Origin of the sequence: Ensifer sp. NPDC090286 (genome assembly GCF_044769565.1) — a bacterium.
Taxonomy (GTDB): Bacteria; Pseudomonadota; Alphaproteobacteria; order Rhizobiales; family Rhizobiaceae; genus Ensifer.
Genome location: NZ_JBIVYF010000001.1, coordinates 947,006 through 1,003,365 on the forward strand (window position 1 = coordinate 947,006; position 56,360 = coordinate 1,003,365).

Here is a 56,360-nt window from a genome sequence, read left to right on the forward strand (position 1 = left end):
AAGCGCCTGGACGCACTCGACGCCAAGCTCACGGAGACGGTGGCGCCGATCAAGGACAAGCCCTTCGTCGTTTTCCACGACGCCTACCAGTATTTCGAGCACCGCTACAAGGTTCGCGTCGCCGGCTCGATCACCGTCAGCCCCGAGGTGCTGCCAGGTGCGGAGCGGGTGTCCCAGATCCACGCCAAGATCAAGGAACTGGGCGCGACCTGCGTCTTTGCCGAGCCGCAGTTCGAGCCGAAGCTGATCAATGTGGTGATCGAGGGCACGCCGGCGAAATCCGGAACGCTGGACCCGGAAGCCGGTACGCTGGAGGCCGGCCCGGATCTCTATTTCCAGATGATGGAAGGGATCGGCACCTCGCTGAAGACCTGCCTCACCTCGGCAAGCTGACCCGTCCTCCCAAGACGGTATCGGTGGGCGTCCGCGTGGCTCGATTATGGGGGCGCCCACCCTCTCCTTGCCTTCGGGCTTGATCCGTCATCCGCGGGCTCGACCCGAAGATGACGAGCCTGGTGGCCGACCGGGAATACAGAAACGTCAAGCGAAGACCTGCCTAGGCAACACCCGAGGCATGCCGCGGCTTGAAGCCAGTTTCACAGTCGGATCTGGCGAGCGATATCGCTCGCCTTTTTTACCGATAGCAATTGTAACGATATAACATACAGGAACCAATCGATGGAAAAGCTCCCCGTCACCGTTCTCTCCGGCTTCCTTGGCGCCGGCAAGACGACGCTGCTCAACCACGTGCTTTCCAACCGCGACGGCTTGCGCGTCGCCGTCATCGTCAACGACATGAGCGAGGTCAATATCGACGCAGCTCTGGTGCGTGACGGCGGCGCTGGTCTATCGCGCACGGAGGAGCAATTGGTGGAAATGACCAATGGCTGCATCTGTTGCACGCTGCGCGACGATCTCCTGAAGGAGGTGCGCAACCTCGCCGAACAGAACCGCTTCGACTATCTGCTGATCGAATCGAGCGGCATTTCCGAGCCCCTGCCCGTCGCCACCACCTTCGATTTTCGCGACGAGGACGGCGAAAGCCTGGCCGACGTCGCCCGCCTCGACACGATGGTGACCGTCGTCGACGCGGCAAATCTTCTCGCCGACTATTCCTCGCTCGATTTCCTCGCCGATCGCGGCGAAACGGCGGGCGAAGGCGATACACGCACCCTCGTCGATCTCCTGGTCGAGCAGATCGAGTTCGCCGATGTGGTCGTCTTGAACAAGGTCGGCACTGCCACACCCGAGCAGGTGGATGCCGCCCGCAAGATCATCGTCGGGCTCAACCCCGATGCGCGGCTGATTGAAACCGATTTCGGCAAGGTAAACCTGCGCGAGGTCCTTGGAACCGGTCGTTTCGACCTCGCCAAGGCCGAAGAACATCCGCTCTGGTATAAGGAACTGCACGGTTTCAAGGATCATATCCCGGAGACCGAGGAATACGGCATCCGCTCCTTCGTCTATCGCGCCCGCCGTCCGCTCGATCCCATGCGCTTCCAGGCCTTTCTCAACCGCTCCTGGCCGGGCGTGCTTCGCGCCAAGGGCTTCTTCTGGCTGGCGACCCGACCACATTATGTCGGCGAGATCAGCCAAGCCGGCCCGCTCGTTCGCACCGGCAAGATGGGGCTCTGGTGGTCGGCCGTGCCGCAGGAGCAATGGCCGCGCGAACCCGGCTTCCTGAAGGCGGTCGGCCGCTACCTGGACCCGGTCTGGGGTGATCGTCGCCAGGAGATCGTCTTCATTGGCGCCGACCCGATGGACGAGGCGGCGCTTCGCGCCGAACTCGATGCCTGCCTGATCGCCGACGAGCGCTTTCGTCCGGAGCGCTGGCGCGATCTTGCCGACCCCTTCGCCAGTTGGTCGCCACGGGCCGCCTGATGGCCGACGCCGCACGCGCACCGCGCCGACCGCGCTTCATCTGCATGGCGCTCAACGCCGCGGGGCGGCCGGTGCCGATGTTCGATCCGTTTCTGGGCGATGAGCCGGCGGACGAGGACGCGCCGGATGCGGCAGGCGCCATCGAACTGCTGCTGTTTGGCGACCGGCAAAACCCACGCGCCGGTCACCGAAAAGGCGAAGGGGCGGCGTGAAACGCCGCCCCTTCGCTGAACCCAGTGGGTGTTATCAGCGTGCTGCCGCCAGGCCGACAATGACGCCGGTCGCAAGGCTGATCAACAGGAAGTCGTTGCCGGAGCGTACCCACTGCTGGCCACGCGGCGGCTGGCGAAGCTTGTAGTAACGGTAGTCGCGCACCTGCGCCATGTGGCGACGCTCGGCCGGCGACAGGCGATGGCCGCGCGCCCAGCGCTCCTTCTTCTTGACGATGACCCGCTTTTCGATCGTGACGTGCTTGTCGACGTGACGATCCACGCGGCGGTCCATGTGACGATCGTAGTCGCGATCGACGGGTCGACGCGAACGATCATAGTTCTGCGCCACCTCGAAGGATCCTGCCGGCTGGGCAAGGGCTGCGACCGGCGTAATCAGAACGGAGCTGGCGACGAGCGCGATCAGGAGACGTTTCATTCGGGTGTCCTTTCGTTGTCTGCACCCGAAAATTAGGCCCCGCTTCCTGAACCGAATATGAAACTCTACATTACAAATACGTAATCATATCCATCACTTATTTCGCATTTCTAATGTTCACAGATCAACCGGCCGCAAGACTGACGTAGCGGAAGCGATCGAAATCGGCGGCCTTGCCAGCACCTGACGTGTCGAAGGCGAACAGGCCGGCGAAAGCGCCGGTGAAGGATCCGTGCTCGCCGCGGCCGCCCTCGTCCGAGACCACGCCCGCGTCGAGAACCGGGCCGATCGGCTGCCATTCCGCTGCGCCGCTCGCCCGCCAAGAGAACTGCAGGTCGTTGTCGCGGACCTCCATCGCAAGCTCGAGCGGACCATCGGGAACGGCGATGCCGCCGCCGACGGGAAACTCCAGCCGCGCATGCGGAAAATCGCCGGGGCACGAGAGGATCGTCAGCGTACGTCCCAGCGTCTCGTGCCAGGTGACGCCGAGCGCATGGAACTTGTGGCGGTTGTAGTAATGCGTCAGGCCCGCCACCTGCTGATAGGTCTCGGCGGTGAAATCGACCGTCGTTTCGGCGCGGAAGGAATGATGCTCCTGCCGCCGCGCCACCAACGCCTGCTCGAACCAGCTGCCGATGCTCTCGCGACCGATGAGACGCAGATGGCCCGGACGCAGGTCGAGCGAGAAGATCCGCCCCGGCTGCGGCGTGCGCAGCCACTGGAAGTCGATCGGCAGCACGCCGTCGTCGAACTCCGTCTCCACGACGACGGGCGCCGCCAGTTCCTCCGCCGGCCCCGGAGCCGGCACGAGTACCTCCGGCACCGGTCCGCCATTCTCCAGATAGAGCCAGCCATCCTCGCGCCAGACACATTTCTGCAGCGCCGTCTCGCGACCGAGCGGAGAGCGACGCTGCGGCGCAAGCGGCCGGCCGGTCAGATGGGTGTGATAGGCCTGCCCGTCGGGCGTCTCGACATATTGGCCATGGCCGGCGCGCTGCAACGGCGCTTCGGGGTGATCCTTCGACGTGATCAGGTAGATGTCCGGATGCATCTCATAGGGCCCGTCGATCGTGCGTGAGCGCGCCATGGTGACGGCATGGTCGTAGCCGGTGCCGCCTTCGGCCGTCGTCAGATAGTACCAGCCGTTCTTCTTGAAGAGATGCGGCCCCTCGACGAGGCCGAGCGGTGAGCCGGCAAAGATGTTCTTGACCGGGCCGACGAGCCGGCGTGTTCGCTCGTCCCACTCCTGCAGCAAGATGCCGTCGAAGGCCGGATGTTTCGGCGAGCCGCCAAAACTCATCGTGCGGTGGTTCCACTGCATGTTGAGAAACCACTTGCGGCCGTCGTCATCGTGAAACAGCGACGGGTCGAAACCGGAAGAATTGACGTAGACCGGATCCGACCAGGTCGCCTCGATCGTCTCCGCCGTGACGATGTAGTTGTGCGCGTCCTTGAAGTTGCCGTCGAAGCGCTTGACGTCGGTATAGACCAGCCAGAACAGGCCGTCGTCATAGGAAAGACACGGCGCCCACACCCCGCAGCTGTCGGGATTGCCGCGCATGTCGAGTTGGCTTGCGCGCTCCAGCGGCCGGCGGACGAGCGTCCAGTTCACGAGGTCGCGCGAATGGTGGATCTGCACGCCCGGATACCATTCGAATGTGGAGGTGGCGATGTAGTAATCGTCGCCGACGCGGCAGATCGAAGGGTCCGGGTTGAACCCTTTAAGGATCGGGTTTCGGATCATGGCGGTCATTTCCAGGCGTCCTCCGTTGGTGGCGCCATCCGACCCCAAAAATCATACAAATTCAAGCCTGCAACGTTACAGTAAAGCATTCTCCCCGCTGTTTGCGACCAGCTATCCACATCGATTCGGGACTGCGATCTGCCCCTAGAGATGGCTGACGATCGTCATGTTCCGGCATCGGCGGTCTGATTGCACAAACAATGAGCAGAGCGCCGGAACAGCCTATTCTACTTTAGTCGGAAGCGGCCCAACTACACGGGAAAATCGCGGCCCGGACTTGAACGCGCGCTTGAAATCGGCACTCTGGCTGTGCTTGGCACAAGAACCATAAGAGCCATCGCGGGGAGGAAATCGATGAGAGCTTTGCTCGGCTTTAGCCGACTTATAGACACGATCACGGAATTTATCGGAAAAAGCGTTTCATGGCTGATCCTGGCCGCTGTTCTCGTCAGCGCCGGCAATGCCATCATCCGCAAGATCTTCAACATGTCGTCGAATGCCTGGCTCGAGGCGCAATGGTATCTGTTCGGCGCCGCCTTCATGTTTGCCGCCGCCTATACGCTGAGCCAGAACGAGCACATCCGCATCGACGTGGTCTACGGCCAGTTCTCGCGCCGCGTCCAGCACTGGATCGACCTCTTGGGTCACCTGCTGTTCCTGATGCCCTTCGTGCTGCTCGTGCTCTATTACCTCTTCCCGTATGTGAAGATGTCCTATGTCTCGGGCGAAGTCTCCTCGTCGGCCGGCGGCCTGATCATCTGGCCAGCCAAGGCCATCCTGCTCTTCGGCTTCCTGCTTCTCGCCTTCCAGGGCGTGTCGGAGATCATCAAGAAAATCGCGATCATGACCGGAAACATGGAAGACCCGACACCCTATGTGCCGACCCATGCGCCGCTTGACGATGTCGTGTCTCCGGAGACCCGTCCATGATCGAATTCATTGCTGAAAACCTGGCGCCGATCATGTTCGTGTCGCTGATCGTGTTCCTGCTCTTGGGATACCCGGTCGCCTTCTCGCTCGCCGCCAACGGCTTGCTGTTCTTCATCATCGGCGTCGAACTCGCGCCGCTGTCGGACTCGATCAACCTCTCCTGGCCCTTGCTCAATGCATTGCCCGACCGGTTCTGGGGGGTGATGTCGAACGACACATTGCTTGCCATCCCCTTCTTTACCTTCATGGGGATCGTGCTCGAGAAATCGGGCATGGCCGAAGACCTGCTCGACACGATCGGCCAGCTCTTCGGTCCCATCCGCGGCGGTCTTGCCTATGCGGTCATCTTCGTCGGTGCGCTGCTTGCAGCCACCACCGGTGTCGTTGCCGCCTCGGTCATCGCCATGGGCCTGATCTCGCTGCCGATCATGCTGCGTTATGGCTATGACCGGAAGGTCGCCTCGGGCGTGATTGCCGCCTCCGGCACGCTCGCCCAGATCATCCCGCCGTCGCTGGTGCTCATCGTTCTTGCCGACCAGCTCGGCCGTTCGGTCGGCGACATGTATGCCGGCGCGCTGATCCCGGGCCTGGTGCTCACCGGTCTGTACATGATCTACATTCTGATCATGACGATCCTGAAGCGTGACTCGATGCCGGCCCTGCCGCCGGAAGCGCGCACGCTTGGCTCCGGCGTCACCTCGCTGATCATCGCCCTCATCGTCGCCGGCGCCTTTGCCTATGCGGCGCACGTCTACCTCTACCCGACCCACGGCGAAAATGCCGACATCCTCGGTGCGACGGTCGGCGTCGCCTTCATCTACGTGGTGGCGCTGGCCGACCGCGGTTTGAAGTTCAACATGATGTCGCGCCTTGCCCAACAGGTCATCATCGTGCTGATCCCGCCGCTGGCGCTGATCTTCCTGGTGCTCGGCACCATCTTCCTCGGCATCGCGACGCCGACCGAAGGCGGCGCCATGGGTGCTGTCGGTGCGCTGATCATGGCGGCGGCCAAGGGACGGCTCAACATGGACGTGGTGCGCGGCGCGCTGACGGCCACCACCCGTCTCTCCGCCTTCGTGCTGTTCATCCTCATCGGTGCGCGCGTCTTCTCGCTCACCTTCTATGGCGTCAACGGCCATATCTGGGTCGAACACCTGCTGACGGCGATGCCGGGCGGCGAAACCGGCTTCTTGATCGCCGTCAACCTGCTCGTCTTCTTCCTGGCGTTCTTCCTGGATTTCTTCGAGCTCGCCTTCATCATCGTGCCGCTGCTTGCACCGGCTGCCGACAAGCTCGGCATCGACCTCATCTGGTTCGGCGTGCTGCTCGGCATCAACATGCAGACGAGCTTCATGCACCCTCCCTTCGGCTTCGCGCTCTTCTATCTGCGCTCGGTCGCGGCCAAGGTGCCCTACCTCGACAAGATCACCGGCAAGAACATCCAGCCGGTCACGACCGGCCAGATCTACTGGGGTGCCGTGCCCTTCGTCGGGATCCAGATCCTGATGGTGGCGCTGACGATCATGTTCCCGCAGATGGTCATGCACTACAAGGGCACGGGAACGGTGGTCGATCCGAACACGATCAAGATCGAGGTGCCTGGCTTTGCGCCCGGCGGTGGCCTCACCTTGCCGGACAATGGCGGCGGCCTCGGCCTTCCCGGCGGCCTGCAGCTTCCAGGCGGCAGCCCGCTCGACCAGAAGCCGGCCGATCAGGGCGGCGCCCAGCCGCAGACCGCTCCGTCGAACGACCTCAGCCAGCCGCCTTCGTTTGGCAGTCCGGGTGCCCAGCCGCAACAGGCACCGTCAAACGATCTCAGCCAGCCGCCGTCGTTCAAGTAGACGGTTGGCACACAGACAGAAGGGCGGCCCCCGCAAGGGCCGCCCTTTTTTGTTTTCGCGTGAAAATCTATGCCATGGACGGAAGCTTACCGACTGGCGCTGATGCCACCAAAACCACCCTCATTCCTGTGCTCGTCACAGGAATGACGGAGTATCTGAAGTCGACGACTCCACAAGCTCGAGACGATCGACTCTCCTTAAAGGGCGACACCAGTTCAGGGCTGTCGCATTTGCCGCCACTCCCGCCCACCGAACCTCCCTCACTCGATCCGCTTGGCCGGATTGTCCCGATACCAGTCGACAATCATGGGCATCGCCTCCTCGAAAGGGCCGCCGACATAGACGTTGAGCAGCCCCATGCGGGCCCGGCTCTCGTTCTTGAAGTCATGCATCGTCCCGCGCGGGATGACGAACAGCGACCCCTTCGGCTTGCGGTGCCAGGTGTCGCCGACGAGCACGCTCGCGGTGCCTTCGATCACATAGAAGATCTCGTCATTGTCGTCATGGCTGTGGGCGCCCGGCCCTTCATGCCGCGCCTCCAGCCACCATTCCGAAATCGAGAAGCGCCCCGCGGTCTCGGCGCCATCGGCTTTGAACACCGCCTGGATCGCGCCCATGTCGTAGCGCCGCCCCTGGTCGGGACCGAGCACGACGGATTGGCCTTCGCTTGGCATGGCTCTTCCTCCGTCCTGTTGAGGCAGCAACCATACCACGAAATGCGGAAACGACGGCGCGCAACAGGCTGTGCGAGCCGCAACGAAAAGGCCGCCCGCGAGGATATCGCGAGCGGCCCGTTTCCATGAGCAAGGGAGAAAGCTTAGAGCTTGCCGCCGCGCTGCTGGATCATCATGAAGGTGTCGTAGTTGTATTCGGCGATCTGGGCGTTGAGGTAGTACTCGCCGCGGAAAGCCTTGATCGAGTCCCAGATCTTCTTGAAGGTCGGGTTCGAGGCTTCCATCTCCGCATAGACTTCGTTGGCCTTGTCGAAGCAGGCCGACAGGATTTCGGCGCTGAACGGGCTGAGCTTGGCACCGGAAGCAACCAGCCGCTTGATCGCCGCCGGGTTCAGGTAGTCGTACTTCTGCAGCATGTTCGCGTCGGTCGCCTGGCAGGCGGTGCGCAGCAGCGACTGGTAGTTCTTCGGCAGCGCTTCGAAGGCCGCCTTGTTGAACATGGCGTGGACCGTCGGACCACCTTCCCACCAGCCGGGATAGTAGTAGTAGGGCGCGACCTTGTAGAAGCCGAGCTTCTCGTCGTCGTAGGGGCCGACCCATTCGGCGGCGTCGATGGTGCCCTTTTCCAGCGCCGGGTAGATGTCGCCGCCGGCGATCTGCTGCGGCACGACGCCAAGCTTCTCGACGACCTTGCCGGCGAAACCGCCGATGCGCATCTTCAGGCCCTGCATGTCGGCGACCGTCTTGATTTCCTTACGGAACCAGCCGCCCATCTGCACGCCGGTATTGCCGCCGGGGAAGCCGACGAGCCCTTGCGTGCCGAGGAATTCGTTGAAGAGGTCGATGCCGCCGCCATGGTAGTGCCAGGCGTTCATGCCGCGCGCGTTGAGCGCGAAGGGAACGGCCGCACCGAGCGCCCAGGTCGGGTCCTTGCCCCAGTAATAATATGCGACCGTGTGGCAGGCTTCGACCGTACCGGCGGCAGCCGCGTCAGCAGCCTGCAAGCCCGGCACGATTTCGCCGGCGGCAAAGACCTGGATCTGGAACGCGCCGTCGGTCGCTTCGGAGACGTATTTGGACAGCACTTCGCCGCCGCCATAGATCGTGTCGAGCGACTTCGGGAACGACGATGCCAGGCGCCAGTTCACCTTCGGGTTTGCCTGCGCAAGCGCCGGCGTCGCCAGTGCTGCGGCACCGGCTGCGGCCAAGCCGCCAAGGCTTGCGTTTTTCATGAATGAACGGCGATCCATGGTTCCTCCCCTAGTTCTCGCCAAAAGGGCGGGCGCGTTCAGCACCACCGCCCGTCAATCCACCCTGCCCCTTCCCGGACGATGGGTGGCTCTCCTCCTCGTACCCGTCGAAGACGACGCAAACAGGCATCGCAACCGCCAGGCATTGTCGCACCTTACAGAAACACCTGACCATGTCCAGAAGCCGCTTTCCGGCGTCCATTCGACTTTTGTCTAATGCGCCGGAAAGCAATGAGATTTGCCCAAAATGCAGGCAAATCAATATTTTCGGTCAAAATCAGAGCTCGGCCGACTTGGCCCAGAGGTTGATGTCGGCCTCACGGGCATACAGATCGATCTCGGCCAGTTCGTCCGCCGTGAACGTGTCGTTTTCGAGCGCCTTGACGCAATCGACGATCTGCTCGGAGCGGCTGGCGCCGATCAGCGCCGAGGTGATGCGGCCATTGCGCAGCACCCAGGCAAGCGCCATCTGCGCCAGCGTCTGGCCGCGCTTTTCGGCAATGCCGTTCAGCTTGCGGATGTTGTCGATGATCTCAGGGCGGATGAAGTCCTTCTTGAGGAAGTGGTTCTGCGCCGCGCGGCTGTCGGAGGGGATGCCGCCGAGATACTTGGTCGTCAGCATGCCCTGGGCAAGCGGCGAAAACACGATCGAGCCGATGCCGAGGTCTTCGAGCGTGTGAATCAGACCGTCGTCCTCGATCCAGCGATTGAGCATGGAATAGCTCGGCTGGTGGATGAGGCAAGGCGTGCCCAGGTCCTTCAGGATCGCGGCCGCTTCGCGGGTGCGCTGCGAGTTGTAGGACGAAATGCCGACATAGAGCGCCCGGCCCGACCGGACGATATGGTCGAGCGTGCCGCAGGTCTCTTCGAGTGGCGTCTCCGGGTCGAAGCGGTGCGAATAGAAGATATCGACATAGTCGAGGCCCATGCGCTTCAGGCTCTGGTCGCAGGACGCGATCATGTATTTGCGGCTGCCCCATTCGCCATAGGGACCGGCCCACATGTCATAGCCGGCCTTGGACGAGATGATCAGCTCGTCGCGCAGGTGGGCAAAGTCCGTGCGCATGATCTCGCCGAAGGCGGTCTCGGCCGAGCCCGGAGGCGGGCCGTAATTGTTGGCGAGATCGAAATGGGTGATGCCGAGATCGAACGCGGTGCGGCACATGTCGACCTTGCGGTCATGCGGCGTGTCGCCGCCGAAATTGTGCCAGAGCCCCAGCGAGATCGCCGGCAGCTTCAGGCCGGAACGTCCGACGCGGTTATATTTCATGGTGTCGTAGCGGTTTTCCGCCGGTAGCCAGGTCATCGCAAATCCTCCGCGATCGGTATCCGGATGGCGGCAGATCCGCCACCCTCGAAAATGAAACGGTTTCCGCAGCGGTTGGCCGCTACGGAAACCTCAATTGACAAAGGTCTAAACCTGTCCGCTGTCGCTATGAAGCGGCAGCGACGCGATTTCCCGATATTTCTTCTTCCGTCTCGCGCAGCAACGCTCTGGCCTCCTCGATGCCGAGGGCCGCCGGCTGGGTGCAGGTGGTGGAAAGCTCGATGAACCGTCCCTCCTCGCCCGACTTCAGGATCGACACCATGACGTCAACGCCGTGCAGCGCGCGGTCGAGCGAGCAGCGGGCGTCGCGGCCTTCGAGGATCGCGAGCGCCATGTCGGCAAGGCCGGCGGTGCGGTAGTTCGCCATCGGGCCCTGCGGGTGCTCCTGGTTGGCGATGCCGAAGGGATGATCCCAGGGTTCCAGCGGCTGGATGTTCTTGTCCTTTCCGCTGATCTCCACGGTTCCGCCGAAGAAGTTCGGATCGGGCACATAGAGCGAGCCTTCGGTGCCGTAGAGTTCCATATTGGCGTGGCGATGCGACCAGACGTCCCAGCTCGCCGACAGCGTGATCGTCGCGCCGTTCTCAAATTCGAGCAGCGCATGAATGTTGGTCGGCGTCTTCACCGGGATCACCTCGCCCTTGCGCGGCTCGCTGGTGATCGTGCGGGTCGGGTTGGCCATGGTCGTCAGCGCCGCCACCCGTTTCACCGGCCCGATCAGGTTGATCAGGTTGGCGATGTAATAGGGGCCGAGATCGAGGATCGGGCCGCCGCCGGGCAGGAAGAAGAAGTCCGGGTTCGGATGCCACATTTCCATGCCCGGGCTCATGACGTGGCAGGTGCCCGAGGTCACCCGGCCGATCTTGCCGGCATCGACGGCGCTGCGGGCAAGCTGATGCGCCCCGCCGAGGAAGGTGTCGGGCGCGCAGCCGACCGAAAGACCCTTCGCCTTGGCGATCGCCCTGAGCTCTTCGCCCTGCTCGAGCGACAGCACCAGCGGCTTTTCCGAGTAGACGTGCTTGCCCGCTTCGAGGATCGCCTTCGACACCGGATAGTGCGCATCCGGGATCGTCAGGTTGACGACGATGTCGACGGCAGGATTGGTGAGCAGCGCCTCGATGCTCTGGGCCTCGACGCCGTATTCGGTCGCCCGCGCCTCGGCAGCCGCCGGGTTGAGGTCAGCGCAGGCGACGACCCTGATGCCCTTGAAGAGCGGCGCAAGCTTGAAGTAGGTGGTGGAGATATTGCCGCATCCGATGATGCCGACGCCAAGTTCCTTGGTCATGGATGAACCTGTTCTCAATAGGATTGGATGGAGGCGAGCGAGCGCTTGGCGAAGCGTTTGAAATCGCTCGGATTGTCGTGCTCGGCGATGAAGTAGCGCGCCTTGGTGCCGGAAAGTGCTGCAAATAGGCCCTTCCAGTCGACGGTGCCCTCGCCGACATCCGCCCAGCCGTCCTCGTCCTTCTTCTCGCCGGAAGGCGCGATGTCCTTCACGTGCACGGCGGTGATGCGGTTGCCGTACTTCTTGATCCAGGCGATCGGGTCGGCACCGCCGCGGATGATCCAGGCGATATCGGCTTCCCACGAGAGATCCGGTCCGCCCTCAAAGATCAGGTCCTGCGGGATGCTGCCGTCAGGAAGGGCAAAGAATTCGAAGTCGTGGTTGTGCCAGCCGAAGATCAGCCCGGCGTCGCGATAGGGCTTGCCGGCCTTCTGCAACCGCTCGCCAAAGGCACGCCAGCCGGCGGCATCGGTCGGGCGCTGGTCCGGCATCAGATAGGGGCAATAGATCGCCTTGATGCCGAGCGCCTTGGCGATTTCGAGCACGCGGGCCGGATCGCTTTCGAGCATGTCCAGACCGAAATGGGCGGTCGGCATGGCGAGACCGTTGTCGTCGAGGCCTTCCTTGAAGCTCGCGATCTCGGCGTCACTCAGCGCCGCGTAAAGCGCGCCATAGCCTTCGACCTGGCTGTAGCCGGCCTCGCCGACGGCTTTCAGCACATTGGCGAAGGGCGGGAAATTGCGGGCGCTATAAAGCTGGAAACTGACGTCCTTCATGAAATCCTCCTCGATTTCGTCTTGGGGTCTGGGAGATTTTGGGGCCTTGGGTTTGCAGGGGTCTTGGGATCACCTGAGCCAGGTGTCGTAGTCCGACACCAGGAGATGGGTGGGGTTTGCGTCCTCCTCGATCGCCGAGAAGCGACCGACAGGCTCGCGGAAGTAGTTGTCGGTGAGATCGTCGTTGACGGTCGAGACTTCGCCCATCAGCACGTCGGCGCCTTCCGCCCAGAAGGCGTGCCAGTTACCGGGCAAGAGCGTCACGCTTTCACCGGCCTTCAACTTCAGGAGGTCGCCGGCTTTGAACGTGCGCAGGCGCGCATCGGTGGCGACCACCACGTCGCTCTCTTCGTCGACCGAGCCGTCAGGCCTGGAGTTGTACATCTGCAGCACCAGCGCGCCGCCGCCACGGTTGATGATATCCTCGGTCTTGACCGCATGGCGATGCAGCGGATTGACCTGATCCTTGGCGGTGATCATCAGCTTTTCGGCATAGACCATGCCCTGCCCGGTGGTCAGGTTCGCGGCATTGCCGTTGCGCAGGGTGAAGAGCACGAGGCCCAACTGGTCGAAGCGGCCCTTGCCATAGTCGGTGATGTCCCAGCCGAGCCGGGCGTCGAAGATCGTCGGGCTGTCGGACCGGACACGCACCTTAAGCTGCTCTGGCGACCAATAGGCAAAGGGCGGCAGCGTGAAGCCGAAGCTCTTCATGAAGGCATCGCTTTCGGCGATGATGTCGTTGACGTGGCTGCGTTTCATGGCGGTCAGCCCTTTCCCTGGCAGGATTCGAGATCGAAGGCGGCAAAGCGCGGGCGCTCAGCTGCGCCAAGCGGCACCTTCGGGGTGAAGCGGATGACCTTGGTCTCGCCGGCCAAGAGGTCGAAGGCGTTGTCGGAATAGCGCCCGGCGACATCCGCCTCGATCATCACATGCAGCGCCAGGCCACTCGCCTTGACCGTGACATCAAAGGCGCCCTCGCCCGCAGGCGCCACGTCGAGCGTCAAGCCGGAGGGCTTGAGGTCCAGCGCCTTGTAGGTGCCGTTGACGTGGTGCCCCTCGCCGCGCATGCCGTTCGACGCCTCGAAGGACCAGAACAACAGGTCGCCTTCCGGAATGTCGAAAGCTGCGAGCGTCGCCAGCGTTGCCGCCCGGTCCGGGCTGCAGGTGCCGGCGACAGCCGCAAGCGGCGTGCGCTGGCCGTCGAGCGAAACGAGGAAGGTCTGCAGTTCGACCGTCACCGGCTCGGCGGTGTCGTTGACCATCGAGAAGGCGATCTCCTTGCCGTCGGCTGACGGGATGGCCGCGACCGAGACCGGCTGGAAGAAGCGCCTGACCATGTAGTGCATCGCCTTCCAGCTACCGCCATAGTCGAGGCTCGACCAGGATGCGACCGGCCAGGTGTCGTTGAGCTGCCAGTAGAGCGTGCCCATGCAATGAGGCTTCAGCGATCGCCAGTAGTCGACGGCGGTTTTGATCGCCAATCCCTGCTGCACCTGGCTCAGATAGACGAAGCTCGGAAAATCCTTGGGGAAGCGGAAGTAGCGGAACATCGTGCCGGCGATGCGCTCGTTGCCGCCGACGTTCTTCTGGTGGCTCTCGATGACCGGCGACGCGATGTTGAGATCCTTCTCGGCCGCGAACTGCCGAATGACCGGCATCGACGTATAGGACTGGAAGCCGAACTCCGAGCAGAAGCGCGGGCGCACGGTGCGGTAATTGTCGAAGGACTTGTTCTCGTGCCAGACCGACCAGTAGTGCATGTCGCCGGAGCCATCGGCGTGCCAGGCATCTCCGAAGTCGAGATAGCCGGACGCCGGGCTCGACGGCCACCAGATCGCCTCGGGCAATGCCGCCTTCAGCGCCACCTCGACGGTGCGGTTCAGCCGGTCGTAGGAGACGAGATAGCGGTCGCGATCCTTGCGTGGCTCGTCGAACCAGGTGAGCGCGCCGACAAGTTCGTTGTCGCCACACCACACCGCGATCGACGGATGGGTCGACAGGCGCTTGGCCTGATAGTCCACTTCGGCGGCGACATTGTCGAGGAAGTCCGGCGTCGAGGGATAGAGGTTGCAGGCAAACATGAAGTCTTGCCAGACCGTGAGCCCGAGACGGTCGCAGAGGTCGTAGAACCAGTCCGGCTCGTAGAAGCCGCCGCCCCAGACGCGGATCATGTTCATGTTGGCATCGACCGCCGAGGTCAGAAGGTCCTCGACGCCGTCGCGCGTCACCCGCGACGCCAGCGCATCGGCCGGGATCCAGTTGGCGCCCTTGCAGAAGATCTCGCGGCCGTTGACGCGGAAGGCAAAGCGGCTGCCGGCCTCGTCCTTGTCAGTCAGAAGCTCGATGGTGCGGAAACCGATCTGGCGGGTAACCTGCTCTTGTGGCACCTCGACAGTCAGCTTCGAGAGATGCTGCTCGCCGCTGCCGGCCGGCCACCAGCGCTTGGGTTCGCTCACAGTGAAGACATGGGTGATGCGGGTCTCGCCCTTGCCGACGGCGCAGTCCAGCCGCTCGCGGTCCTCGTCGAGCGAGAAATGCACCGGCACGATGCCCGGCCCATCCGCAAAGAGCGTCAGCGTCACCACCAGATCGACGCTGCCATCCTCCAGCCAGACCTGCTTCGTCGTCACATGCTCGATGCGGGCGATTTCCAGCCGGCAAAGCGCGATCTCGCCGTAGACGCCAAGCGGCGCGATCGCGAGGTTCCAGTCCCAGCCGAAATGGCACTGGGGCTTGCGCAGCATGTTGCCGTTGGCGATCGGCGAATTGCCGGGATGATAGGGCACGTAGAAGGGCTGCTCCGCCTGCCGCCGCGCGCCCTCTGCGATCGAGGAATGCAGCACGATGCGGATGCGGTTTTCGCCTGCAACGAGGGCCTTAGAAACATCAGGCCGATAACGGCGAAAGCAATTCTCCACTTCGAGCACCGGCTTATCGTTGACGACGACGGACGCGACCGTGTCGAGGCATTCGAGATCGAGATACCAATGGCCAGCGAGGTCCGCAGCCGCGACGGATACCGTGCGCTCGATCACCCAGTCCTTGTGCGCCACCCACTGCACGTCGTTCTCGTTGCGGCCGACATAGGGATCGTCGATCACGCCGGCCTTCTGCAACGCCGAATGTACGTCGCCAGGCAGCGCGATCGCCAGCGTGTGGCTGTTGTCGACGGAGGAGAGCTGCCAATCCCCCGAGAGATCAAGGCGGATGGCCGTGCGGGTGTAGTCCTCAGAGAGCATTGTCGTATTCCATGGGGTCGACCGGCGGCGCCGGCACAGTCATTGTCGGGATGGGCCGGGCGGCATTCCGCCCGGCGCCATCTCATTGTTTAAAGGCGATTCTCGCTCGTTGCATCGAAGATCGAGGCGACGCCCATGTCGAAGGAAAGCGTGACCGCCGTGCCCGGGGCATAGCGACGCTGGCCGGCGATGCGCACCGACATCGACTGACCCGCGAGCTTCAGCCAAAGCAGATTGTCGGCGCCCATCGGTTCCTCGATATCGACCACCGCCCGGTGCGAGGCCACAGCACCGCTCGCCGCCTCGTCAACGCGCACATGTTCCGGCCTGAGGCCAAGCACGACCTTCTGGCCATCGACGAAGGGCGCGCGCGACGGATAGGCCGCCACGTCGAAATCGACGCCGTTGACGTGCACAAAGGCGCGCTGGTCGCGCAGCTGCAGCTCGCCGCGGAAGAAGTTCATCGACGGCGAGCCGATGAAGCCGGCGACGAACAGGTTTTCCGGCGCGTTGTAGATCGTCATCGGATCGGCCAGTTGCTGGATCACGCCGCTCTTCATGACCGCGATGCGATCGGCAAGCGTCAGCGCCTCGATCTGGTCGTGGGTGACGTAGATCATCGTGTTCTTCAGCGACTGGTGCAGCCGCTTGATCTCGACGCGCAGCTCCGAACGCAGCTTGGCGTCGAGGTTGGAGAGCGGTTCGTCGAACAGGAACACGTCGACATCGCGCACCAGCGCCCGGCCGATCGCCACGCGCTGGCGTTGACCGCCCGACAGTTCCGAGGGCTTGCGCTTCAGGAGCGGCTGAATCTGCAGGATTTCGGCCGCTCGGCTGACGCGCTTGTCGATCTCCTCCTTCGGCACCTTCGCTACCTGCAGGCCGAAGGAGAGGTTCTTTTCCACCGACATCTGCGGATAGAGCGCATAGGACTGGAACACCATGCCGATGCCCCGATCCTTGGGTTCCTCCCAGGTGACGTTCTTGTTCTTGATGAAGATCTGCCCGTCGCTGACATCGAGCAGGCCGGCGATGCAGTTGAGCAGGGTCGACTTGCCGCAGCCGGACGAGCCGAGCAGCACCAGGAACTCGCCGTCCTTGATGTCGAGGTTGAGCGTGTCGAGCACAGTGACGGCACCGAAGCTCAACGACAGGTCTTTGACCGATACGCTGACGTTTTGCATGTTGTTACCCTTTCACTGCGCCGGCGGCGATACCGCGGACAAAAAGCCGTCCGGAGACGAAGTAGACGAAGAGTGGTACAGCGCCCGTCAGGATCGTCGCCGCCATGTTGACGTTGTATTCCTTCACGCCCTGGACCGAGTTGACGATGTTGTTGAGCTGAACCGTCATCGGGTAGTACTCGGGCCGCGTGAACACGACCCCGAACAGGAAGTCGTTCCAGATGCCGGTGATTTGCAGGATCATCGCCACGACGAAGATCGGCAGCGACATCGGCAGCATGATCTTGAAGTAGATCGTCCAGAATCCGGCGCCATCGACGCGCGCCGCCTTGAACAGTTCCTCCGGCAGACCGGCGAAATAGTTGCGGAAGAGGAGCGTCAGGATCGGCATGCCGAAGATGGTGTGCACCATGATGAGGCCGGTGAGCGTACCGTAGATGCCCATTTCCCTGAGCACGATCACGATCGGATAGATCATCACCTGATAGGGGATGAAGGCGCCGACGATCAGGATGGTGAAGAACAGTTCCGCTCCCTTGAAACGCCAGTTGGCAAGCGCATAGCCGTTGACCGAGGCGATCGCGATCGAGACGATCGTCGAGGGCACGGTGATGCGCACCGAGTTCCAGAAGCCACGCGAAAGCCCGTCGCAGTTGAGCCCCGTGCAGGCGCTCGCCCAGGCCTTGACCCAGGGCTCGAAGGTGATTTCGACCGGCGGCGCGAAGATGTTGCCGAGCCGGATTTCCGGCATGCCCTTGAGCGAGGTCATGACCATCACATAGAGCGGCAGCAGGTAGTAGAGCGCGACGACGATCAACGTGCCGTAGATCATGATGTTGCGGCCCGAAAGCGCCCGGCGGGGCCTGGCGCCGCGGGGACCGGCGAGGACACGCGCGGCCTGTGCCTTGGGTGCGGCTTCTTCCGCCACAGAATTGAAAGCAACGATATCAGACACGCTTGCGCCCTCCCCCGAATTCCAGATAGGCCCAAGGCACGATGATGATGGCGACGGTGATGAGCATCATGGTCGAGGCGGCGAAGCCTTGGCCGAGGTTCTGCGCCTGGAACATGTAGTCGTAGACGTACTTGGCCGGCACTTCCGACGCGATGCCCGGGCCGCCGCTCGTCTGCGCGACCACGAGATCGTAGACCTTGACGATGCCGCTCGCGATGATGACCAGCGTGGTGATGAAGACGCCGCGCATCATCGGGATGACGACGAAGATGTAGGTCTTCCACATCGGAATGCCGTCGACGCGCGCGGCCTTCCAGATGTCCTCGTCGATGCCGCGGAGCCCCGCGAGCATCAGGCACATGACAAGCCCCGTGCCCTGCCACAGTGCTGCGATCAGGATGCCGTAGATGACGATATTGGCGTTATAGAGCGGATCGAAGGTGAAGCTTTCCCAGCCGAGCGAACGCACCACCGACTGGATGCCGAATTCCGGATTGAGCAGCCACTGCCAGACCAGGCCCGTCACGATGAAGGACAGGGCGAAGGGATAGAGCATGATGGTGCGGAAGGTGTTTTCGAAGCGGATCTTCTGGTCCATCAGCGCCGCCAGCACGAAGCCGATGACGAGGCTGAAGATCAGCGAGAAGATGCCGTAGATCGCCAGATTCTGCACCGAGATCAGCCAGCGCGGTGCCGCCCACAGGCGTTCGTACTGGTCGAGACCGACGAACGAGAGCCGCGGCAATAGCTTGGAATTGGTGAAGGAATAGACGACCGTCCAGATCGTACCGCCGAGGAAAATGACCACGGCCGTCAGGATCATCGGGACGGAGGCAATCTTCGCGTTCAGGTTCCGCAGCCACTGGTTCGGTCGGCCCGAACCCTGAGTGTAGCCTGCCATGTTTGTTCCTCCGGAACTGCAATGGGTTTCGGACGATGGGCAGCGCCAATTGCGCCTTGCCTCATCAGGGCGACAACCACTCCCAAGGGCCCGCGAACGCGATCACGCGCGGACTGCCGGCACGGTCACGCCATGCCGGATGGGAGGCTTTGACCGGCCTCTTTTGAAAGCGAGGCCGGTCAAGGCAGTTGCGGTTACTCCGCCGCGGCGATGATGTCGGCGAAGCGCTTCTGCGCGTCTTCCGGCGTAATCGACGGGTTGGCGAAGAATTCGGAGAACAGGTCCTCCTTCTGCTTCTGGCTGTCGGCCGAAAGCAGCTGGTCGGTGCCCTGGATCACGTTGCCCTTGGCAAGGATATCAAGGCCCTTCTTCATGCAGTCATTGGCAGCCGCCAGATCGACGTCGCCGCGCACCGGCAACGAACCCTTCTTGAGGTTGAAGGCGACCTGCGTCTTCGGATCGAGCAGCGTCGAGGCCAGTGCTTCCTGCGCCTTCGACTTTTCCTCGTCCTTCAGCAGCGGGAAATAGAAGGCATCGCCGCCGGTCGAGATGATCTCGTTGACGCCGAGACCGGGCAAGCAGGTGTAATCCGTTCCGGCCTTCTGGCCGGCAAGCGCGAATTCGCCTTGCGCCCAGTCGCCCATGATCTGGCCGCCGGCCTTGCCGGTGATGACCATGTTGGTCGCCTGGTTCCAGTCCTGGACATTGCTGCCCTTGGACATGCGGCGGGCGTCGTCTGCCGCCTTGAAGACCTTTGCGATCTCGGGGCCTGCTGCCACGTCTTCGTCCTTGTCGCCGAAGACCTTCTGGAACGTGTCCTTGCCGGCAATCGCCACCATCAGCACGTCGAAGGCGCCGGCTGCCTGCCACGGCTGACCGCCGACTGCGAGCGGCACGATGCCGGCCTTTTCGAGCGCCGGTGCGGCGGCAACGAATTCATCCCAGTTCTTCGGAACCTCGACGCCGGCCGTCTTGAAGGCGGCGTTCGACAGCCACAGCCACTGCCAGGAATGGATATTGACCGGGGCGCAGTAGATCTTGCCGTCGATCGTGCAGGAATCGAGCAGGCTCGTAGGCTTGATGATGTCCTTCCAGTGTTCGCGGGTCGCGACATCGGTCAGATCGCGCATCAGCCCGGCCTGAACCAGTTCCTCGGCCTGACGGCCGTGGTTGAACTGGGTGGCGCCCATCGGGTCGCCGCCGGTAATGCGGCTGATCATGATCGGACGCGCCGTGCCACCGGAACCGGCGATCGCGCCGTCGACCCAGTGATTTCCGGTCGCATCGAAGGCCTTGGCAAGCTCGGCAACCGCAGCCGCCTCACCGCCCGACGTCCACCAATGGGTTACTTCAAGATCTGCGGCGCTGGCCGCACCAAGCGGCAGGGCCACGGCGGTCGCCAGCATGGCTGCGAAAGAACGTAAATTCATGAGTCTCCTCCCTCACTGTAACGTTACCGTAAAAAACTTAGTGCAATCGATTACAGGACGCAACACCCACCACAATCGATTTAAACAGAATCTTAAAAAACACCTATTGCGTGCAAATGACAGCGGCATTCCAAAGCGCTTTGCACCCCCTGCCAGCACATTGCCGGCCAATGGGAAATCTCTATATCATGCTGAAATTCATGTATTTTCGGGAAGAAACGCACCCCATCGCCGGGGCCGCCGTTTCGCACGTGCAAAAATCACGTGTCGAAGGCTCTGATTCAACCTGCCCGCTCCATATTTTGCAGTGCAGCAACAAAAACGCTCGACATCGCAACTGTATCGTTACAGATTTGAAGCAATTTGATCCGTCCAAAGCAGCATAGCCGCCAATGACTTTTCGTATATAAGGCGAGGAAGTGACAGGGCGACGGCGCGGCGGACGGGACTGAACCGACGCGTTTGCTGCCGGGTGGGCAAACCGGCGGCGTGCGGCAAGAGAGTGGGCGGGTGACGGCAATGGACAACAAGACGAAAAACAGGCCGCAGTCACTGCCGGATGGGGCCCGGCCGACGCTGAAGACGATCGCCTTCATGACCGGGCTCGGCATCACCACGGTTTCGCGCGCATTGAAGGACGCGCCCGATATCGGCGCCGAAACCAAGGAGCGGGTGCGCCTCGTCGCCAAGCAGATCGGCTACCAGCCGAACCGCGCCGGCGTGCGTCTGCGCACCGGCAAGACCAATGTCATCAGCCTCGTCCTGACGCTGGAAGAAGAGATCATGGGCATCACCAGCCCGATGGTCGTCGGCATCATCGAGATCCTTGCCGGCACGCCCTATCACCTGGTCGTCACCCCCTATAGCGCCGTCAAGGACGCGCTGGCGCCGATCCGCTATATTCTCGACACCGGTGCTGCCGACGGCGTCATCATCTCACGTACCGAGCCGCATGATGCGCGCGTGGCGTTGCTCACCGAACGCGGCCTGCCCTTCGTCACCCACGGCCGCACCGAGATGGGCATCGTGCATCCCTATCACGACTTCGACAACGAGCGCTTTGCCTATGAGGCCGTGCGCAAGCTGGTGGCGCGCGGCCGCCGCAAGCTGGTGCTGCTCGAACCGCCGCCGCACCTCACCTTCTATTCGCACATGCGCGCCGGCTTCGAGCGTGGACTTCGCGACTTCCAGGCCGATGCGGTCGGCTTCCACCAGACCAATATCGACCATTCTCTGGTCGAGATCCGCGATGCCTTCGAGGTGCTGATGCGCTCCGAAGACGCACCCGACGGCATCGTCTCGGGCAGCGGCTCCGGCGCGATCGCGCTGATCGCCGGGCTCGAAATGGCCAAGAAGAAGCTTGTCGAAGACTGCGACATGGTTTCGAAGTCCCCGAGCGACTTCCTGCGCTGGCTGCGCCCGGAAGTGATGACCATGTACGAGGACATCCGCGTCGCCGGTCGCGAACTGGCAAAGGCGGTGATCGGCCATATCGACGGCCAACCGCCGGAAACGCTGCAGAGCCTCAGCCAGCCGGAGTTCCAGCCGCCAATCTCGCGCGGTCTCAGGGCCTGAGCCGGCACCCGACGGTGCCCCTGGATCTGGCGAATACTTCTCCTCCCTCATCCCTGTGCTCGTCACAGGGATCCAGCAGCGCCGCGTCCGCGGCGCGGAGGTTTCCTCAGCCCAAAGACTTGGGCTGAACTGGATTCCTGTGACGAGCACAGGAATGAGGCGTGAGGAAATGTCCGGCCAAAAGCGACAAAGCCAGAGCCCCACGCGAGCGTAGCGACACCCGGAAATTCCCTTCCAGTCTTGCTTGTGACGCAGAAACCTGCGACAGGCCGGGGCAACAATTGGGCGCGAGGCGCCCCACTCCTCCCTTCAGGCTACCGCAGACATGATCCGTATCGAAAACATCAGCAAGCAGCTCAGCCACCGCATTCTCTTCATCGAAGCCTCCGCCGCGCTGAACCGCGGCGAAAAGGTCGGCCTTGTCGGCCCGAACGGTGCAGGCAAGTCCTCGCTCTTCCGCATGATCACCGGCGAGGAAATCCCGGACGAAGGCCAGGTCGCGGTCGATAAGGGCGTGACCATCGGCTACTTCAACCAGGACGTCGGCGAGATGTCCGGCAACAGCGCGGTTTCCGAAGTGATGAACGGCGCCGGTCCGGTGAGCGAAGTCGCGGCCGAACTGCGCGAGCTTGAAGCCGCCATGGTCGACCCGGATCGCCTCGACGAGATGGACGCGATCATCGAGCGCTATGGCGAGGTGCAGGCACGCTACGAAGAACTCGACGGCTATGCGCTTGAGGGCCGCGCCCGCGAGGTGCTGGCGGGCCTGAGCTTCTCCCAGGAGATGATGGACGGCGATGTCGGCAAGCTCTCGGGCGGCTGGAAGATGCGCGTGGCACTTGCCCGCATTCTCCTCATGCGCCCCGACGTGATGCTGCTCGACGAGCCGAGCAACCATCTCGATCTCGAGAGCCTGATCTGGCTTGAGGATTTCCTCAAGAACTACGACGGCGCGCTGATGATGACCTCGCACGACCGCGAGTTCATGAACCGCATCATCACCAAGATCATCGAGATCGACGCCGGCCAGCTCAACGCCTACTCCGGCGACTACGGCTTCTACGAGCAGCAGCGCGCCCAGAACGAGAAGCAGCAGCAGGCACAGTTCGAGCGCCAGCAGGCGATGCTCGCCAAGGAGATCAAATTCATCGAGCGCTTCAAGGCCCGCGCCTCGCACGCCTCGCAGGTGCAGAGCCGGGTGAAGAAGCTGGAAAAGATCGACCGGGTCGAGCCGCCAAAGCGTCGCCAGGCGGTCAACTTCGAATTCCGCCCGGCGCCGCGCTCCGGCGAAGACGTCATCAACATCAAGGGCGTGCACAAGAAGTACGGCAGCCGCAGCATCTATGAAGGGCTGGACTTCATGGTCCGCCGACGCGAGCGCTGGTGCATCATGGGCATCAACGGCGCCGGCAAGTCGACGCTTCTGAAGCTCGTCGCCGGCTCCACCGAGCCGGATGAAGGCAACGTCGCGCTCGGCGCCAGCGTCAAGATGGGCTACTTCGCCCAGCACGCCATGGACGTGCTGGACGGCGACCGCACGGTGCTGCAGCAACTGGAAGACACCTTCCCGCAGGCCGGCCAGGCGCCACTGCGCGCGCTTGCCGGCTGCTTCGGCTTTTCCGGTGACGACGTCGAGAAGAAGTGCCGGGTGCTTTCCGGTGGTGAGAAGGCGCGTCTCGTCATGGCGATCATGCTCTTCGACCCGCCGAACCTCTTGGTGCTCGACGAGCCGACCAACCACCTGGACCTCGACACCAAGGAAATGCTGATCAAGGCGCTCGCGGACTACGAAGGCACCATGCTCTTCGTCTCGCACGACCGCCACTTCCTCGCAGCCCTTTCCAACCGCGTGCTCGAACTGACGCCCGAGGGCATCCATCAGTATGGCGGCGGCTACACGGAATATGTCGAGCGCACCGGCCAGGAAGCGCCGGGTCTCCGGGGCTGACAGATTTAAAGCGAGCTGGGCGTCGCGCGCCGGCGCCCAGCATTTCGCAGTCACCGCCTTCCTCGGCGGGGACCGAGGATCTGCAAGCAGAGCCCAGACGCAAAACGCGACCCCGCTCTAAATCGGAACTGAAAAAACTAGGTTCTTGTGAAGCGCTGCCGTGGCAGCCCACCGATCCTAACGGATCGCCGCGCGAAATCGATGGGACTTTGGTCCGACTCTCGCAGCCAAAGGTCTGAGTGTCATTGCCGCGCCATGCACCGGTCACATATTGGAACGGCTGGGGCGCCATCGCAGCAAACACACGCTGCCAATCACTTGAGACAGGTGATATCAGGCATGACATCGAAAATTGCATGGAAAGACCGGTTGACCGATAGCGCGTGGGACTTCCTGTCCAATCCCCTCACCACCGGCATCTATCTGGCGCTCGCCATGCTTTGCGCTTTCGTCGGCAGCACGACGACCGGTATTCCGGCCTACCTGCTCATGGCTATCGGTTTCCTGCTGGTGATCTTCGTCGATCCGCCGAAGAGGCTGAGCAAGCTGCGGGACCGACGCCGCCGAACGCCGCGGCCAAACACGGTCACGCCCTTCGTGCGGCGCACCGACGAGCGCGAAACGGTGCGGGGCTCTCAGGGCTCGGGCAAGCACAACGGGGCGCACGACGGCCGCCGCGCTTCGCGGCGCTAACCACCTGCACTGGCTTGTGTGTTAGCCGTGGGCGTGTCGCTTGACCGTCCCGGCGGGAACAATCGGCACCTTCGACAGTTTCCCCTGACGCATACTCACAGGAACGGACGCATGACGTCCACGGTGCACGAAGGCCATCCGGCATGGATGGCGAAGAAAGCGCGTGGGCACGATGAAGACGAAACATTATGTCTTTCAGATCTTTCGCGCCGCCTTCACCGACAGGCTGGTGTTGATCATCGTTGTGCTGATGATCGCCTCGCTGTTCGTCGTCCTGCCGATCAAGTCGTGCTCCAATCCCAGCGCGACGGGTGGTGGTGAAGCAGCCGAGGGACTGGCCTCCGTCTCGATGACTGTCTAACGCCCGATCGAGCCAGGGATCGCCCAAACGCAAACGGGGCGACCTGAAAGGCCGCCCCGCGTTGCATGACCGATATCCGATACTTAGGCGTTGAGGCCGCTGCCCCACGGTCCGTGGTGGCTGTCGGCGCCATCGACGCGGTCGAAACCGTGCGCGCCGAAGAAGTCGCGCTGCGCCTGGATGACGTTGGCCGTGCCGCGGCCGCGGCGGTAGCTATCGAAATAGCCGAGTGCCGAGGCAAGCGCCGGCACCGGCAGGCCGCCGAGAACGGCTGCCGAGACGACGCGGCGCAGTGCCCCGTCTGTGTCCTTGACCATGGCGGCAAAGGCCGGCGTGACGATCAGGTTGGCGGCGTCAGGCGCCTTGGTGAAGGCCGTGGTGATTTCGTCCAGGAACTGCGAACGGATGATGCAGCCGGCGCGCCAGATCTTGGCGATCGTCGGCATCGGCAGGTTCCAGTCGAACTCCTTGGACGCCGCCGACATCACGGCGAAGCCTTGCGCGTAAGCGCCGATCTTGGCGGCCAGCAGCGCGCTTTCGAGATCCTTGATGAAGGCCGCCTTGTCGGCAACCTTGAACTCGCCGACTGCGGGAAGGCCGAGGATCTTCTCGGCCGCTTCCCGCTCGTCCTTCATCGAGGAGATGCTGCGCGCGGCAACGGCAGCCTCGATGCCGGTCGCCGGCACGCCCATGTTCTGTGCCTCGATTACCGACCACTTGCCGGTGCCCTTCTGGCCGGCCTTGTCGAGGATCAGATCGACGATCGGCTTGCCGGTCAGCGGGTCGGCAGCCTTCAGCACCTTCTCGGTGATCTCGATCAGGTAGGAGTTGAGGCGACCCTTGTTCCAGGTGCCGAAAACTTCGCCGATCTCGGTCGCCGACATCTTCAGGCCATCGCGCAGGATGCCGTAGATTTCGGCGATCATCTGCATGTCGGCATATTCGATGCCGTTGTGGATGGTCTTGACGAAGTGGCCGGCGCCGTTTTCTCCGAGCCAGGCGACGCAGGGCACGTTGTCGTATTTGGCAGCGATCGAGGTCAGCACGGTCTCGACGCGCTTCCAGGATTCTTCCTTGCCGCCGACCATGATCGACGGACCATGGCGCGCGCCTTCTTCACCGCCGGAAACGCCCATGCCGATGAAGGTCAGGCCACTGTCCTTCAGCGCCTCGAAGCGACGCATCGTGTCGCGGAAGTTGGCGTTGCCGGCATCGATCATGATGTCGCCCTTGGCGAGATACGGCTCAAGGATCTTCATCTGCTGGTCGACCGGCTCGCCTGCCTTGATCATGATGATGATCGGCCGCGGCGGGCGGATGGCGGCGACGAATTCTTCAATGGTGTCGCAGGGCACGATCTGGCCCTGGAGTTCGCCGGCTTCCGCGTAGAATTTGTGCGTGGCCTCGACGGTGCGGTTGAACACCGCGATCTTGTTGCCTTTTTCAGCGATGTTGAGCGCCAGGTTCGAACCCATGACGCCGAGACCGATTAGGCCGATTTCCGCCTGTGACACGTGATTGTCTCCTTGGACAGAAGTGCCGGGCGCGATCGGGATAAGCGCGTCAGAGCCGGCTCTTCGAATTGAACTTCGCCCCGTCGCGCGGGGCTCTGTCGAAGGCCCGGGCGCGAGAAGCGACGGCGGAGGTTGTTTTGGCATTCAAATCGATTAAGGACAAGTGATTACTGACGAAATCACTTCTTTTCGGGCTTTCCGTCGCCATCGTCGAGCACCCGCCAGGAGGCCCCTTCGAGGTCTTCGTACTGGCCGCTCTTCAACGCCCAGAGGAAGGCGACGAGGCCGATCCCACCAAGAAACAGCGCGATGGGAATGAGATAGATCAGCGTGTTCATGAGGCGCTCCCGACCGGCCGCAGCGTGACGGCTGCCTTCTGTTCGGCTGCCTCCGCGACATTGCCGGTCGCCGCGCGCAGGCGCAAGGCATTGGCAACGACGATCACCGACGAGGTCGACATGGCAACCGCCGCGATCAGCGGCGTGGCATAGCCGAGGATCGCGATCGGCACGGCGATGACGTTGTAGCCGATCGCGAGCGCAAAGTTCTGGCGGATCAGCCGCCCGGCCCGGCGCGACGTATCGATCGCCATCGGCACAGCGTTGAGCCCCTGGTGCAGGAAGACGAAGTCCGCAGCCTGGCGGCCGACATCGGCCGCCGTTGCCGGCGCCATCGAGACGTGAGCCGCCCTGAGTGCCGGTGCATCGTTGATGCCGTCGCCGACCATCAGCACCCGGTGACCGCCCTCGGCGGCCGCCGCACATTCATCGACCTTGCCGCGCGGCGTCAGTTCCGCCTTGTAGCGTTCGATGCCAATCCGGCGGGCGAGCGCCGCAACGACAGGCTCGCGGTCGCCGGAGAGAATGCCGGTCGACAGGCCGAGGCGTCCAAGTTCCTCGATGCTTTCGCGGGCGAAGGGCCTCAGCCTATCCTCGAAGCGGAAGCAGGCGAGTTCGCGGCCGTCGAGCGACAGGATCACTTCCGACTGGCCGGTCGCCTCGCCGGCATCGCCACAGGCAAAGGCGCGGCTGCCGAGCCGGTAGAGACCGGCGTCCGTCTGCGCCTCGATGCCGGCACCGGGAATTTCGCGGATGTCGCCGTTGAGGACAGGCGCGATCGCCGCCGCATCATGAATGGCCATCGCCAGCGGATGGCGCGAATGCACGGCGAGCCCCGCCGCCGTCGCGAGAATCGAAGGCTGAATGTCCTGGCCGTTGACCAGACGCGGCTCGCCAACCGTGAGCGTGCCCGTCTTGTCGAGCAGCACCGTATCGATCTCGGCAAGCCTCTCCATCGCCGAGCCGTCCTTGACCATGACGCCGTTCTGGAAGAGCCGTCCGGCGGCAATCACCTGCACGACCGGCACCGCAAGCCCGAGTGCGCAGGGGCAGGTGATGATCAGTACGGCGACCGCGACCAGCATCGCATGGTGGAAATCGCCATTGACGAACATCCAGCCGATGAAGCTCAGGAACGCCAACAGATGCACCGCCGGCGAATAATATTGCGCCGCGCGATCGGCAATGCGGCGATAGCGCGCCCTGCCCCCTTCGGCGGCTTCCATCAGCCCCATGATCTCGGCCAGCAGCGAGTCGCGTGCCGCCGCCGTCGCCTCGATCGTCAGCGGCCCGGTGAGGTTGAGCGTACCCGCTTCCACGGTGTCGCCGACCTTGACCGGCGCCGGCGCGCTCTCGCCGTTGACGATCGAGCGATCGAGATCGCTGGCGCCGAGGAGAATCCGGCCATCGACGGGGATCCGCTCGCCGGCAGCGATCGCCAGCTTTTCGCCGGGCTTGATCTCATCGACGGGACGATATTCGCGTCCGCCCTCAGCATCCACCACCATGGCGCCGCGCGGCGAGAGCCGCGCCAGGCCGCTGATGGCCGAGCGGGCGCGCCCGCGCATCATGTGGTCGAGCGTGCGGCCGATCAGCAGGAAGAAGAGCAGCATCACCGTGCCGTCGAACCAGGCGTGCGTGCCGTGGGTGATCGTCTCGTAGAGCGAGATCGAATAGGAGAGCGTGATCGCGAGCGCGATCGGCACGTCCATGTTGGTGCGGCCGTGCTTCAACGCGTTCCAGGCGGACGCATAGAAGAAGCGTCCGGCATAGATCAGCGTCGGCGCGGCAATCAGCGCCGAGATCCAATGAAAGAGATCGCGCGTTGCCGCCTCCGCCCCCGACCAGACGGAGACCGAAAGCAGCATGATGTTGGCCGAGGCAAAGCCAGAAACCGCAACGGCGCGCACCAGCTTCTTCAGCGTCTGGTCGCCGTCTTCCTCGCCCGGTGCGAAAAGATGGGTTTCGTAGCCGCGCGAGCGGATGGCCCGTGCCAGCTCCCGCGGATCGGTACGGGCGCCGTTCACTTCTTCCTTCCAGACGATCGACACGCGCCGCGACGAAAGGTTCACGCGCGCCCGGTCGACCTCCGGCCGCGTCTTCAAGGCGCTCTCGAGCGTGGTGATGCAGGCGCCGCAATGCACGCCGGGAACGCTCAGATCCGTCTGGCGCAGGCCGCCACCGAGCGTGCGGCTCATCAGCCACAGCTCCTCCGTTGTCGGCAGTCCCTGCCCGGCCCTGTCTGTCTCCAGAGCCATTTCGGTTCCGGGGGCGCAGCAGCTCATTGGGCGGCTCCCGGCACCATGAAGCGGATCGCCTGGCGATAGACGACGGTGTCGCCCGATGTCGCGGTGATGTCGGCGATCCACTGGCCGCGCTTCAGCGCTGTTGCGGCAACGAAGACGCCCTCGCCCTGATGCGCCATCTCGACCGTGACGTCCTCATGCTCCTCGACCGGGCGCTTCAGCACCGCGACCACCTTGTCGGCGGTCATCTCGGGATTGCCCCGGCGCGTCAGCGTGTAGCGCAACGCCTCGTTCTCGACGCTGAGCTTGCCATCGAGACCGTCGGCAACAAAGGCTTTGGCCTCTTTCACCCTGCCATTGAACTGCTGGCTCGCAACGTAGGTGTTCTGCACCACCAGCCCGCTCCAGCTGTTGCTGGCGTTCCAGGCCATGATCAGGTTGACGGTGATGATGGTGCCGAAGAACAGCACCATGACGCCCAGCATGTGCCAGCCGGTGAAAGGCCGCGGTGCTTTTGCCGGCTTCGCCCCTGCCTGGTTGATTGTCATTTTGCGGCTCCCGGGCTGTTGAAGTTGGCCTTGTAGACGTCGCGCTCGTGACTCGACGGATCCTCGACGATGAGGCTGAAACCGTCAGCCGCTTCGGTCAGCTTGTCCTTCGGCAGGGTCACGAACACCTTGACCGCCGTCACCTTGTCCGGATCGACACCGAGGGCAAAGGTGCGGCCGTCGCCCGGCGCCTGTCCGGCGATGCGCATCGTCGCCGAGGGCATGCCGTCGATGGCGAGCGTAATCGTGCGTTGTTCCGGGATCATGTTCAAGAGCTTGACCATGTAGCCGTTGCGCACCGAACCGTCGGATTCGACGACGAATTGCGGATTGCGGTCGTGCAGCACGTTGAGCTCCAGCCGGTCGCGCGACAGAAGCGCATAGAGCAGACCAATACCGACAAGCGTCCAGACGCCGAGATAGACGAGCACACGGGGACGGAAGACGATCTTCCAGTTGAAGTGGCGCACCTTGTCGGAAAATGCGCCGTCGGCGTTGCGCACCCGGCCCGGATCGATCGCCGCCGTGCCGCCATTGGTGGCAAGCGCCATGTTGGCGGCATAGTCGTTGAGCGTCGCATAGGAGATCAGACCGCGCTCGCGCCCGAGCTTGTCCATGACGCCGTCGCAGGCATCGATGCAGAGCGCGCAGGTGATGCATTCGAGCTGCTGGCCGTCGCGAATGTCGATGCCCATCGGACAGACGACGACACAGGCGTTGCAATCGACGCAATCGCCGACGGCCTCGCCGGCGGCAACCGCCTTCTTCTGGTGACGCGAGCGCGGCTCGCCGCGCCAGTCGTTGTAGGTGACGACCAGTGAGTTCTCGTCGAGCATCGCCGCCTGGATGCGCGGCCACGGGCACATATAGGTGCAGACCTGCTCGCGCATCAGGCCGCCGAAGACATAGGTCGTCGCCGTGAGAATCGCGACGGTCATGTAGGCGACCATGGGCGCTTCCAGCGAAACGAAGCTTTTCAAAAGCGTCGGCGCATCGGCGAAATAGAAGATCCAGGCGCCGCCCGTGGCGATGCCGATCATGATCCAGATCGAGTGCTTCGACACCCGCTTGACGATCTTGTCGAACGTCCAGGGACCGGCATCGAGCTTCATGCGGGCATTGCGATCGCCTTCGATGTAACGTTCGACCACCAGGAAGAGATCGACCCAGACCGTCTGCGGACAGGTATAGCCGCACCAGGCGCGGCCGACGGCGGACGTCACCAGGAACAGGCCGAAGCCGGCCATGACGAGCAGGCCCGCGACGAAGAAGAACTCCTGCGGCCAGATCTCGATGAAGAAGAAGTAGAAGCGCCGGGCGGCGATATCGACAAGCACCGCCTGATCCGGTGCATGCTCACCGCGATCCCAACGGATCCACGGCGTCAGATAATAGATGCCGAGCGTGACCAGCATCACCAGCCACTTGAAGCGGCGGAAACTGCCTTCGGCGCGCTTGGGGAAGATCTTCTTGCGCTTTTCGTAGAGCGGCTTGCGCACATGCGCCGCATTGACCGGTTCGGCCTCGTGACGTTCGACGGAGGCAGGATTTGCGGCGGATTGTGGGCTCATTTGTGGGAAATCCCCGGATATGTCATGTATTGCACCACGTTTTGCCCGATTTGGCCGCCGAAAACGTTGATCTGTGTCAAGTTTGCGGGCTAAAGCGCCCGCATGCGGCGAAAGGTCCGGGCATTCGCAAGATGCCTGGCTCAAGCGAAGTAAACGGCCTTTCCCATCCGATCCGCATTGCGGTTCGCCACGTCACCACACCTTGCAATACCAAAGAGGAACCGCATGGACGCGATCATCGGCTTTCTGAACACGATCTTTTGGGGCTACGTGCTGATCTACGGCCTGCTCGCCGTCGGCATCTATTTTACGCTGCGCCTCGGCTTTCCGCAGATCGTGCATTTCGGCGAGATGTTCCGGGTCTTGAGCAGCGGCGGCTCGAAGGATGCGGCCGGCATCAGCCCGTTCCAGGCGCTGACCGTCAGCCTCGCCTCGCGCGTCGGCACCGGCAACCTCGCCGGCGTTGCCGTGGCGCTTTATCTCGGTGGTCCGGGCGCGACCTTCTGGATGTGGATGGTGGCGCTCGTCGGCATGGCGACGGCCTATGCGGAGAGCGCGCTGGCGCAGCTCTACAAGGTGCGGAACGAAAACGGCCAGTATCGCGGCGGTCCCGCCTTCTACATTGCCCGTGGTCTCAACGCGCCCTGGGCGGCAACGATCTTCTCCGTCTGCCTCATTCTGTCTTTCGGCCTCGTCTTCAACGCCGTGCAGGCCAACTCCATCGCCGATGCCGTCCAGGGTGCCTTCGGCGTGCCGAAGATCGCCGTCGGCATCGCGGTTGCGGCCATCTCCGGCATCGTCATCTTCGGCGGCATCCGCCAGATTGCCCGCGTCGCCGAAATCGTCGTGCCCTTCATGGCAATCGCCTATCTGCTGACGGCGATCTACGTACTCGTCGTCAACGCGTCGATCGTGCCGAGCGTGCTGTGGACGATCATCTCCAGCGCCTTCGGCCTGCAGGAGGCGGCAGGCGGCGTTGCCGGCGGCGTCACGGCGGCGATGATGAACGGCGTCAAGCGCGGCCTCTTCTCCAACGAGGCCGGCATGGGCTCGGCCCCGAACATCGCGGCCGTCGCCACGCCCGTGCCGCATCACCCGGCATCGCAGGGCTTCGTGCAGTCGCTCGGCGTCTTCATCGACACCATCCTGATCTGCACCGCGACCTCGGTCATGATCCTGCTGTCGGGCACCTTGGAACCCGGCTCCGGCGTCACCGGCACGCAGCTGACGCAGGCGGCGATGAACGTGCATATCGGCTGGGCCGGTAGCTACTTCATCGCGGTCGCGATCTTCTTCTTCGCCTTCACCTCAATCATCGGCAACTATTCCTATGCGGAGAACGCGCTCACCTATCTCGGCGGCGCCAATCGCGCCGGCGTTCTCGTCATGCGCTGCGCCGTGCTCGTCATGGTCGTCTGGGGCGCGTCCGAAAGCATCACAACAGTCTTCGACGCGGCAGACGCCTCCATGGGCCTGATGGCGACGATCAACCTCATTGCCATCGTGCTCCTCTCCGGTACCATTGCCAAACTGACGAAGGACTATTTCGCCCAGCGCCGGCAGGGCCTCGATCCGGTCTTCCATGCAGCCGACTATCCGGAACTGCAGGGACAGATCGATGGCGAGATCTGGTCGCGCGAAGAGGCGATCGGCACCGGGCGAAGCTTGGAGGAAAAGGCATGGACGGCGCCCTCGGGCCGCTGACACAGACGAAGCTGCCTCCGCCAGAACCGACGCTGGCCAAGCGGCGCGGCATCTATAAAGAGCATGCCGCGCCCGGCGAACTTGGCCGCCATGTCGAATGCCTCTGGCGCCACGAGTTGCTGGAGGGGACGGCCGCCCCCATCGCGGTCGTGCCCGACGGCTGCGTCGATATCCTCTGGTCCCGGCACGGCCTGGCGGTTGCCGGACCCGACCGGGTAGCCGCCTTCCCGGCCTTTGCGCCCGGCACCGATATCATCGGCCTGCGCTTCCGCCCGGGCATCGCAGCCGCCTTCCTGCGCACATCGCTTTCGCAGATCCTCGGCGAGGTCGTCCCGCTCGACGCCTTCTGGGGCCGTGCCGCACGTGAACTCGAAACCAGGATTGAGGACGCACCCGATGCGGCCAGCCGCGCCGCGATGCTGGCGGAAGCGGTGCTTGAACGCCTGCCGGCCGTCTCATCGCCACCGGGCGATATCGCCGCCACCCTTGCCCAACTGCGGCAGAGCCATGGCTCGTCCGACAACCCCATCCGCGCCCTCGCCGCCGCCACAGGCACGAGCGAAAGGACGCTGAGGCGCCGCTGCCACGAGCATTTCGGCTACGGCGCCAAGACACTCGACCGCATCCTGCGCCTGCAGCGCTTCCTCGGGGCATGCCAAAGGGAACCGTCCGCGGCGCTCGGCCTGCTCGCGCTCGATGCCGGCTATGCCGACCAGGCGCACCTGTCGCGCGAGGCCAGGGAACTCACTTCGCTCTCACCCGCCGAAATCCGCCGCCAGCTCGTCGCTGACCGGCAAGCGGCCTGACTGGCCGTTTCGTTCAAGACCGGTCAGGCCGCCCGTGCTACTCCTTCGCTCAGGAGAACAATGCATGGCAACACTCGAAGCAAAGATCGTTCACACCACCATCGACCGCGACTGGCGCGCGGTCTATGCCTTCATGGCTAAGCCTGAAAACATGCCGCGCTGGGCGTCCGGCCTCTCGTCGGGTCTGACCCGCGACGGCGACCATTGGCTGGCGCCGGGCCCTCTCGGCAATGCCCGCGTCCGCTTTGCCCCGGACAACGCCTTCGGCGTCACTGATCATCTCGTCACGCTGGAAGACGGCACGGAGGTCCACAATGCGCTGCGCGTGGTCCCGAACGGCGGCGGCGCGGAGGTGATGTTCACGCTGCTGCGCCAGCCGGGCATGAGCGCGGAACAATTTGCTGGCGACGCCGGCTGGGTGGCGAAGGATCTCGCCACCTTGAAATCAATCATGGAATCCGGAGAAGACAGATAAAATGGGTAACAAGGGCAACGACAGCCGCATCGACTATGTCGAGTTCAACGTCTCCGACATCGCCGCCACCAAAGCCTTCTACGGCAGCGCCTTCGGCTGGACCTTCACCGACTACGGTCCGGAATATTGCGAATTCCAGGACGGCCGTCTGACCGGCGGCTTCACCACCACCGGCCCCGTCGGCAGCGGCGGACCGCTGATCATCCTCTATGCCGACAAGCTCGAGGACATGCTCGCCCGCGTCGAAAAGGCCGGCGGCAGGATCGTCAAGCCGATCTTTTCCTTCCCCGGCGGAAGACGCTTCCATTTCGCCGACCCGGATGGCTACGAACTGGCGGTCTGGTCGGCGCAGTAAGGCTGAGACACTCAAGGAGGCAGAGCGGGGACGATGGCAGCAGCGTCGCCACACGGGCGCATTGGCCGCCTCCTCTCCACCCTCATTTCTGTGCTTGTCACAGAGATGAGGGCGGCCGTGCGTCCGCACGGCAAGAGGCGCTGAGCCAAAACATGCCGGCCGCTTTTCTCGCGCCGCCGACGCGGCGCGGCTGGATTTCTGTGACAAGCACAGAAATGAGGGAGGTTGAAGAGACGGCAGCGCGCGTACCATGCTCGCGGCATGTCTCTTTGCGTGACCGGCAGTCAACTGATACGTCCGGGACTGCGTCGCCGCCCCCGTAACCTGTGGACAGGCCCTCCCGCTTTACGCTGGTTTAATCTCTACACGTCAGAATTGCGCGCGACGAACACGAGGGCGCGCAAGAGCATGGCCGACACGCATGATTTTCTGAAAAACTCCGTCATCATCGGCGCCCATCCCGATGACGAGTTGCTGTGGTTCACCTCGATCCTCAACAAGGTCGATGAGGTGATCATCCTTTATCGCGACATCTGGTCTGAGCCGCAAATGGGCGACGCGCGCAGCGCTGCGATCAAGGCCTATCCGCGCGGCAACGTGCGCTTCCTCGAAATGGAAGAAACCGGCTCGTTTGACTGCGCCGACTGGACGAACCCGAAGCCCGGCCCCTTCGGCATGGAGTTCGGCACCGAAGGCACGCGCCGCGAAGCCAAGCGCATCGTCAAGAAGTCGCTGTCGCAGATCATGCCCGGTAGCTTCCGCCACTCGACCCGGCCGATCGCCCAGGCTTACCGGGACAATTACGAGACGCTCTACCGCACACTGCTGCCGCTCCTGAAGCCCGACATGAACGTCTTCACCCACAATCCCTGGGGCGAATATGGCCATGAGGATCACGTGCAGGTCTTCCGGGTGCTCGACCGCCTGCGCGACGAAATCGGCTTCAAACTCTGGATGTCCAACTATTGCACCGAGCGCTCCATGCCGCTTGCCATGCAATATTTTAGCCGCCGGCCGCAAAACTATATCCGCCTGCCGGCCGACAAGGGCTTTGCAGAGCAGGTGGCCAACATCTATCGCCAGCACGGGTGCTGGACCTGGCGCGACGATTGGGTCTGGTTCGACGACGAGTGTTTCATGGAAGCGCCGTCGAGCAAGCCGGAAAGCGGCGGCTTTCATCTCCTGCCGATGAACCTCTTCAACTTCGGTACGGTGGTGAAGAAGCCGGTCAACACCTCGCTGCTTCTCGGCACGGCGCTGTCGAGCGTCGTGGTCGGTGCCACCATCGCCGCAGCCCTCGAATAGGAAAAGCCCCGGGGCCTCCAGCCCGCCGTGCCGCTTCTATAATCGCTCTCGGGCGAGCGCCGGTTCGGCGAAATAGACCACCATGCGCAGATGCCGGTGTTCGTCCACCACCAACGTCTCGTGGCGGAAACGCAGGCTCTCGGCTGCAGCATCGATCAGGGATCCGATCCCGCGGCGGGCCTCGTCGCCGCCGGGGGCTGCCCACCAGCGCCTGAAATCGGCAGAAAGGTCCTTGAGGCTTTCGACCAGGGCCAGCATCGACGGATCGTCCGGCGCCACGGCGAAATCGTATCGGAACTGGGCGAGCAGCTTCGGCGCATCTTCGCGCCAGGCGGGCATACGCCGCCGCATCTCGGGATCGGCAAACACCAACTGCAAAATATTGCCAAGCTCCGGCCGCCGGGCGCCAAAGCCGAACAGCGCGTCCGCCGCCGCATTCCAGGCAACGACATCCCAGCGCAGGTTGACCACATAGGCCGGCCGTGCCGTCAGTTCGTCCAGCAACTGCTGGACCAAAGGCGAAACGGTGACGCGATGATGCGCCTCCGGCGGCGGCGGCCGTTTGTGGGCCAGCAGGAACAGGTGGCTGCATTCGGCGTCATCGAGCTTCAGCGCCCGCGCCACATTCAACAGGAACGCCTCCGACACCTTGATGTCACGGCCCTGCTCGAACCAGGTGTACCAGGTGAGCCCGACGCCGGCGAGCGCTGCCACCTCCTCGCGCCTGAGGCCGGGGGTGCGTCGCCGGCCGTTGAACGCGAGCCCAGCATCCGCCGGCGTCAGCTTCGCCCGGTGCCGCGTCAGAAACTCCGACAGCTCGTTCTTGCTTCGCTCAAGGCTTCGTTCGTTCACGCTATTGCTCGCAGTAATAGGATAAATACTTAAATTGTAACAGGACCAGTGTGCCTTGAAGATGTGGTTTCCGCAACCAGCCCAAGCGACGACGGAGATCACTTTTGACCATGCTCAGCGACCGACCATCCCACCTCACCGAGGGACATCCCGTCCACGCGGACCCTGCAGAACCGCGCGCGGGCCTTCGGGAATGGGCCGGCCTTGCCCTGCTCGCACTCCCCACCATCCTGCTCGGGCTCGACCTGACGCTGCTGCATCTGGCCTTGCCGGCGCTCGCGGCAGACCTGAAGCCCACCAGCACGCAGGCGCTCTGGATCGTCGATGCCTACGGCTTCATGATCGCCGGCTTTCTGATCACCATGGGAACGCTCGGCGATCGCATCGGTCGGCGCAAGCTGCTGATGCTGGGCGCGGCCGCCTTCGGCGTGGCCTCGATCCTTTCGGCCTATTCCACCAGCGCCACCATGTTGATCGCCGCACGCGCAGCCCTCGGCGTTGCCGGTGCAACGCTGATGCCGCCGACGCTGGCGCTGATCAGCAACATGTTTTTAAACCCGCACCAGAGGGCGCTTGCGATCGGGGTGTGGGCAACCATGTTCGCGCTCGGCATGGCGGCGGGGCCGATCGTCGGCGGCATCCTGCTCGAACGCTACTGGTGGGGTGCTGCCTTCCTCGTGGCACTGCCGATCGTCGGGCTGCTCCTCATCGTCGCGCCGTTTCTGCTACCGGAATACCGTGCGCCGCAATCGGACCGGCTGGACATGACGAGCGTGGCGCTGTCGCTGGCGGGGCTGCTTCCCATCGTCTACGGCATCAAGCAGATCGCCAAGGATGGCTTCGGACTCGCTGCCATGCTCGGCCTAACCATCGGTCTCGTCGCCTCGCTCCTTTTCATCCGGCGACAGCGCCGGCTGAAAAGCCCGCTGATCGACCTCGAGCTCTTCTCCGATCGCGCTTTCCGCACAGCGCTGTTGATCCTCCTGGTCGGCCTGACGGCCGTCGGCGGCACGATGCTGCTCGTCACCCAGTATCTGCAGCTCGTCGTCGGGCTTTCTCCCCTGTCGGCAGGCCTGAGAATGGGACCCTCGGCGCTCGCCATGCTTTTGGCCGGCATCACCGCACCGCTCATCGCCCGGCGCTTCGGCCCCGGCCCCGTGATCGCAACGGCGCTGGCGCTTTCGGTGGTCGGCTACCTCCTACTCGCCTTGCTCGACCACGCGCCGCACGGCGTGGCGCTGGTGACCGCCGCATTCGCGCTCGTCTATCTCGGCCTCGGCACGATTGCCGCGCTTGGCACCGATCTCGTCGTCAGCGCAGCACCTGCCGAAAAGGCCGGATCGGCCTCGGCCCTCTCCGAGGTGGTGCAGGAACTCGGCCTTGCCGTCGGGATCGCCACACTCGGCAGCCTGACCACCGCCGTCTACCGCACCGAAATGGCCGGGCAGACAGAGCTTGCAGGTGACATAGGCGACAGACTGTCGGACAGCCTCGCCGGCGCCGTATCCGTGGCGAACTCGCTACCGGCCGGTGTGCTGGAACAAGCCCAGGCCGCCTTCATGACCGGCTTCAACACCGCCGCCGCCACTTGCGCCGTCGCCATCGCTCTCATGGCGACGCTGGCGGTGGTTTCATTGCGAAGGCGTGTCGGCGAAACGACCAAGTCATGAGAGGACAGCTCGGCCATTTCGTTGCGACCTCCCGTCAATGACGAAACGTCTCCAAACAAAAAAGGCCGCGCCCCGTGGCACGGCCTTCTCGATTGAATGGATGAGCTGCCCCTCACGGTCCTACCGGACATCTCTCGCCGCCAGGCGGGGAGAGAGACGCTGGGCGCACTGCCTCCGCAAAGCGAAGACATTTCGGTCTGGCCGAGACCGGCGCAATCTGCATCCTTCTCACCGCATGAATGAGAGCCAGCCCCAGCCCTCAGTCACGAGACATAGCGGGCCTTACTCGCCGCCACCCAGCGAATGCACGAAGATGGCGAGCTGCTTGACCGTGGTGTCGCCGAGGCGCGGCAGCCAGGCGGGCATGACGCCGTGCTTGGGCGCCTTCATCTGGGCGACGATCGCCTGCTCACTGCTGCCGTTCAGCCACAGCGCATCGGCAAGGTTGGGCGCGCCGAACTCGCGGTTGCCCTTGGCGTCGGCACCGTGGCAGGAGGCGCAGTTGGTCTCAAACAGCGCCTTGCCCGGCTCCACCATGGATGCATCCGACGGCGTTCCGGTGAGGCTGACGACATAGGCTGCCGTCTGCTTGATCTCGTCCGGCTTGAGGATTTCCGCGAAGGACGGCATCTCCGAGACGCGGGTCTCGTCGTCGCCGTTGTAGCGGATGCCGTGGGCGATCGTCTGGTAGATCTCTTCAGGCTTGCCGCCCCAGAGCCAGTCGTCGTCGTTGAGGTTCGGGAAACCGGCAGAACCGGCCGCACCCGAGCCGTGGCACTGGGCACAGTTGACCTTGAAGGCCGAGGCGCCTCCGGACACGGCAAAGTGCTGCAGCTGCGGATCGGCCATGATGTCGGCAAGCGAGCTCGAGGCGATCTTCTCGAGGTTGCCGGCCTGCGCCGCCTTCGCACTCGCAAGTTCGGCGCTTACCTCGGCGCGGCTCGAATAGCCGAGCACGCCCTTGGTGGCGTCGGTCAGGAGCGGCACGGCCGGATAGACGATCATGTAGCCGACCGCCCAGACGATGGTCGCGTAGAAGGTATAGACCCACCAGCGCGGCATCGGGTTGTTGAGCTCGCGGATACCGTCCCATTCGTGGCCGGTGGTCTCGACGCCGCTGATTTCGTCGACGTGTTTGTCCGCCATTCTATTAATCCTCCTTCAGGGGGATGGCTGCGGCATCATCGGCGGCCTTCTTGGCGCCGGGCCGGAAGATGAAGGCAACGACGCCGAGGAAGAAGAGCGTCATCGCAAGGAGCGCCCAGCTATCGGCGAACTGGCGCATGGCCGTGTAGGTTTCCATGTGCTGATCTCCTTAGCGATAACCGGTGGTGTCGTCGTAGGTGGAGAAGTCGACCAGCGTGCCGAGCATCTGCAGATAGGCGATGAGCGCGTCCATCTCCGTCAGCTTCTGCGGATCGCCGTCGAAGTCGCCGAGCTTAGCCTTCGGATAGCGCCCCTCGACGCCCGACGTGTCGGCGTTCGGATCGGCCTGCGCCTTGATGTCGGCAAGCGCGTTGTCGATCATCTCGTCCGTATAGGGAACGCCGACCGCCTTGTTCGCCTTGAGGTTGGCGGCGATATTGTTCACGTCGAGCGGGGTCGCCTTGAGGAAGGCGTAGCTCGGCATGACAGATTCCGGCACCACCGAGCGCGGCTCGATCATGTGCTGCACGTGCCACTCGTTGGAGTAGCGGTCGCCGACACGCGCAAGGTCCGGCCCGGTGCGCTTGGAGCCCCACTGGAACGGATGGTCGTACATGGATTCCGCCGCCAGCGAGTAGTGACCGTAGCGCTCCACTTCGTCGCGGAACGGGCGGATCATCTGGCTGTGACAGACATAGCAGCCTTCACGCACATAGATGTCGCGGCCCGCGAGCTCCAGCGGCGAATAGGGACGCATGCCCTCCACCTTCTCGATGGTGTTTTCGAGATAGAACAGCGGCGCGATTTCCACGATGCCGCCGACGGAGACGACGAGCAGAGAGCCGACGAGCAGCAGGGTCGCGTTGCGTTCGAGCGTCGCGTGTTTGTCGAGAATGGACATTCTCTATGCCCTCCTATTCCGCAGCCTTGAGCGCGGGCGTCGCACCGAAGATCGGAGCTTCATCGCGCACGCGGCCAAGGATGGTCATGGTTACGTTGAAGGCCATGAGCAGAGCTCCGGCGAGGAAGAGTGCGCCGCCAAGGGCACGCAGCACGTAGTAGGGAACCATGGCCGCGACCGATTCCGCGAAGGAATAGACGAGGAACCCCTGGTCGTCGTATTCGCGCCACATCAGGCCCTGCTGGATGCCGGCGACCCACATGACCGCCGCATAGACGACGATGCCGAGGGTGGCGAGCCAGAAGTGCCAGTTGACCATGCGCACGCTGTAGAGGCGCTCGCGGTTCCACAGCTTCGGAACGAGATAGTAAATCGCGCCGAAGGTGATGAGGCCGTTCCAGCCGAGCGCGCCCGAATGCACGTGGCCGATGGTCCAGTCGGTGTAGTGGCTGAGCGAGTTGACCGTCTTGATCGACATCATCGGGCCTTCGAAGGTCGCCATGCCGTAGAAAGCAACGGCCATCACCATCATGCGGATGATCGGATCGGTGCGGATCTTGTCCCAGGCACCCGAAAGCGTCATCAGGCCGTTGATCATGCCGCCCCAGGAGGGCATCCAGAGCATGACCGAGAACACCATGCCGAGCGTCTGCGCCCAGTCGGGCAGCGCGGTGTAGTGCAGGTGGTGCGGACCCGCCCAGATGTACATGAAGATCAGCGACCAGAAGTGGATGATCGACAGGCGGTAGGAGTAAACAGGACGGTTCGCCTGCTTCGGGATGAAGTAATACATCATGCCGAGGAAGCCGGCCGTCAGGAAGAAGCCGACGGCGTTATGCCCGTACCACCATTGCGTCAGCGCATCCTGCACGCCGGCAAAGGCCGAATAGCTCTTGGAACCGAGGAAGGAGACCGGAACCGCCAGGTTGTTGACGATGTGCAGCATCGCGATCGTGACGATGAAGGCGAGATAGAACCAGTTGGCCACATAGATATGCGGCTCCTTGCGCGTCAGAAGCGTGCCGAGGAAGACGGCGAGATAGGCGACCCAGACGATCGTCAGCCACAGGTCGACATACCATTCCGGCTCCGCATATTCCTTCGACTGGGTGATCCCCAGCAGGTAGCCGGTGGCGGCCATGATGATGAAGAGCTGGTAGCCCCAGAACACGAACCAACCGAGATTGCCGCCGAAGAGGCGCGCGCGGCTGGTGCGCTGGACGATGTAGAAGGAGGTCGCGATCAGCGCATTGCCGCCGAAGGCGAAGATGACCGCCGAGGTGTGCAGCGGCCGCATGCGGCCGAAGTTGAACCAGGGCTCGATGTTGAGGTCCGGAAAGGCAAGCTGGAGCGCAACCACGACGCCGACGAGAAACCCGACGACGCCCCAAAAGACGGTGGCGATCACGCCGTATTTGACCACCTCGTCAAAATACTCCGACTGGGGTGGCGGCGGTGACGCCCTGCCCGCGGAAGCCGGGCTGAACTCGATGCGGCGCATCAAAAGGATGGTGCCGGCAAGAAGCGTGAAGAACAGCACCCACATATGGGCTTCGAAGTGCCGGTCCTGGGCAAGCCCGGCGCCGACGAGCGCCAGGAATGCACCGACCCCGAGCAGGATCATCTCGAATGTGTATTTCATGGTTGGGTCCCCAACTTGGTCCGAACGCACGCAACGACACCCCGAAACGAGGGGTGTCACCGCAGCTTGCCGGAAAGTGTCAGAATCGGGGCAAGCCGGCCTTGATTCAGATCAAGGCTTTGCCACCTCGTTTGGATCATCCTCGGCAAACAATAGGGAGCGCCGTGGGAGTTGGCGTCTGAAGCCGATGAAAAAGACTTTTGAAGACGGACGAATCCGCAGCCGACTGGACCCAGCCCCCCGGCGGGAACCCGTGGCCGAGCCGTTTGCCTGGCTTGCCCGCGCCCACGAGGAGCAGCTGGCGCTCTGCAATTGCCTGGAGGAAATCGCCGACAGCCTGCCGGCCGACATCGACCGGCAGAAATGCGTCTATGCCGCCAAGGTGCTGGAGCCGCTGATCCGCGAGATGCATTCGGGCGAAGAAAACCTGGTCTTCCCCTGGATCGAGCGCACCTACCGCTCGGACCCGACGCTCGGCGCGACACTGGAGCGGCTGAAATACGAGCATTGCGAGGACGAGTGCTTCGCCGAGGAACTGACCGAAATGCTGGAGCGCCTCGGCGCCGCCGACGAGACGGTCAATGCCGAGACCGCCGGCTACATGCTGCGCGGCTTCTTCACCAGCCTCAGGCGGCACGTCGGCTTCGAGCAGGAATGTCTGCGCAGCATTACCGCGCCGGCGGGATAGGCCGGATTGCCGGCAGGGTCATCGCGGCCGCCCCCCGGTTTCGGGCGCAGTTGTCTCGTGAACGGGCGATCCCGGCTCGTTGTGCCGCCAGGTCAGGCCTCGTTGGGCGCCTTTCCGTCCCGATCCTCCCAGTCGCTGCGCAGCAACATCGTAACGTGTTCGATCGTTTGCCGGCCGTCGGCCATGGAACGGCTGGCAACTTCGCCGACCCGCCGGTAGCCCAGCTTGCGCTGCATCGCCCAGGAATCTTCGTTGCCGTCGAAATAGCCGTTGACCAGCTTTTCCAGACCCAGATCACGAAAGGCGAAGCGCACCTTCGCCTCGAACGCCTCGCGTCCATAGCCGCGTCCCTGATAAGCTTTGGCTATCCAGATTCCGCCACCACCCGTCCCGGCCTTCCAGTCGATCTTGTTGAGACTGACCCCTCCGATCGCCAGTCGCTCGGATCTGAGCTCAATCGCAAATTCGAAGGCGACCGGCCGCGTGCTTGCGCTCGAAATCTGCTGGCATCTCTCGATCCAGCTTTCGGCGTGTGACGTCGTATAGGGGTGGGGAACGAATGCGAGCCACCTTGCAAGCTCGAGGTCGTTCAAGCCCAGCGCGAGTTGTTCGATGTCCTCCTCTCTCCAGGGCCGCAGGGTAAGGCGCGACGTTTCAATTGTGATCTCCACGACGGTACAGCCTCCCTCACGTCGAAAATGGTCAAAACCGTTTCGGGCTCGTCCACAGCAATTGCGACTCGGGACTCAAGCCCCGACTGGACCTGAACGAGCATCAGCCGAGATGGATGTGAGAAGACAGGACCTGTGCCGACGCCGCCGATCAGGCCGCGATCGCGCGGCGGCGATCGGCATGTTCCTGGATCACCAGGATGGCGCCGATCAGCTTGCCAGTGCTCGACATGCACGGCGTCAGCCGGCAGCGCACGACGACCGTGCGCGCATCGACCATCTTGGCGAAGGTGTAGTCCACCACCTCGCCGGCGAAACACCGGTCGAGATAGGACTTCACCCGCAGCTCGAACCGCTGGATGCCGATGAACTCGACGATATGCCGGCCGATCAGGTCCATCGGGCGGCTTTCCAGATGCTCGGCATTGCGCGGATTGGTGTAGAGATAGCGGTAGTCGGGCGTGATCACCGCCAACCGGTCCGGGAAGCTGTCGAGGATCGCCTCGTTGAGCAATCCTTCGTCCGCCCTGCCCTTGTTCGGTTGCGCCGGCAGGCGCTCCAGCTGCAGGTCGTCAAGGTTCTCCGCGCCAGTCGCGGCGAAGTAGCGGTTGATCAGCGATTGCAGCAACTGCGAATGGCGCAGCACGCAGGAAATGTCGTCGGCTTCGACGCGCAGAATGTCGATCAGGAACTGGAACTGAAGCCGGGCGTCTTCGACGCTCACCGCCTTCTCATCGTAGACGGACCTCAAGATCGGATCCAATTCGCGATCCAGAATCCCGATCAAATGCTCGTCTGCCGTACGTACGGCATACTGCAGCTGCGAATACTTGAACCAGAACAGCTCAATCAGTGCGTTCAATTCGAAACCCCAATTCCCCCACGGCAAAGCCGCTTCGATGCACTTACAAAACAGGCGTAGATGCTCAGGACACTGATCTGGTTCTTGACGTTTCCCCCACCCCTTTCGCGTAAAACCGCACCGCTCGGGTCATCCAAAGCGCTTGCAGGCATTTTCTCACGCGACAGGCATAAGTTTACACTCATTGCGATAGCGTTCAACAGCAGAAAGAAAAACTTAACGCTTACGCACGTTTTCAAGGGAGGATCGGCGCCGATGTCCTCGCGTAGCTGGCAAAACGCAAAGCCCGACACCAAGGGTGCCGGGCTTGCAGGAACGTCAAGCCTGCTTGCGCCAGGCGCAATCAGGCGCTGTTCAGATGTGAAAGAGAATCAGTCTTTCAGATAACGCTTGATGTGCCAGCGGTCGTGATACCAGAGCCATTGGCCCGGATATTCCCGCACCCAGCTTTCCACCTTGTCGTTCAGCACCTGCGCCGTGGCGGTGACGTCGACGCTGCCATCAGCCTTGCGGGGGATGGCGATCGCCGGTTCGATTTCCAGGCGGAAACGGCCACCCGGCAAGCGGATGCAGCGGGCCGGATAGACCTCGCAGTTGAACTGGCGCACGAGCTTGGCGAGCAGCGGGTTGGTCTGCACGTCCTGGCCGAAGAACTTGGTCTTCAGCCCCTTGCGGAACTTCTGGTCGACGAGGACGCCGACGCCCTGGCCGCGCTCCAGCTGGCGGGCGAGCGCAAAGGACGAGCCCGCATGCGAGGGCACGAGCTTGCCCATGCGTTCGGCGCGAAAGTTGAAGACCTTCTCGGCCACGTAAGGATTGTTCGGCGGACGGAAGAGCACCGTTACGTCGAGCCCGAAGGCAGATCCGGCGACCGGCAGCATCTCGAAATTGCCGCTGTGCGCGGTAAAGACGATGAAGGGGCGCGGATTGTCGCGAAGCTCGAGGAACAAGGGAATGCCCGAGACCTCGACCCGGCCCGGCGTCGTGCGCTCCGGATCGAAATCGAAGAGCCGGTCGAGGAACACGTATTCGGCCGCCATGCGACCCATGTTGCCCCAGCTTTCGAGCGCGATCTCGTTGATCTCCGCTTCGCTCTTTTCCGGGAATGCGTTGCGAAGGTTGGTCAGCGTCAGCTTCTGACGGCTGGTCTTCGGGCCGATGAACCGCAGGGCGCGATCCATGAAGCTGATCGCGCCGTCGGCGGGAAACATCTTCAGGATCGTCAGAAGCAGAAACACGAACTGCGCGATCAGCCATTGGCGGAAACGATCCGCCGCCAGCACCAGCCGTGTGATCACCATGCGCACAGTCGATCAATCCATCTTCAGGACGATCTTGCCGAAGATCTGGCGCGATTCCATGCGCTCCAGTGCCCGGTCGATCTGGTCGAGGGTGATTTCAGTGTCGATGACCGGATGCACGAGACCGCGCGCCATCTTCTGCATGGCGTTCGCCATGTTCTCCATGCGGCAGCCGAACGAGCCGAGCAGCTTCAGCTGCTGCTGGAAGAGCATCATCAGGTTCATGTCGGTGGAGACGCCCGAGGTGGAGCCGCAGGTAACGAGACGTCCGCCGCGCTTCATGCAGAGCATGGAGCCGGCCCAGGTGTCCTTGCCGACGTGTTCGAACACGACGTCGACGCCCTTCTTCTTGGTGAGCTTGCGCACGACGCCCTCAAAGCGGTCGGTGCGGTAGTTGATGACGTGATCGGCGCCGAGCGCCTTCGCCTTCTCGATCTTGTCGTCCGAGCCGACGGTGGTGATCACGGTGCAGCCGATCTTCTTGGCGAGCTGGATCGCCGCCGAGCCGATGCCGGAGCCGCCGGCGTGCACGAGGATGGTTTCACCGGGCTCGAGCTTGGCGTTATCGAACAGCATGTGCTCGACGGTACCGAAGGTCACCGGAGCAAGGGCGGCGGCAACCGCATCGACGCCCGGAGGGGCCGGTACCAGCAGGCGAGCCGGCAGGTTGATCTTTTCCTGCGCAAAGCCGTCGAGGTGGAAGCCGTGAACGCCGCCGACATGTTCGCAGAGGTTGTCACGACCTTCCTTGCACGGACGGCAGAGGCCGCAGGTGCGCGCGCCGTAGACCGAGACGAGCTGGCCCGGAAGCACGCTCGAAACGCCAGGACCGATCTGATCGACGACGCCGGAGGCTTCCGCACCGATGACGAGCGGCATCTTGCGCTTGGCGAACGCCATGCCGCGCCAGCCCCAGACGTCGATATGATTGAGCGCAACCGCCTTGACGCGCAGCGTCACCTCGCCCGGGCCGGGTGCTTCCGGCTCCGGAATGTCGGTGATTTCGAGCTTGCGGTCATCGAGCAGTTGCAGGGCGCGCATGGTTCTTCCTTTAGATCTCTTTACATAGTCGAGCGGCTGGGCCGTGCTGACTGGCATATATACACTTTGGGAGAGTGGCGCAGCACCCCTCTCTGGCCTGCCGGCCATCTCCCCCAAAAGGGAAGATCGACCCGCGGCAAGCTTATCGCTTCAACGGAGGGCTCAGCTTCGCCCCCCTGATGAGCAGGACAGCGCTACACCCGATCTCCCCTCGTGCGGGAGATGCCCGGCAGGGCACAGGGGGGCAGCGCCAAATCGTCTTGCCCTCGGATTGGCTCAGGCCGGCTCGGCCGTCATCACCAGGCTGGCGTTCTGGCCGCCGAAGCCGAAGGAGTTCGACAGCACCGCAGAAACCTGCTGGCTGCGCTTCACGTTCGGCACGACGTCGAGCACGATCGCCGGATCGGGGTTCTGGTAGTTGATCGTCGGCGGCAGCGTGCCGGTCAGCATCGTCTGGATCGAGAACACCGCCTCGACCGCACCGGCGGCCGTCAGCGTGTGACCGATCATCGACTTGTTGGACGAGACCGGGATCGACGGCAGGCGATCGCCGAAGACGGCCGACATCGACAGATACTCCATCTTGTCGTTCTCGGGCGTCGAGGTGCCGTGCGCGTTGATGTAGCCGATGCCGGTTTCATCGATGCCGGCGTCGGCAAGCGCCGCGCGGATCGTCGCGATGGCCGGCCCACCGTCCGGCGAGGAGCGCGTGCGGTGGAAGAGGTCGGCCTTCTCGCCGCACCCCTTGAGAATGCCGTAGACGCGGGCGCCGCGGGCAACGGCGGCTTCCAGCGATTCCAGCACCAGCGTCGCTGCACCTTCGGCGATGACGAAGCCGTCACGGTCCTTGGTGAAGGGCTTGGAGGCCTTTTCCGGCGGATCGTTCTGGGTGGAGAGCGCGGAAAGCAGCGCAAAGCGGATGAGCGCTTCGGCGCTGACCGAACCATCGGTCGCAACCGTCAGCGCGCGATCGGTGCGGCCCTGGCGGATCGCCTCGACGCCGAGTTGGATCGCCGTTGCGCCCGAAGCACAGGCGGTCGACAGCGTCACTGGCAGGCCGCGCGTGCCGAAGCGATCTGCAAGGCGCTCGGAGATCGAGCCGAAGAGCACGGCCTCATGGAACGCCGGATCGGCCTTCTGGCGCATCGCAGCGAGGAAACGGTTATAGGCATCGCCTGGCTGTTCGGAAGGCGGCGAACGATCGGCAAGCTCGAAGCGTGCGCTCCATTCCGGCTCGATCGGCGGGGCGGCCAGAAACAGCGGGCCGTTGAAGTCGCCGGAAAGTCCGGCCTGCGCCAGCGCTTCCAGCGTCGTCTCGCGCGCCATGGCATAGGAGCGCTCGACGGAGTTGGCCGCCGGCACCTCGATGAAATCGACCATGCCGGAGATGCGGGTGTTGAGGCCTTCCGTCGGGAAACGGGTGATCTTGCGGATGCCGGAGACACCGCCGGTCAGCGCCGACCAGTTGTCTTCCAGGCCCTGGCCGAGCGAGGTAATGACGCCCATGCCGGTGACGGCGACGATCGGGCGGCCGAGGTGATCCTTGTAAGCGTTGCTCATCAATCGTTCCTCTTATTCGGCCGAAAGGACCGCGACGCCTTCGCCGCGTGAATGACCGACGGTGGTCACGACCGCCGACCGGGCAGCAGCCGTCATCGGCTTTTCGAAGCTGGCGTCGAAGGCCGGCACCTTGGCGCCGTGGCCGAGCGTGAGCGCGGCAAGTGCCAAGCCCGCCGGAAACTGCGCCTCGATGCTGTGCCCGACGATGCCGCCATAGGCACGCACAGGCGCGCCGGCCAGATTGGCCTGCAGAAACGCCTTTTCGCTGGCGACGAGATCATGAAAACCGGACGTGCCGGAAAAGACCACCGTGCCGGCTGGGTCGAGTTTTTCGGCCGGTTTCGCAAGGTCCGCAAGGCGTGCTTCGAGCTTGCCGTCAGCGCGGCTGCCGCGGTCGCTGCCGATCGCGTCGATCGTCGCATAGATGCGGGCGCCACGGGCTTCGGCGTACTCGCGTGATTCCAGCACCAGGAAGGCGCCGACCGACCCGGGGATCATGCCGCCACCGTTGTCACGGCTGCGCGACCAGATCGGGTGCCAGTCACCGGTTGCCTGGCCCTGGATCGCCTCGATCATCAACATGATGTCCAGGCGCTCGGCCGAAAACGCGCCGCCGACGAGCGTATGCGTCGACTGGCCGGCCTTGATCCGGGCAAAGGCGGTTTCGATCGCCGAGATACCGGCCGCTTCCTCACCCATGAAGGTGCGCGACGAACCGGTGACCTTGTGCACGATCGAGATATTGCCTGCGAGCAGGTTCGAAAGCTGGGCGAGAAACAGCGTCGGGCGCAGTTCGGTCGTCAGCTTTTCGTTGAGCAGCTGTTCGCGGTCGTTGCGCTTCAGCGCCTCGTCGACGATCAGCGAATCGACGTTGATGTCACGCTCGCCGCCGCCGGCAGCGACGATCATGTCCATGCTGCCGCAGGCTTCGAGATTGTCCTTCAGGCCGGCGTCATCAAGCGCCAGGCCCGCGGAAAAGACGCCGAGACGCTGCCAGTTTTCCATCTGGCGCTGGTCGCCACGCTTGGCGATCTGCTGCGACCAGTCGATTTCCGGCAGCGGATGCACCGGATAGGGGCTGAACTTCTCGGTCTCGACGCGCGCGGCCGGCGACGTGCCGGCGGTAAGCAGTGCCAGATGCGGCTCGACGCCGACGCCCTGGCTGGTGACGATACCGACGCCGGTAATGACAACGTCGTTTGCAGATTTGCTCATCTTACTTCTCCGAACCGGCCGCCGCTGAAAGCGCCGCCATCAGACCCACTTCTCCAGCCCGCTTGCGCACGATATCGCCGAGCGGAACCTGATCGAACGGCATGGTCCGCAGCTTCAGCTGGGCATCGCAGACCTTCTTGCCGCCAGAGGTGATCTTCGCCTTGGTCACGGCAAAGCCCGACCCTTCATGCTCGAGGAAAGCCTCGATCTCGAGTTCGGCCGAGGGCTCGACGAAGGTCCGCATCTTGGCGCCGTCGACCGACATCAGGAAGGGCATGGCCGCGAAATTGGTAGCGGCGAGCACCAGGAAACCGGAGGCCTGCGCCATGGTCTCGATGAGAAGCACGCCGGGCACCAGCGGGTAGCCTGGAAAATGGCCTTCGAACACCGGGCTCTTCTCCGGCACGACGGACCGCGCCGTCAGCCGGCCAGCCGAAAGATCGACCGTTTCGACACGATCGATCATCTGGAAGTATTCAAGGAGCATTGAGGCTCACCCCGTTGGTTTCGGGCTCAAGTAAAAACGCCAATGCCGCCTGTCAAGCGCGGGGCGCGACGGGCGGCATTGGAAATCGAGTGGCAAGGCTCGGGCGAAAGCCCGATCAGCCCTTGGCAGCCCGCAGTTCGTCGATCTTGGCGCAGAGGTTCTTCAGAACGAAGTATTCTTCGGTCGAAACCTTGCCTTCGTTGACTTCCTGCGTCCACTGCTCGAGCGGAATCTTGATGCCGAATTCCTTGTCGATCGCAAACACGATGTCGAGGAAGTCCAGGCTGTCGATGCCGAGATCGTCGATCGTGTGGCTTTCCGGCGTGATCGTCTCGCGATCGATCTCGCTCGTTTCCGCGATGATGTCGGCAACCTTGTCGAATGTAGCTGTCACGCGCATACCTCTAATATTTTAAAGTCGAGTCTCGGCGATCCTATAGGTAAATGCGCCGCAAAAGCCAATGGCCTTGATGCCAAAGGCTTTCGAATTGGAAAACGGTGTTGCGACGGAGCATGGTTCAGACCGCCACCGAATGCCGGCCGCGGCCGTTGCCGAGATAGGCATCGAAGGTGGCCGCAACCGAGCGGGCAAAGGGCCTGCCGCGTTCGGTCAGGCGGAAAATCCCGCTTTCGATCGTCGTCAGCCCGTCCCAATCGCGCGCCCGGAAGAGCCGCGCCTCCTCGATCACAGCGCCGGCAAACCCCGGGAAGTCCCGCTCGATCTCGTCGAAAGAGAAGGCAAAGCGACACATGACGTCGGCAATCACTTTTGCTCTCAGGATGTCGTCCGGTGTGAAGCGGTAACCACGCACGGCTGCCAGCCCGGTGTTTTCCACATGGCGCAGATACTCACCGGTGGCCGGCATGTTCTGGACATAACCTTGACGAAACTGACCGATCGCCGAGGCGCCGAGACCAATGAGCGTTTCGGCCGCGTCGTCGGTATAGCCCTGGAAATTGCGGCGCAGACGCCCTTCCCTGTTGGCCCGCGCCAGGCTGTCGTCCGGCTTTGCGAAATGGTCGATACCGATTGCCTCGTAGCCGGCCGCAACCAGCATCTCGGCCGCGCGGCTCATCTGCGCGAAACGCTCGACGATGCCGGGCAGGCTTTCGTCCGGAATCATCTTCTGGTGCGTCTTCATCCACGGCACATGGGCGTAGCCGAAGAGTGCGACGCGATCAGGCGCGAGCGAAAGCACGGCCCCCATGGTCCGCTCCAGCGACTGAAGGCTTTGGTAGGGCAAACCATAGAGCACGTCGCAATTGACGGAGTGTACGCCCCGCGCCCGCGACGCCGCGATCGCGTCGCGCGTCTGCTCGAAGGTCTGGATGCGGTTGATCGCCTTCTGCACGACCGGATCGAAATCCTGGATGCCGAAGCTCGCCCGCGTCATGCCGATCTTAGCCAGCGCGTCATGGCGCGCTTCATCGAGATCGTTCGGGTCCATCTCGACGCTGATCTCGCAATCGGGCGCAAAGGTGAAGTGTTCGGCAAAAGCACGCTTCAGTGCGATCATGTCGTCCGGCCTGACGAGCGTCGGCGAGCCGCCGCCGAAATGCAGCGCCGTCACCCTGGCCTCGCGGTTCACCCGGTTGCCGATTTCTGCAACCTCGCGATGCAGACCGGTTAGATAGGTTGCCACCGGATCATAGCGCAGCGTCTGCTTCGTATGGCAGGCACAGAACCAACAGAGCCTGTCGCAATAGGGCACGTGCGCATAGAGCGAGATCGCCTCGCCCGCACGGATCGCACCGAGCCAGCCTTGATAGTCAACCGGCCCCACCGCCTCGGAAAAATGCGGTGCGGTCGGGTAGCTGGTGTAGCGCGGCACAGGGCTCGCATGCTTGAGAATGAGCGCGTCGTCCATAAGTCTCTCCGCTGTCATGAAGACGGCTTAGGACGGATCGGCAAAGAGGCCTTTGATTTTGATCAAGTCGCCGAATTAACACGTTAAAATTGACAATGCTCAAGCTGGCATGAGACATTGTTTCGCGCTTTCGGAATTAGCACCTGTCAACTCTTGATTTAACGGCCCGCATCCTCTTTGGTCATCCAGAGACCAACGGCATGCAGGTAGAAAGAATTGCAGATCGTGAACGAACATCGTCGCAAGGATATCCATAATTCGGAGGTTCCAGCCGTCTGCGCCGCCTGCGAGGCGCGCCATGGCGGCGTTTGCGGCACGCTCACCCCGGATCAGTTGCTCGACCTCAGCCGCCATTCGACTCGCCGCAGCATCGAGCCCGGCCGCGAGGTCATCGGCCAGGGCGAAGCGACCGAGAGCTATGCCAACATCATCAACGGTGTCGTCAAGCTCAGCAAGGTTCTGGCCGACGGCCGACAGCAGATCGTCGGCCTGCAGTTTGCCCCTGATTTCATGGGCCGGCCCTTTACCCGCGAAAGCGCCCTGACGGCGGAAGCAGCCGTCGATACCGACATCTGTTGTTTCCCGCGCACCGTCATCGATCGCCTGGTCTCCGAAGCGCCCAACCTTGAGCACCGGCTGCACGAGCAAGCGCTGAAGGAACTCGACGAGGCGCGTGACTGGATGCTGACGCTCGGCCGCAAGACCGCGCAGGAAAAGGTCGCGAGCTTCCTCTACATCATCGCCACCCATATCGACCCGGAAAACGGCACCTCGAACGAGTTCGACCTGCCGCTGTCGCGCGCCGACATCGCAGACTATCTCGGCCTGACCATCGAAACGGTCAGCCGGCAGATCACCAAGCTGCGCAAGGACAACGTCATCCGCATCGAAAACAGCCGCCACGTCACCGTGCCGAGCCTCGACCGGCTGATGCATGTGGCGGGCATCGACTGACGGCCGTTAGCGGCCGCTAAGCAGTAGTCGCAGCAACTTTCTCGACAGTATCGCCCCTCTCCTCAGGTTCGGCCCGAGGACGCCTCCTTGCAGGGCGGCGAGAGGGAACGAGGACGACTGCAGCCTTGCCATCTGCGGCAGGTGGGCGAATCCGGCGGTGCGATTGAAACGGCCGCGTGCGGCAATTCCCCTTCTCCCCGTCAAAACGGGCAGAAGGTTCCGGCAAGGAAATGAGCAGCGGAGCTATCAAGAAGGCAACAAGCCGGACGTGCGACGCAAGGCAGCGTCACCGCGTAATCACGATCCGCGTGTTCGCCAGCCCGTGTTCCTTGGTAAGGGCGAAAAACTCCGCTGCATTGTTGGGATGCAGCCGCACGCAGCCGTGCGAGGCCGGGCGGCCGAGCCGCTTGATGTCGTAGGTGGCGTGGATGGCGTAGCCGCCGTTGAAGAATACGGCGTAAGGCATCGGCGCATCGTCGTACTTGCGCGAACGGTGGTTGCGCGAGAGCCACTTCGCACTCCAGCTGCCGCGTGGCGTCACATAGCCCTTGCGCGCCGTCGAGACCTTCCAGCGATACATCACGATGCCATTCTGGCTGACGGTCATCGTCTGCGACGACAGGCTGATATCGGCAATCAGATTGGCGGCGTTCACGGGTTGAACGGTAAACTGCAGCAGAGCGGCAATCAGCGCAGTCAAAAGGCTTTTGCGCATGCTTCTCTCTCCGGGAAGACGAACACGTACCGGTGGAACCAAACGTTCCAGGAGAATAACTGATCGAATATGATACGATCTTAATACATATGGAAAGCAGAGTCTTAATGCGAAGGTCAACTTCCGCGATCAAATCATTGCGATTGCAAGAACAAGCCCGGTCATGACCGTGCAGGCACCGTAAAAGACAGCAATACCGGCGTCGATGTCTTCGCTTTTCGCAACCGCTCCGCCCGGCCCGTTGATCATCGGCTCGCTGACCTTGACGCCGCCATAGATGCGCGGGCCTGCAAGCTGCAGGTCAAGCGCGCCCGCCATGGCCGCTTCCGGCCAGCCGGAGTTCGGCGAGCGGTGCAGGCCGTGGTCGCGAAGGCTCACGGTCAGAGCATCCTTGGCAGCGCTGGCGCCGCGATGGATCAGCGCACCGGCCGAGATCAACAGGATCGAGAGCCTGGCAGCCGGCAGGTTGGCGACGTCATCGAGCCGGGCAGAGGCCCAGCCGAAGTGCAGATATTTCGGCGACTTGTGGCCAATCATCGAATCGGCCGTGTTCAGCATCTTGTAGGCGAGAAGCCCCGGCAGACCGGCAACCGCATACCAGAAGGCCGGTGCCACGACGCCATCGGAAAAGTTCTCGGCCAGGCTCTCGATCGCCGCGCGGCAGACCGCCGGCTCGTCGAGCGTTTTCGGATCGCGGCCGACGATCATCGACACGGCCGCACGTCCGCCTTCAAGCCCACCCTGTCGCAAACCGTCGGCGACGCGATGCACGTGATCGGCAAGGCTCTTCTGCGCCAGGAAGACCGCGACCAGAACGGCCTCCAGCAGGAAACCGAGCGGCCCGAAGACGGCGAACAGGCGATGCAGCAGATGGCCGGACCAGGCGCTGAGGCCAAGCAACAGCAGGATTGCGACGACGCCACGAAATTTGCGCGCGCCATCCTCCAGATCCTCACGGTTCAGCCGGGCGTCGAGAAAGCCGATGGCCTTGCCGAAGAACACGACCGGATGCGGCACGCGCGCCCAGAGCCAGTCCGGATCGCCGACGACGCGATCGATCACCAGCGCCAGCGCGAGGATGAAAAGGATGGTCTCCGACACCTCAGAACTCCATGCCGGCGAGCGCATCCGCAAGCCGCCGGTCGCCCGCCGCGTCAGGTGCCAACCCGATCCTGAGCCAGGTCGACGCATAGTCGAACTTGCGCGTGAGGATATGGGCCTTGCAGAGCCGCTCCTGCAGCAGAGCTGCCCTTGGATGCTCGACCAGCACGAAAAGCCCCGTGCCGCCGATGCGGGCGAGCCCTGCCCCATCGAGTGCCGCGTCGAGGCCGGCGCGACGCTCGAGGATGCCGGCTGCGATCGCCTTCGTATCGCCCTGCATCAGCGCTTTCGAGATCGTCAGCGCCGGACCGGAGACGGCCCAGGGGCCGAGCCAGTCGGCAAAGGACACAAGCACCGGTTCGGTCGCAACGACGAAACCGAGGCGCAAGCCCGCAAGGCCGAAGAACTTGCCGAAGGAGCGGAACACGATGAGATTGCCCTGCCCCGGCACATGGCCGGCGACGCTCAGCTCCGGCTCGAGATCGCCGAAGGCCTCGTCAACGAGCAGCAATCCGCCGCTCGCTTTCTGCTTTATGGCGATCGCCAGAATCTCGGCCGGCGTTAGGGCGCGGCCGGTCGGGTTGTTGGGGTTGACGACGATGACAAGGCCATGTTCGGCCGTCAGCGCGTCGGCATCCGCGACGCGATCGACGGCAAAGCCGGCCGCCTCGAGCACGCGGGCATATTCGCCATAGGTCGGCCCGAAGATCGCGACGCGCCTGCCCGCCGGAGCAAGACGCGGCAGCAGCTGGATCACCGATTGCGTGCCCGGCACGGGCAACGGGAGCACGCCGTTGGTGCGGTAGTAGTTGGCGGCCGCCAGCCGCGCGTCATCCACCGTCTGCCGATCCGGCAGCCGGTGCCAGGCGCGCTCCGGCACTTCAGGCAAGGCGACGGGGCATGGGTTGATGCCGGTCGAAAGATCCAGCCAGTCTTCGAGCCGGCCGCCATAGCGCGCTGCGGCTTCGGTGATGCCGCCGCCGTGAACGATCGGTGCGCTCATGCAGCACCTGCGACATCGATCAGATGCATGAAGGAACCGGCGACAGGGCCACGCCGGAGACCCGCCTGGCCGAGATCTTCGCCGGCGGCGTCGCTGACGGCAAACAGCCGATCGGCCGCCCCTTCGGCGACGATGGTCGCATAGTGGAATTCGTGCGCCGTCATGGGTCCATCGAAGAATGCGTTGTCGACAGGCACGACGCGGCGATAGCCGAGGTGCCGCCTGCGCTCGGCAAAACTGGTGACGAGTGGCAGCAGGCCGAGCATGTCGTAGCGTGCGCCATCGGCAGCGACAAGCCCTTCGCCAAGCACCATGTAGCCGCCGCATTCGCCAAAAATCCGGGCGCCGCGTTCGGCCGCAGAATGCATGCCCGAGCGGAAGCGGGCGGCGGCGCTTAAGCGCCCCGCATGCAGCTCCGGATAGCCGCCCGGCAGATAGACGGCATCGGCTGCTGCATCCGGCGCCTCGTCGGCGAGCGGCGAGAAGAAGGAAATCTCCGCGCCGCCTTGCCGCCAGCCGTAAAGCAGGTGCTCGTAACAGAAGGCAAAGGCGATATCGCGCGCGACCGCGATGCGCTGGCCGAACGGCTGCAAACGCCTGGTATCGGCGGCTGCGGGCACCTGCGGAAAAATCGTCGCGATCAGGCGGATCGCGTCGAGATCGCAGGCCGCCTCGACGCGCGCCGCCGCCGCCTCGATGAAACCTTCGAGCGCCGAATGCTCGCCCGCCTGCACCAGGCCGAGATGGCGCTCCGGCAGTTGCAGCGCGCTGTCCTGCCGGAGCACGCCGAACACAGGCATGCGCACCTTGGCGAGCGCATCGCGCAGCATCATTTCATGCCGGTCGCTGCCGACCTTGTTGAGGATGACGCCGACCACCCGGATATCGTCGCGGTGATCCGCGTAGCCGCGCACCAGTGCGGCAACCGACTGGGACATACGGGCGCAATCGACCACCAGAATGACAGCGAGGTTCAGCGTCGCGGCGAGATCCGCCGGCGTTCCCGAACCGTCGGCAGCCCCGTCGTGCAGCCCCATCATCGCCTCGACGATCAAGGTGCGCCCGCCGGCAGCCGCATGCGACGCATTCGCAAGCAGCAGTTCCGGGCGCATCGCCCAGGGATCGTAGTTGAAACAGGGCTCACCGGTCGCCGCCGCATGGAAGGCGGGATCGATATAG

54 protein-coding genes (2 of these 54 running past the window's edge) are annotated in these 56,360 nt (G+C 63.4%); 18 read left to right on the forward strand and 36 right to left on the reverse strand.

What is annotated here, in order from left to right; translation table 11 throughout:
- The 3 genes from znuA to ACIQUG_RS04665 form a co-directional block, all read left to right on the forward strand.
- A protein-coding gene (gene znuA / locus ACIQUG_RS04655; RefSeq protein WP_402317900.1) for a zinc ABC transporter substrate-binding protein ZnuA crosses the window boundary here: on the forward strand, positions 1–393 show its end. Its footprint begins 582 nt before the window's first position; the window shows 393 of its 975 coding nt (coding positions 583–975); its start codon lies off the left edge, out of view; it ends in the stop codon at positions 391–393.
- A gap of 285 nt (positions 394–678) precedes the next feature.
- Positions 679–1,881 carry a zinc metallochaperone GTPase ZigA gene (gene zigA / locus ACIQUG_RS04660; protein WP_402317903.1) on the forward strand — a complete coding sequence of 401 codons (1,203 nt, stop codon included), beginning with the start codon at positions 679–681 and terminating at the stop codon, positions 1,879–1,881.
- Positions 1,881–2,093 carry a hypothetical protein gene (locus ACIQUG_RS04665; protein WP_402317906.1) on the forward strand — a complete coding sequence of 71 codons (213 nt, stop codon included), beginning with the start codon at positions 1,881–1,883 and terminating at the stop codon, positions 2,091–2,093. The genes zigA and ACIQUG_RS04665 overlap by 1 nt, the downstream gene beginning before the upstream one ends.
- A gap of 34 nt (positions 2,094–2,127) precedes the next feature.
- Here the strand turns inward: ACIQUG_RS04665 and ACIQUG_RS04670 are convergent, their stop codons facing one another.
- Entirely contained in the window at positions 2,128–2,529 is a 402-nt protein-coding gene (locus ACIQUG_RS04670) for an RcnB family protein (RefSeq protein ID WP_034788451.1), read from the reverse strand.
- A gap of 124 nt (positions 2,530–2,653) precedes the next feature.
- A complete protein-coding gene (locus ACIQUG_RS04675) occupies positions 2,654–4,282 on the reverse strand; it encodes a glycoside hydrolase family 43 protein (RefSeq protein ID WP_402317909.1) in 1,629 nt (542 codons plus the stop codon).
- A gap of 345 nt (positions 4,283–4,627) precedes the next feature.
- On the opposite strand from ACIQUG_RS04675, the gene ACIQUG_RS04680 reads away from it, so the two are divergent.
- Entirely contained in the window at positions 4,628–5,203 is a 576-nt protein-coding gene (locus ACIQUG_RS04680; RefSeq protein WP_402317912.1) for a TRAP transporter small permease subunit, read from the forward strand.
- Positions 5,200–7,044, forward strand: a complete 1,845-nt coding sequence (locus ACIQUG_RS04685; protein ID WP_402317915.1) for a TRAP transporter large permease subunit — start codon at positions 5,200–5,202, stop codon at positions 7,042–7,044. The genes ACIQUG_RS04680 and ACIQUG_RS04685 overlap by 4 nt, the downstream gene beginning before the upstream one ends.
- A gap of 260 nt (positions 7,045–7,304) precedes the next feature.
- Here ACIQUG_RS04685 and ACIQUG_RS04690 read toward each other — a convergent pair whose 3' ends face one another.
- From ACIQUG_RS04690 to ACIQUG_RS04740, 11 genes are all read right to left on the reverse strand, one after another.
- On the reverse strand, positions 7,305–7,718 hold the full coding sequence (locus ACIQUG_RS04690) for a cupin domain-containing protein (RefSeq protein ID WP_402317918.1): 414 nt from the start codon (positions 7,716–7,718) through the stop codon (positions 7,305–7,307).
- Between the two features lie 143 nt (positions 7,719–7,861).
- Positions 7,862–8,968, reverse strand: coding sequence for a TRAP transporter substrate-binding protein (locus ACIQUG_RS04695; protein WP_043625148.1), 1,107 nt, complete (start codon positions 8,966–8,968; stop codon positions 7,862–7,864).
- 277 nt (positions 8,969–9,245) lie between these two features.
- Positions 9,246–10,274, reverse strand: a complete 1,029-nt coding sequence (mgrA, locus tag ACIQUG_RS04700) for an L-glyceraldehyde 3-phosphate reductase (RefSeq protein WP_402317921.1) — start codon at positions 10,272–10,274, stop codon at positions 9,246–9,248.
- Positions 10,275–10,401: 127 nt separating this feature from the next.
- The gene (locus tag ACIQUG_RS04705) at positions 10,402–11,580 is read right to left on the reverse strand and encodes a Gfo/Idh/MocA family protein (RefSeq protein WP_402317924.1); all 1,179 of its coding nucleotides are present in this window, start codon (positions 11,578–11,580) and stop codon (positions 10,402–10,404) included.
- 14 nt (positions 11,581–11,594) lie between these two features.
- A complete protein-coding gene (locus ACIQUG_RS04710; RefSeq protein ID WP_402317926.1) occupies positions 11,595–12,356 on the reverse strand; it encodes a sugar phosphate isomerase/epimerase family protein in 762 nt (253 codons plus the stop codon).
- Between the two features lie 69 nt (positions 12,357–12,425).
- Entirely contained in the window at positions 12,426–13,115 is a 690-nt protein-coding gene (locus ACIQUG_RS04715) for a D-lyxose/D-mannose family sugar isomerase (protein WP_402317928.1), read from the reverse strand.
- Between the two features lie 5 nt (positions 13,116–13,120).
- On the reverse strand, positions 13,121–15,595 hold the full coding sequence (locus ACIQUG_RS04720; RefSeq protein ID WP_402317931.1) for a glycosyl hydrolase 2 galactose-binding domain-containing protein: 2,475 nt from the start codon (positions 15,593–15,595) through the stop codon (positions 13,121–13,123).
- Positions 15,596–15,684: 89 nt separating this feature from the next.
- The gene (locus ACIQUG_RS04725) at positions 15,685–16,779 is read right to left on the reverse strand and encodes an ABC transporter ATP-binding protein (RefSeq protein ID WP_402317933.1); all 1,095 of its coding nucleotides are present in this window, start codon (positions 16,777–16,779) and stop codon (positions 15,685–15,687) included.
- A gap of 4 nt (positions 16,780–16,783) precedes the next feature.
- Complete coding sequence (locus ACIQUG_RS04730) at positions 16,784–17,734, reverse strand: carbohydrate ABC transporter permease (RefSeq protein WP_402317935.1); 951 nt, start codon at positions 17,732–17,734, stop codon at positions 16,784–16,786.
- A complete protein-coding gene (locus ACIQUG_RS04735; RefSeq protein WP_402317937.1) occupies positions 17,727–18,635 on the reverse strand; it encodes a carbohydrate ABC transporter permease in 909 nt (302 codons plus the stop codon). The genes ACIQUG_RS04730 and ACIQUG_RS04735 overlap by 8 nt, the downstream gene beginning before the upstream one ends.
- Before the next feature lie 194 nt (positions 18,636–18,829).
- Positions 18,830–20,065, reverse strand: a complete 1,236-nt coding sequence (locus tag ACIQUG_RS04740; RefSeq protein WP_402317940.1) for an ABC transporter substrate-binding protein — start codon at positions 20,063–20,065, stop codon at positions 18,830–18,832.
- Positions 20,066–20,253: 188 nt separating this feature from the next.
- Between ACIQUG_RS04740 and ACIQUG_RS04745 the strand changes: the two genes are divergently transcribed.
- The 5 genes from ACIQUG_RS04745 (at position 20,254) to ACIQUG_RS04765 (ending at position 24,642) form a co-directional block, all read left to right on the forward strand.
- Positions 20,254–20,451 carry a hypothetical protein gene (locus ACIQUG_RS04745; RefSeq protein ID WP_402317944.1) on the forward strand — a complete coding sequence of 66 codons (198 nt, stop codon included), beginning with the start codon at positions 20,254–20,256 and terminating at the stop codon, positions 20,449–20,451.
- A 133-nt stretch (positions 20,452–20,584) separates the two neighbouring features.
- Positions 20,585–21,640, forward strand: coding sequence for a LacI family transcriptional regulator (locus tag ACIQUG_RS04750; protein WP_402317947.1), 1,056 nt, complete (start codon positions 20,585–20,587; stop codon positions 21,638–21,640).
- 325 nt (positions 21,641–21,965) lie between these two features.
- Complete coding sequence (locus ACIQUG_RS04755) at positions 21,966–23,588, forward strand: ABC-F family ATP-binding cassette domain-containing protein (protein WP_402317950.1); 1,623 nt, start codon at positions 21,966–21,968, stop codon at positions 23,586–23,588.
- A gap of 339 nt (positions 23,589–23,927) precedes the next feature.
- Positions 23,928–24,281, forward strand: coding sequence for a hypothetical protein (locus tag ACIQUG_RS04760; RefSeq protein ID WP_402317953.1), 354 nt, complete (start codon positions 23,928–23,930; stop codon positions 24,279–24,281).
- A gap of 172 nt (positions 24,282–24,453) precedes the next feature.
- Positions 24,454–24,642: a hypothetical protein gene (locus ACIQUG_RS04765; RefSeq protein ID WP_402317956.1), complete on the forward strand. Its 189-nt coding sequence runs from the start codon at positions 24,454–24,456 to the stop codon at positions 24,640–24,642.
- Positions 24,643–24,725: 83 nt separating this feature from the next.
- On the opposite strand, the gene gndA is transcribed toward ACIQUG_RS04765, so the two are convergent.
- The 5 genes from gndA to ccoG all read right to left on the reverse strand — a co-directional run bounded on the left by gndA (position 24,726) and on the right by ccoG (position 30,859).
- Entirely contained in the window at positions 24,726–26,156 is a 1,431-nt protein-coding gene (gene gndA, locus ACIQUG_RS04770; RefSeq protein ID WP_402317959.1) for an NADP-dependent phosphogluconate dehydrogenase, read from the reverse strand.
- Positions 26,157–26,335: 179 nt separating this feature from the next.
- Positions 26,336–26,494, reverse strand: coding sequence for a cbb3-type cytochrome oxidase assembly protein CcoS (gene ccoS / locus ACIQUG_RS04775; RefSeq protein WP_043615060.1), 159 nt, complete (start codon positions 26,492–26,494; stop codon positions 26,336–26,338).
- Positions 26,491–28,779: a cation-translocating P-type ATPase gene (locus tag ACIQUG_RS04780; RefSeq protein ID WP_402317962.1), complete on the reverse strand. Its 2,289-nt coding sequence runs from the start codon at positions 28,777–28,779 to the stop codon at positions 26,491–26,493. Before ACIQUG_RS04780 ends, ccoS begins: the two co-directional genes overlap by 4 nt.
- Positions 28,776–29,288 carry a FixH family protein gene (locus ACIQUG_RS04785; RefSeq protein WP_402317965.1) on the reverse strand — a complete coding sequence of 171 codons (513 nt, stop codon included), beginning with the start codon at positions 29,286–29,288 and terminating at the stop codon, positions 28,776–28,778. The genes ACIQUG_RS04780 and ACIQUG_RS04785 overlap by 4 nt, the downstream gene beginning before the upstream one ends.
- Positions 29,285–30,859, reverse strand: coding sequence for a cytochrome c oxidase accessory protein CcoG (gene ccoG / locus ACIQUG_RS04790; protein WP_043615050.1), 1,575 nt, complete (start codon positions 30,857–30,859; stop codon positions 29,285–29,287). The genes ACIQUG_RS04785 and ccoG overlap by 4 nt, the downstream gene beginning before the upstream one ends.
- Positions 30,860–31,084: 225 nt before the next feature.
- Between ccoG and ACIQUG_RS04795 the strand changes: the two genes are divergently transcribed.
- The 5 genes from ACIQUG_RS04795 (at position 31,085) to ACIQUG_RS04815 (ending at position 35,504) form a co-directional block, all read left to right on the forward strand.
- Positions 31,085–32,563, forward strand: a complete 1,479-nt coding sequence (locus ACIQUG_RS04795; RefSeq protein WP_052201723.1) for a sodium:alanine symporter family protein — start codon at positions 31,085–31,087, stop codon at positions 32,561–32,563.
- Positions 32,539–33,369: a helix-turn-helix domain-containing protein gene (locus tag ACIQUG_RS04800; protein ID WP_402317969.1), complete on the forward strand. Its 831-nt coding sequence runs from the start codon at positions 32,539–32,541 to the stop codon at positions 33,367–33,369. The genes ACIQUG_RS04795 and ACIQUG_RS04800 overlap by 25 nt, the downstream gene beginning before the upstream one ends.
- 64 nt (positions 33,370–33,433) lie before the next feature.
- A complete protein-coding gene (locus ACIQUG_RS04805) occupies positions 33,434–33,844 on the forward strand; it encodes an SRPBCC family protein (RefSeq protein WP_402317972.1) in 411 nt (136 codons plus the stop codon).
- Between the two features lies 1 nt (position 33,845).
- Positions 33,846–34,199 carry a VOC family protein gene (locus tag ACIQUG_RS04810; RefSeq protein ID WP_402317975.1) on the forward strand — a complete coding sequence of 118 codons (354 nt, stop codon included), beginning with the start codon at positions 33,846–33,848 and terminating at the stop codon, positions 34,197–34,199.
- A gap of 408 nt (positions 34,200–34,607) precedes the next feature.
- Positions 34,608–35,504 (forward strand): hypothetical protein, encoded by an 897-nt coding sequence (locus ACIQUG_RS04815; RefSeq protein ID WP_402317977.1) that lies wholly within the window; start codon positions 34,608–34,610, stop codon positions 35,502–35,504.
- Between the two features lie 36 nt (positions 35,505–35,540).
- On the opposite strand, the gene ACIQUG_RS04820 is transcribed toward ACIQUG_RS04815, so the two are convergent.
- Positions 35,541–36,458, reverse strand: coding sequence for a helix-turn-helix transcriptional regulator (locus tag ACIQUG_RS04820; RefSeq protein ID WP_402317980.1), 918 nt, complete (start codon positions 36,456–36,458; stop codon positions 35,541–35,543).
- Between the two features lie 8 nt (positions 36,459–36,466).
- Between ACIQUG_RS04820 and ACIQUG_RS04825 the strand changes: the two genes are divergently transcribed.
- A complete protein-coding gene (locus tag ACIQUG_RS04825) occupies positions 36,467–38,026 on the forward strand; it encodes an MFS transporter (protein WP_402320574.1) in 1,560 nt (519 codons plus the stop codon).
- 282 nt (positions 38,027–38,308) lie between these two features.
- Here ACIQUG_RS04825 and ccoP read toward each other — a convergent pair whose 3' ends face one another.
- The 4 genes from ccoP to ccoN are packed head-to-tail and all read right to left on the reverse strand — an operon-like array spanning position 38,309 to position 41,715.
- Complete coding sequence (gene ccoP / locus ACIQUG_RS04830; RefSeq protein ID WP_402317983.1) at positions 38,309–39,172, reverse strand: cytochrome-c oxidase, cbb3-type subunit III; 864 nt, start codon at positions 39,170–39,172, stop codon at positions 38,309–38,311.
- Between the two features lie 4 nt (positions 39,173–39,176).
- On the reverse strand, positions 39,177–39,329 hold the full coding sequence (locus ACIQUG_RS04835; RefSeq protein ID WP_034788377.1) for a CcoQ/FixQ family Cbb3-type cytochrome c oxidase assembly chaperone: 153 nt from the start codon (positions 39,327–39,329) through the stop codon (positions 39,177–39,179).
- A 12-nt stretch (positions 39,330–39,341) separates the two neighbouring features.
- Complete coding sequence (gene ccoO / locus ACIQUG_RS04840; protein WP_034788367.1) at positions 39,342–40,073, reverse strand: cytochrome-c oxidase, cbb3-type subunit II; 732 nt, start codon at positions 40,071–40,073, stop codon at positions 39,342–39,344.
- 13 nt (positions 40,074–40,086) lie between these two features.
- Positions 40,087–41,715, reverse strand: coding sequence for a cytochrome-c oxidase, cbb3-type subunit I (ccoN, locus tag ACIQUG_RS04845; protein WP_043617330.1), 1,629 nt, complete (start codon positions 41,713–41,715; stop codon positions 40,087–40,089).
- A gap of 253 nt (positions 41,716–41,968) precedes the next feature.
- Between ccoN and ACIQUG_RS04850 the strand changes: the two genes are divergently transcribed.
- Positions 41,969–42,403, forward strand: coding sequence for a hemerythrin domain-containing protein (locus ACIQUG_RS04850; protein ID WP_402317988.1), 435 nt, complete (start codon positions 41,969–41,971; stop codon positions 42,401–42,403).
- A 92-nt stretch (positions 42,404–42,495) separates the two neighbouring features.
- On the opposite strand, the gene ACIQUG_RS04855 is transcribed toward ACIQUG_RS04850, so the two are convergent.
- From ACIQUG_RS04855 to hemN, 9 genes are all read right to left on the reverse strand, one after another.
- Positions 42,496–43,074 carry a GNAT family N-acetyltransferase gene (locus tag ACIQUG_RS04855; RefSeq protein ID WP_402317991.1) on the reverse strand — a complete coding sequence of 193 codons (579 nt, stop codon included), beginning with the start codon at positions 43,072–43,074 and terminating at the stop codon, positions 42,496–42,498.
- Positions 43,075–43,225: 151 nt separating this feature from the next.
- The gene (locus tag ACIQUG_RS04860; RefSeq protein ID WP_402317994.1) at positions 43,226–43,936 is read right to left on the reverse strand and encodes a PAS domain-containing protein; all 711 of its coding nucleotides are present in this window, start codon (positions 43,934–43,936) and stop codon (positions 43,226–43,228) included.
- Positions 43,937–44,307: 371 nt separating this feature from the next.
- A complete protein-coding gene (locus tag ACIQUG_RS04865; RefSeq protein ID WP_043617336.1) occupies positions 44,308–45,237 on the reverse strand; it encodes a lipid A biosynthesis lauroyl acyltransferase in 930 nt (309 codons plus the stop codon).
- A 12-nt stretch (positions 45,238–45,249) separates the two neighbouring features.
- Positions 45,250–46,278, reverse strand: a complete 1,029-nt coding sequence (locus ACIQUG_RS04870) for a zinc-binding dehydrogenase (RefSeq protein ID WP_402317997.1) — start codon at positions 46,276–46,278, stop codon at positions 45,250–45,252.
- 276 nt (positions 46,279–46,554) lie between these two features.
- Positions 46,555–47,838 carry a beta-ketoacyl-ACP synthase gene (locus ACIQUG_RS04875; protein WP_402318000.1) on the reverse strand — a complete coding sequence of 428 codons (1,284 nt, stop codon included), beginning with the start codon at positions 47,836–47,838 and terminating at the stop codon, positions 46,555–46,557.
- A gap of 12 nt (positions 47,839–47,850) precedes the next feature.
- Complete coding sequence (locus ACIQUG_RS04880) at positions 47,851–49,053, reverse strand: beta-ketoacyl-ACP synthase (RefSeq protein ID WP_402318003.1); 1,203 nt, start codon at positions 49,051–49,053, stop codon at positions 47,851–47,853.
- A 1-nt stretch (position 49,054) separates the two neighbouring features.
- Positions 49,055–49,540, reverse strand: coding sequence for a 3-hydroxyacyl-ACP dehydratase FabZ family protein (locus ACIQUG_RS04885; protein WP_034788315.1), 486 nt, complete (start codon positions 49,538–49,540; stop codon positions 49,055–49,057).
- 115 nt (positions 49,541–49,655) lie between these two features.
- On the reverse strand, positions 49,656–49,940 hold the full coding sequence (locus ACIQUG_RS04890; RefSeq protein ID WP_089044188.1) for an acyl carrier protein: 285 nt from the start codon (positions 49,938–49,940) through the stop codon (positions 49,656–49,658).
- Between the two features lie 118 nt (positions 49,941–50,058).
- Positions 50,059–51,408 carry an oxygen-independent coproporphyrinogen III oxidase gene (gene hemN, locus ACIQUG_RS04895; protein ID WP_402318008.1) on the reverse strand — a complete coding sequence of 450 codons (1,350 nt, stop codon included), beginning with the start codon at positions 51,406–51,408 and terminating at the stop codon, positions 50,059–50,061.
- A gap of 216 nt (positions 51,409–51,624) precedes the next feature.
- On the opposite strand from hemN, the gene ACIQUG_RS04900 reads away from it, so the two are divergent.
- Entirely contained in the window at positions 51,625–52,362 is a 738-nt protein-coding gene (locus ACIQUG_RS04900; RefSeq protein WP_402318011.1) for a Crp/Fnr family transcriptional regulator, read from the forward strand.
- A gap of 286 nt (positions 52,363–52,648) precedes the next feature.
- On the opposite strand, the gene ACIQUG_RS04905 is transcribed toward ACIQUG_RS04900, so the two are convergent.
- The 4 genes from ACIQUG_RS04905 to ACIQUG_RS04920 all read right to left on the reverse strand — a co-directional run.
- Positions 52,649–53,077 carry a L,D-transpeptidase gene (locus tag ACIQUG_RS04905; protein ID WP_192446372.1) on the reverse strand — a complete coding sequence of 143 codons (429 nt, stop codon included), beginning with the start codon at positions 53,075–53,077 and terminating at the stop codon, positions 52,649–52,651.
- Positions 53,078–53,206: 129 nt separating this feature from the next.
- The gene (gene cbiB, locus ACIQUG_RS04910) at positions 53,207–54,178 is read right to left on the reverse strand and encodes an adenosylcobinamide-phosphate synthase CbiB (RefSeq protein ID WP_402318015.1); all 972 of its coding nucleotides are present in this window, start codon (positions 54,176–54,178) and stop codon (positions 53,207–53,209) included.
- A 1-nt stretch (position 54,179) separates the two neighbouring features.
- Positions 54,180–55,181 carry a threonine-phosphate decarboxylase CobD gene (gene cobD, locus ACIQUG_RS04915; RefSeq protein ID WP_402318018.1) on the reverse strand — a complete coding sequence of 334 codons (1,002 nt, stop codon included), beginning with the start codon at positions 55,179–55,181 and terminating at the stop codon, positions 54,180–54,182.
- On the reverse strand, positions 55,178–56,360 hold the 3' portion of the coding sequence (locus tag ACIQUG_RS04920; protein WP_402318021.1) for a cobyrinate a,c-diamide synthase. Its footprint extends 122 nt past the window's final position; 1,183 of the gene's 1,305 nt are visible here — the last part of the coding sequence; the start codon falls outside the window, past its right edge; its stop codon occupies positions 55,178–55,180. Before ACIQUG_RS04920 ends, cobD begins: the two co-directional genes overlap by 4 nt.

Bases quoted from the DNA above. Each gene is read 5' to 3' on its own strand.
- zigA (WP_402317903.1), top strand. From the start codon at position 679: ATGGAAAAGCTCCCCGTCACCGTTCTCTCCGGCTTCCTTGGCGCCGGC.
- ACIQUG_RS04665 (WP_402317906.1), top strand. From the start codon at position 1,881: ATGGCCGACGCCGCACGCGCACCGCGCCGACCGCGCTTCATCTGCATG.
- ACIQUG_RS04670 (WP_034788451.1), bottom strand. From the start codon at position 2,529: ATGAAACGTCTCCTGATCGCGCTCGTCGCCAGCTCCGTTCTGATTACG.
- ACIQUG_RS04675 (WP_402317909.1), bottom strand. From the start codon at position 4,282: ATGACCGCCATGATCCGAAACCCGATCCTTAAAGGGTTCAACCCGGAC.
- ACIQUG_RS04680 (WP_402317912.1), top strand. From the start codon at position 4,628: ATGAGAGCTTTGCTCGGCTTTAGCCGACTTATAGACACGATCACGGAA.
- ACIQUG_RS04685 (WP_402317915.1), top strand. From the start codon at position 5,200: ATGATCGAATTCATTGCTGAAAACCTGGCGCCGATCATGTTCGTGTCG.
- ACIQUG_RS04690 (WP_402317918.1), bottom strand. From the start codon at position 7,718: ATGCCAAGCGAAGGCCAATCCGTCGTGCTCGGTCCCGACCAGGGGCGG.
- ACIQUG_RS04695 (WP_043625148.1), bottom strand. From the start codon at position 8,968: ATGGATCGCCGTTCATTCATGAAAAACGCAAGCCTTGGCGGCTTGGCC.
- mgrA (WP_402317921.1), bottom strand. From the start codon at position 10,274: ATGACCTGGCTACCGGCGGAAAACCGCTACGACACCATGAAATATAAC.
- ACIQUG_RS04705 (WP_402317924.1), bottom strand. From the start codon at position 11,580: ATGACCAAGGAACTTGGCGTCGGCATCATCGGATGCGGCAATATCTCC.
- ACIQUG_RS04710 (WP_402317926.1), bottom strand. From the start codon at position 12,356: ATGAAGGACGTCAGTTTCCAGCTTTATAGCGCCCGCAATTTCCCGCCC.
- ACIQUG_RS04715 (WP_402317928.1), bottom strand. From the start codon at position 13,115: ATGAAACGCAGCCACGTCAACGACATCATCGCCGAAAGCGATGCCTTC.
- ACIQUG_RS04720 (WP_402317931.1), bottom strand. From the start codon at position 15,595: ATGCTCTCTGAGGACTACACCCGCACGGCCATCCGCCTTGATCTCTCG.
- ACIQUG_RS04725 (WP_402317933.1), bottom strand. From the start codon at position 16,779: ATGCAAAACGTCAGCGTATCGGTCAAAGACCTGTCGTTGAGCTTCGGT.
- ACIQUG_RS04735 (WP_402317937.1), bottom strand. From the start codon at position 18,635: ATGGCAGGCTACACTCAGGGTTCGGGCCGACCGAACCAGTGGCTGCGG.
- ACIQUG_RS04740 (WP_402317940.1), bottom strand. From the start codon at position 20,065: ATGAATTTACGTTCTTTCGCAGCCATGCTGGCGACCGCCGTGGCCCTG.
- ACIQUG_RS04745 (WP_402317944.1), top strand. From the start codon at position 20,254: ATGCTGAAATTCATGTATTTTCGGGAAGAAACGCACCCCATCGCCGGG.
- ACIQUG_RS04750 (WP_402317947.1), top strand. From the start codon at position 20,585: ATGGACAACAAGACGAAAAACAGGCCGCAGTCACTGCCGGATGGGGCC.
- ACIQUG_RS04755 (WP_402317950.1), top strand. From the start codon at position 21,966: ATGATCCGTATCGAAAACATCAGCAAGCAGCTCAGCCACCGCATTCTC.
- ACIQUG_RS04760 (WP_402317953.1), top strand. From the start codon at position 23,928: ATGACATCGAAAATTGCATGGAAAGACCGGTTGACCGATAGCGCGTGG.
- ACIQUG_RS04765 (WP_402317956.1), top strand. From the start codon at position 24,454: ATGAAGACGAAACATTATGTCTTTCAGATCTTTCGCGCCGCCTTCACC.
- ccoS (WP_043615060.1), bottom strand. From the start codon at position 26,494: ATGAACACGCTGATCTATCTCATTCCCATCGCGCTGTTTCTTGGTGGG.
- ACIQUG_RS04780 (WP_402317962.1), bottom strand. From the start codon at position 28,779: ATGAGCTGCTGCGCCCCCGGAACCGAAATGGCTCTGGAGACAGACAGG.
- ACIQUG_RS04785 (WP_402317965.1), bottom strand. From the start codon at position 29,288: ATGACAATCAACCAGGCAGGGGCGAAGCCGGCAAAAGCACCGCGGCCT.
- ccoG (WP_043615050.1), bottom strand. From the start codon at position 30,859: ATGAGCCCACAATCCGCCGCAAATCCTGCCTCCGTCGAACGTCACGAG.
- ACIQUG_RS04795 (WP_052201723.1), top strand. From the start codon at position 31,085: ATGGACGCGATCATCGGCTTTCTGAACACGATCTTTTGGGGCTACGTG.
- ACIQUG_RS04800 (WP_402317969.1), top strand. From the start codon at position 32,539: ATGGACGGCGCCCTCGGGCCGCTGACACAGACGAAGCTGCCTCCGCCA.
- ACIQUG_RS04805 (WP_402317972.1), top strand. From the start codon at position 33,434: ATGGCAACACTCGAAGCAAAGATCGTTCACACCACCATCGACCGCGAC.
- ACIQUG_RS04810 (WP_402317975.1), top strand. From the start codon at position 33,846: ATGGGTAACAAGGGCAACGACAGCCGCATCGACTATGTCGAGTTCAAC.
- ACIQUG_RS04815 (WP_402317977.1), top strand. From the start codon at position 34,608: ATGGCCGACACGCATGATTTTCTGAAAAACTCCGTCATCATCGGCGCC.
- ACIQUG_RS04825 (WP_402320574.1), top strand. From the start codon at position 36,467: ATGCTCAGCGACCGACCATCCCACCTCACCGAGGGACATCCCGTCCAC.
- ccoP (WP_402317983.1), bottom strand. From the start codon at position 39,172: ATGGCGGACAAACACGTCGACGAAATCAGCGGCGTCGAGACCACCGGC.
- ACIQUG_RS04835 (WP_034788377.1), bottom strand. From the start codon at position 39,329: ATGGAAACCTACACGGCCATGCGCCAGTTCGCCGATAGCTGGGCGCTC.
- ccoO (WP_034788367.1), bottom strand. From the start codon at position 40,073: ATGTCCATTCTCGACAAACACGCGACGCTCGAACGCAACGCGACCCTG.
- ccoN (WP_043617330.1), bottom strand. From the start codon at position 41,715: ATGAAATACACATTCGAGATGATCCTGCTCGGGGTCGGTGCATTCCTG.
- ACIQUG_RS04865 (WP_043617336.1), bottom strand. From the start codon at position 45,237: ATGGTGATCACACGGCTGGTGCTGGCGGCGGATCGTTTCCGCCAATGG.
- ACIQUG_RS04870 (WP_402317997.1), bottom strand. From the start codon at position 46,278: ATGCGCGCCCTGCAACTGCTCGATGACCGCAAGCTCGAAATCACCGAC.
- ACIQUG_RS04875 (WP_402318000.1), bottom strand. From the start codon at position 47,838: ATGAGCAACGCTTACAAGGATCACCTCGGCCGCCCGATCGTCGCCGTC.
- ACIQUG_RS04880 (WP_402318003.1), bottom strand. From the start codon at position 49,053: ATGAGCAAATCTGCAAACGACGTTGTCATTACCGGCGTCGGTATCGTC.
- ACIQUG_RS04885 (WP_034788315.1), bottom strand. From the start codon at position 49,540: ATGCTCCTTGAATACTTCCAGATGATCGATCGTGTCGAAACGGTCGAT.
- ACIQUG_RS04890 (WP_089044188.1), bottom strand. From the start codon at position 49,940: ATGCGCGTGACAGCTACATTCGACAAGGTTGCCGACATCATCGCGGAA.
- hemN (WP_402318008.1), bottom strand. From the start codon at position 51,408: ATGGACGACGCGCTCATTCTCAAGCATGCGAGCCCTGTGCCGCGCTAC.
- ACIQUG_RS04905 (WP_192446372.1), bottom strand. From the start codon at position 53,077: ATGCGCAAAAGCCTTTTGACTGCGCTGATTGCCGCTCTGCTGCAGTTT.
- cobD (WP_402318018.1), bottom strand. From the start codon at position 55,181: ATGAGCGCACCGATCGTTCACGGCGGCGGCATCACCGAAGCCGCAGCG.